This window comes from Arthrobacter sp. 131MFCol6.1 (assembly GCF_000374925.1).
Lineage (GTDB): Bacteria > Actinomycetota > Actinomycetes > Actinomycetales > Micrococcaceae > Arthrobacter.
In genome coordinates this window covers 1-57,671 of record NZ_KB895543.1, presented here as the reverse complement: position 1 = coordinate 57,671, position 57,671 = coordinate 1, and the positions used below count along the sequence as shown (strand labels likewise).

At 66.7% G+C, this 57,671-nt stretch carries 44 protein-coding genes, 1 tRNA gene and 1 rRNA gene (1 of these 46 running past the window's edge); 25 read left to right on the top strand and 21 right to left on the bottom strand.

Features of this window, described 5'->3' with window-relative positions:
• Nucleotides 1–1,106, bottom strand: partial view of a CBM96 family carbohydrate-binding protein gene (locus C566_RS0109145; RefSeq protein WP_018774031.1) — the beginning only. The gene continues 1,723 nt to the left of window position 1, outside the view; 1,106 of the gene's 2,829 nt are visible here — the first part of the coding sequence; the start codon lies at nucleotides 1,104–1,106; its stop codon lies off the left edge, out of view.
• Between the two features lie 536 nt (nucleotides 1,107–1,642).
• On the opposite strand from C566_RS0109145, the gene C566_RS0109140 reads away from it, so the two are divergent.
• A complete protein-coding gene (locus tag C566_RS0109140) occupies nucleotides 1,643–2,095 on the top strand; it encodes an adenylyltransferase/cytidyltransferase family protein (RefSeq protein ID WP_018774030.1) in 453 nt (150 codons plus the stop codon).
• Nucleotide 2,096: 1 nt separating this feature from the next.
• Nucleotides 2,097–3,575, top strand: coding sequence for a glycerophosphodiester phosphodiesterase (locus C566_RS0109135; RefSeq protein WP_081627298.1), 1,479 nt, complete (start codon nucleotides 2,097–2,099; stop codon nucleotides 3,573–3,575).
• Between the two features lie 43 nt (nucleotides 3,576–3,618).
• Here the strand turns inward: C566_RS0109135 and C566_RS0109130 are convergent, their stop codons facing one another.
• The 5 genes from C566_RS0109130 to C566_RS0109110 are packed head-to-tail and all read right to left on the bottom strand — an operon-like array spanning nucleotide 3,619 to nucleotide 9,070.
• Nucleotides 3,619–4,893, bottom strand: a complete 1,275-nt coding sequence (locus tag C566_RS0109130; RefSeq protein WP_018774028.1) for a hypothetical protein — start codon at nucleotides 4,891–4,893, stop codon at nucleotides 3,619–3,621.
• A complete protein-coding gene (locus C566_RS21215) occupies nucleotides 4,894–5,652 on the bottom strand; it encodes a CDP-alcohol phosphatidyltransferase family protein (RefSeq protein WP_018774027.1) in 759 nt (252 codons plus the stop codon).
• Nucleotides 5,649–7,091, bottom strand: coding sequence for a hypothetical protein (locus C566_RS0109120; protein WP_018774026.1), 1,443 nt, complete (start codon nucleotides 7,089–7,091; stop codon nucleotides 5,649–5,651). Before C566_RS0109120 ends, C566_RS21215 begins: the two co-directional genes overlap by 4 nt.
• On the bottom strand, nucleotides 7,075–8,229 hold the full coding sequence (locus tag C566_RS22095) for a glycosyltransferase (RefSeq protein WP_081627297.1): 1,155 nt from the start codon (nucleotides 8,227–8,229) through the stop codon (nucleotides 7,075–7,077). Before C566_RS22095 ends, C566_RS0109120 begins: the two co-directional genes overlap by 17 nt.
• Complete coding sequence (locus C566_RS0109110) at nucleotides 8,222–9,070, bottom strand: glycosyltransferase family 2 protein (protein WP_026266533.1); 849 nt, start codon at nucleotides 9,068–9,070, stop codon at nucleotides 8,222–8,224. The genes C566_RS22095 and C566_RS0109110 overlap by 8 nt, the downstream gene beginning before the upstream one ends.
• A 41-nt stretch (nucleotides 9,071–9,111) precedes the next feature.
• Here C566_RS0109110 and C566_RS21205 point away from each other — a divergent pair, with 41 nt between their 5' ends.
• Complete coding sequence (locus tag C566_RS21205; RefSeq protein WP_018774023.1) at nucleotides 9,112–9,894, top strand: SGNH/GDSL hydrolase family protein; 783 nt, start codon at nucleotides 9,112–9,114, stop codon at nucleotides 9,892–9,894.
• A 14-nt stretch (nucleotides 9,895–9,908) separates the two neighbouring features.
• Here the strand turns inward: C566_RS21205 and C566_RS0109100 are convergent, their stop codons facing one another.
• From C566_RS0109100 to C566_RS0109085, 4 genes are read right to left on the bottom strand one after another with little or no spacing between them, the layout of a single operon-like run.
• Nucleotides 9,909–10,514 carry an acetyltransferase gene (locus C566_RS0109100; RefSeq protein WP_051082285.1) on the bottom strand — a complete coding sequence of 202 codons (606 nt, stop codon included), beginning with the start codon at nucleotides 10,512–10,514 and terminating at the stop codon, nucleotides 9,909–9,911.
• Nucleotides 10,514–11,773 carry a glycosyltransferase family 4 protein gene (locus C566_RS21200; protein ID WP_018774021.1) on the bottom strand — a complete coding sequence of 420 codons (1,260 nt, stop codon included), beginning with the start codon at nucleotides 11,771–11,773 and terminating at the stop codon, nucleotides 10,514–10,516. Before C566_RS21200 ends, C566_RS0109100 begins: the two co-directional genes overlap by 1 nt.
• A gap of 6 nt (nucleotides 11,774–11,779) precedes the next feature.
• Entirely contained in the window at nucleotides 11,780–12,745 is a 966-nt protein-coding gene (locus C566_RS0109090) for an NAD-dependent epimerase/dehydratase family protein (RefSeq protein ID WP_026266531.1), read from the bottom strand.
• A 44-nt stretch (nucleotides 12,746–12,789) separates the two neighbouring features.
• Nucleotides 12,790–14,406: a sugar transferase gene (locus C566_RS0109085; RefSeq protein ID WP_081627296.1), complete on the bottom strand. Its 1,617-nt coding sequence runs from the start codon at nucleotides 14,404–14,406 to the stop codon at nucleotides 12,790–12,792.
• Nucleotides 14,407–15,003: 597 nt separating this feature from the next.
• Between C566_RS0109085 and C566_RS0109080 the strand changes: the two genes are divergently transcribed.
• The 3 genes from C566_RS0109080 to C566_RS0109070 all read left to right on the top strand — a co-directional run bounded on the left by C566_RS0109080 (nucleotide 15,004) and on the right by C566_RS0109070 (nucleotide 16,521).
• Nucleotides 15,004–15,077: transfer RNA gene (locus C566_RS0109080), tRNA-Gly, on the top strand.
• A 137-nt stretch (nucleotides 15,078–15,214) separates the two neighbouring features.
• Nucleotides 15,215–15,364, top strand: a complete 150-nt coding sequence (locus C566_RS22955) for a hypothetical protein (RefSeq protein ID WP_018774018.1) — start codon at nucleotides 15,215–15,217, stop codon at nucleotides 15,362–15,364.
• Nucleotides 15,361–16,521 (top strand): N(5)-(carboxyethyl)ornithine synthase, encoded by a 1,161-nt coding sequence (locus tag C566_RS0109070; RefSeq protein WP_018774017.1) that lies wholly within the window; start codon nucleotides 15,361–15,363, stop codon nucleotides 16,519–16,521. The genes C566_RS22955 and C566_RS0109070 overlap by 4 nt, the downstream gene beginning before the upstream one ends.
• An 82-nt stretch (nucleotides 16,522–16,603) precedes the next feature.
• On the opposite strand, the gene C566_RS0109065 is transcribed toward C566_RS0109070, so the two are convergent.
• Entirely contained in the window at nucleotides 16,604–17,977 is a 1,374-nt protein-coding gene (locus C566_RS0109065) for an MFS transporter (RefSeq protein ID WP_018774016.1), read from the bottom strand.
• A 141-nt stretch (nucleotides 17,978–18,118) separates the two neighbouring features.
• Here C566_RS0109065 and C566_RS0109060 point away from each other — a divergent pair, with 141 nt between their 5' ends.
• On the top strand, nucleotides 18,119–18,973 hold the full coding sequence (locus C566_RS0109060; RefSeq protein ID WP_018774015.1) for a LysR substrate-binding domain-containing protein: 855 nt from the start codon (nucleotides 18,119–18,121) through the stop codon (nucleotides 18,971–18,973).
• A gap of 373 nt (nucleotides 18,974–19,346) precedes the next feature.
• The gene (locus C566_RS0109055) at nucleotides 19,347–19,625 is read left to right on the top strand and encodes a hypothetical protein (protein ID WP_231386303.1); all 279 of its coding nucleotides are present in this window, start codon (nucleotides 19,347–19,349) and stop codon (nucleotides 19,623–19,625) included.
• Nucleotides 19,626–19,754: 129 nt separating this feature from the next.
• Here the strand turns inward: C566_RS0109055 and C566_RS0109050 are convergent, their stop codons facing one another.
• Together C566_RS0109050 and C566_RS0109045 are read right to left on the bottom strand one after the other, a co-directional pair.
• Nucleotides 19,755–23,309, bottom strand: a complete 3,555-nt coding sequence (locus C566_RS0109050) for a proline dehydrogenase family protein (protein ID WP_018774013.1) — start codon at nucleotides 23,307–23,309, stop codon at nucleotides 19,755–19,757.
• 248 nt (nucleotides 23,310–23,557) lie between these two features.
• Entirely contained in the window at nucleotides 23,558–25,021 is a 1,464-nt protein-coding gene (locus C566_RS0109045; RefSeq protein ID WP_026266530.1) for an amino acid permease, read from the bottom strand.
• Nucleotides 25,022–25,163: 142 nt separating this feature from the next.
• Here C566_RS0109045 and C566_RS0109040 point away from each other — a divergent pair, with 142 nt between their 5' ends.
• The 5 genes from C566_RS0109040 (at nucleotide 25,164) to C566_RS0109020 (ending at nucleotide 30,069) form a co-directional block, all read left to right on the top strand.
• Nucleotides 25,164–26,114, top strand: coding sequence for a LysR family transcriptional regulator (locus tag C566_RS0109040; protein ID WP_018774011.1), 951 nt, complete (start codon nucleotides 25,164–25,166; stop codon nucleotides 26,112–26,114).
• A gap of 95 nt (nucleotides 26,115–26,209) precedes the next feature.
• Nucleotides 26,210–26,638: an aspartate 1-decarboxylase gene (gene panD, locus C566_RS0109035; RefSeq protein WP_018774010.1), complete on the top strand. Its 429-nt coding sequence runs from the start codon at nucleotides 26,210–26,212 to the stop codon at nucleotides 26,636–26,638.
• A gap of 106 nt (nucleotides 26,639–26,744) precedes the next feature.
• Entirely contained in the window at nucleotides 26,745–27,671 is a 927-nt protein-coding gene (locus C566_RS0109030) for an AEC family transporter (protein WP_018774009.1), read from the top strand.
• A gap of 53 nt (nucleotides 27,672–27,724) precedes the next feature.
• Entirely contained in the window at nucleotides 27,725–28,855 is a 1,131-nt protein-coding gene (locus tag C566_RS0109025; RefSeq protein ID WP_018774008.1) for an FAD-dependent oxidoreductase, read from the top strand.
• Between the two features lie 83 nt (nucleotides 28,856–28,938).
• Complete coding sequence (locus tag C566_RS0109020; RefSeq protein WP_018774007.1) at nucleotides 28,939–30,069, top strand: GmrSD restriction endonuclease domain-containing protein; 1,131 nt, start codon at nucleotides 28,939–28,941, stop codon at nucleotides 30,067–30,069.
• 29 nt (nucleotides 30,070–30,098) lie between these two features.
• On the opposite strand, the gene C566_RS0109015 is transcribed toward C566_RS0109020, so the two are convergent.
• Entirely contained in the window at nucleotides 30,099–32,726 is a 2,628-nt protein-coding gene (locus C566_RS0109015) for a trehalase-like domain-containing protein (protein WP_018774006.1), read from the bottom strand.
• Between the two features lie 237 nt (nucleotides 32,727–32,963).
• Nucleotides 32,964–34,295, bottom strand: coding sequence for a hypothetical protein (locus tag C566_RS0109010; protein ID WP_018774005.1), 1,332 nt, complete (start codon nucleotides 34,293–34,295; stop codon nucleotides 32,964–32,966).
• A 238-nt stretch (nucleotides 34,296–34,533) separates the two neighbouring features.
• Between C566_RS0109010 and C566_RS0109005 the strand changes: the two genes are divergently transcribed.
• From C566_RS0109005 to galK, 8 genes are all read left to right on the top strand, one after another.
• Nucleotides 34,534–35,850, top strand: coding sequence for an ABC transporter substrate-binding protein (locus C566_RS0109005; RefSeq protein WP_018774004.1), 1,317 nt, complete (start codon nucleotides 34,534–34,536; stop codon nucleotides 35,848–35,850).
• Nucleotides 35,851–35,949: 99 nt separating this feature from the next.
• Nucleotides 35,950–36,900 carry a carbohydrate ABC transporter permease gene (locus C566_RS0109000; RefSeq protein WP_018774003.1) on the top strand — a complete coding sequence of 317 codons (951 nt, stop codon included), beginning with the start codon at nucleotides 35,950–35,952 and terminating at the stop codon, nucleotides 36,898–36,900.
• Nucleotides 36,897–37,865: a carbohydrate ABC transporter permease gene (locus C566_RS0108995; protein WP_018774002.1), complete on the top strand. Its 969-nt coding sequence runs from the start codon at nucleotides 36,897–36,899 to the stop codon at nucleotides 37,863–37,865. Before C566_RS0109000 ends, C566_RS0108995 begins: the two co-directional genes overlap by 4 nt.
• Nucleotides 37,866–37,897: 32 nt before the next feature.
• Nucleotides 37,898–40,015 carry a beta-galactosidase gene (locus C566_RS0108990; protein WP_043466565.1) on the top strand — a complete coding sequence of 706 codons (2,118 nt, stop codon included), beginning with the start codon at nucleotides 37,898–37,900 and terminating at the stop codon, nucleotides 40,013–40,015.
• 9 nt (nucleotides 40,016–40,024) lie between these two features.
• Nucleotides 40,025–40,843, top strand: a complete 819-nt coding sequence (locus tag C566_RS0108985; RefSeq protein ID WP_018774000.1) for a DeoR/GlpR family DNA-binding transcription regulator — start codon at nucleotides 40,025–40,027, stop codon at nucleotides 40,841–40,843.
• Between the two features lie 119 nt (nucleotides 40,844–40,962).
• On the top strand, nucleotides 40,963–43,185 hold the full coding sequence (locus tag C566_RS21195; protein ID WP_051082289.1) for an alpha-galactosidase: 2,223 nt from the start codon (nucleotides 40,963–40,965) through the stop codon (nucleotides 43,183–43,185).
• Nucleotide 43,186: 1 nt separating this feature from the next.
• The gene (gene galT, locus C566_RS0108975; RefSeq protein ID WP_018773998.1) at nucleotides 43,187–44,368 is read left to right on the top strand and encodes a galactose-1-phosphate uridylyltransferase; all 1,182 of its coding nucleotides are present in this window, start codon (nucleotides 43,187–43,189) and stop codon (nucleotides 44,366–44,368) included.
• Nucleotides 44,365–45,555, top strand: coding sequence for a galactokinase (gene galK / locus C566_RS0108970; RefSeq protein WP_018773997.1), 1,191 nt, complete (start codon nucleotides 44,365–44,367; stop codon nucleotides 45,553–45,555). The genes galT and galK overlap by 4 nt, the downstream gene beginning before the upstream one ends.
• Nucleotides 45,556–45,575: 20 nt before the next feature.
• On the opposite strand, the gene C566_RS0108965 is transcribed toward galK, so the two are convergent.
• Nucleotides 45,576–46,565 carry an LLM class flavin-dependent oxidoreductase gene (locus tag C566_RS0108965; RefSeq protein WP_018773996.1) on the bottom strand — a complete coding sequence of 330 codons (990 nt, stop codon included), beginning with the start codon at nucleotides 46,563–46,565 and terminating at the stop codon, nucleotides 45,576–45,578.
• A 133-nt stretch (nucleotides 46,566–46,698) separates the two neighbouring features.
• Nucleotides 46,699–47,493 (bottom strand): hypothetical protein, encoded by a 795-nt coding sequence (locus C566_RS0108960; protein WP_018773995.1) that lies wholly within the window; start codon nucleotides 47,491–47,493, stop codon nucleotides 46,699–46,701.
• Nucleotides 47,494–47,652: 159 nt separating this feature from the next.
• On the opposite strand from C566_RS0108960, the gene C566_RS0108955 reads away from it, so the two are divergent.
• From C566_RS0108955 to C566_RS0108940, 4 genes are all read left to right on the top strand, one after another.
• The gene (locus C566_RS0108955; RefSeq protein WP_018773994.1) at nucleotides 47,653–48,522 is read left to right on the top strand and encodes an aldo/keto reductase; all 870 of its coding nucleotides are present in this window, start codon (nucleotides 47,653–47,655) and stop codon (nucleotides 48,520–48,522) included.
• A 47-nt stretch (nucleotides 48,523–48,569) separates the two neighbouring features.
• Entirely contained in the window at nucleotides 48,570–49,271 is a 702-nt protein-coding gene (locus tag C566_RS0108950) for a type 1 glutamine amidotransferase domain-containing protein (protein WP_018773993.1), read from the top strand.
• 49 nt (nucleotides 49,272–49,320) lie between these two features.
• On the top strand, nucleotides 49,321–51,054 hold the full coding sequence (locus tag C566_RS0108945; RefSeq protein ID WP_018773992.1) for a helicase HerA-like domain-containing protein: 1,734 nt from the start codon (nucleotides 49,321–49,323) through the stop codon (nucleotides 51,052–51,054).
• Between the two features lie 135 nt (nucleotides 51,055–51,189).
• A complete protein-coding gene (locus C566_RS0108940) occupies nucleotides 51,190–52,182 on the top strand; it encodes a hypothetical protein (RefSeq protein WP_018773991.1) in 993 nt (330 codons plus the stop codon).
• Nucleotides 52,183–52,360: 178 nt separating this feature from the next.
• Here C566_RS0108940 and C566_RS0108935 read toward each other — a convergent pair whose 3' ends face one another.
• From C566_RS0108935 to rrf, 4 genes are all read right to left on the bottom strand, one after another.
• Entirely contained in the window at nucleotides 52,361–54,319 is a 1,959-nt protein-coding gene (locus tag C566_RS0108935) for an NHL domain-containing thioredoxin family protein (RefSeq protein ID WP_018773990.1), read from the bottom strand.
• Entirely contained in the window at nucleotides 54,316–56,490 is a 2,175-nt protein-coding gene (locus C566_RS0108930) for a cytochrome c oxidase assembly protein (RefSeq protein ID WP_081627295.1), read from the bottom strand. Before C566_RS0108930 ends, C566_RS0108935 begins: the two co-directional genes overlap by 4 nt.
• 199 nt (nucleotides 56,491–56,689) lie before the next feature.
• Nucleotides 56,690–56,977 (bottom strand): HU family DNA-binding protein, encoded by a 288-nt coding sequence (locus tag C566_RS0108925; RefSeq protein ID WP_011776355.1) that lies wholly within the window; start codon nucleotides 56,975–56,977, stop codon nucleotides 56,690–56,692.
• 561 nt (nucleotides 56,978–57,538) lie between these two features.
• A 5S ribosomal RNA gene (gene rrf / locus C566_RS0108920) occupies nucleotides 57,539–57,655 on the bottom strand.
• Nucleotides 57,656–57,671: the final 16 nt, after the last annotated feature.

Here is a 57,671-nt window from a genome sequence, read left to right as displayed (position 1 = left end):
CCGTTCCGGTAGACGCTGTAGGTCAGCCCCGAGTCATCGTTGTCGAGGCTGGCCCGCCACCGGATCTGGTTTTCGCCGGCCTTGACGCTTTCCGCGCTGACGTTGCTGGGCGAGGAAGGTGCCACAGTTCCCGGGCCGGGGCCGAACCTGGTCAGGCCCTGCTGGGCGGCGCCGTTGGTGGTGGTGAATTCGCCGGCGACCCAGAGCATGTCGCCCGAACCCCGATTCGTGTGGACGATGGCCCTCGGACCAATGCCCTCACCAATACCGTCGTTGGTGTCAGGGCTCCACCCCAGTTGTGGTGCCGGGGCGTTTACGCTCTGCGCAGTCAGGTGCTGCCGGACGCCGTCTGCCATTTCATTCATGGTCGAGCAGTCGTGCTCGTGGCTGGCGGCGTAGAGGACACCGCCGTAGACGTCCACCGCCTGGGTGGCTCCGAGGCAGGTGTCCCTCCACACCTGGTCATACGTATCAAGGCTAAATCGTGCCCGCCCGTCGAAGACGCCGCCCCCGGTGCCCTCGTTGCCGATGTAGAAGTTCTGCCCATCGTTGACAATGGACTTCGTGAACGACGTGCGTGAAATGAACGAGCTGCCGTAAGTCCGCACGTTCGCGCCGGTGGTTGCGTCGACGACGGCGATCGACTGCGAGGCAACGCCGTTCACAGTTGCGAAATCGCCGCCCAGAACGACGACGTTGCGGCCGGCGGGAACAGTCAGCGCTCGAGCCGACGCGTTGACGGCCGGCGCCCACGGCAGGAGCCCGCCGTTTGAGTCCATGGCCGCGTAGCGGCTACGGGCCTCGGACCCGACCGTTTGGAAGTCGCCACCGAAATAGACGGCGGTGTTCGTGGCCTCGATTGTCCGGACCGTCGCCGAGACGATTGCCGGCCGGAAGGTCGTGTCTACCGTGCAGCCAGGAAGCTTAACGGCAGCGATGCGGGTGGTGTTGACGCCGTTGATGGCCCCAAACAGACCGCCCACATAGAGCCGGCTGCCGTCCGGCGTTACCGCCAGGGCACGAACGGTTGTACCTGTGCCGCCCGTCACGGACAAGGCGCAGGAAGTTGGGTTGCCGGTGAACGCGTCGAAGGCCGCGAAGTTCACCGCATTTCTTGACTGGGTGCTACCGGCAGCGGTGCCAGGAGGCCGGATCTGGGTGAAAGTTCCGCCGGCGTAGACAACACCGTTTGACTGGGCCATGGTCCAGGCAACGCCGTTTGTCTGCCAAGTCGGGAGGGCGTTGGCGGAAAACGCAACTCCCGGAGATAGAGCGAGCGCGGAGCTGCTGGTGGCAATTAACGGCGCCACCGCTAGCGCAATACCCGCTAGAACAGCTGGGATTTTTTGACGCATGGAGTCCCCCCCGGTTACGTAATCATGAACTTCAGGGCTGAAGCTACCAAGATCAAATCAGCAAAGGCCAAGGGCGGGAACGGTTGCTCCTACTAGCTTTTCCACCCCTCCTACTTGTCTTACTAGCCCCGCTACCTGCTTTAGCCGCCCGCCCACGCGTTTCTCCCTAAAGTGCTTTGCGTCAGGCAATAACACCCTCAGCATGGAATTGGGGGGACCAGCCCAGCGCCTCGACGGCCGGCCGGTGCCTATGACCTATTCGGCATTCGTGAAGAATCGAGTTCGTTGTGACTGTTCGTATCGGCTATGCATCGGGTGTCTACGATCTTTTCCATGTCGGGCACCTCAACCTGCTCAAACATGCGCGGTTGCACTGCGACTATCTGGTCGCCGGAGTGGTCTCCACTGAAGCGACACTGCTCATGAAGAACAAAGAGCCTGTCGTGCCCCTTCATGAACGGCTCGAGATCGTCCGTAATATCCGGCTTGTCGATGAGGTGGTCGTAGACAACTACCCGGACAAAGTCGATGCCTGGCGTGCCGTTGGATTCCATGTAATTTTCAAAGGCGATGATTGGCGCGGAACAGAAAAGGGAAACCGCCTCGAAGCCGGCATGCTGGCGCTCGGCGTCGACGTCGTGTACTTCCCCTACACCGTTCACACCTCCAGCACCATGCTGCGGCGCGCCCTGAATCTGCTTGAAAGCGGCGTTGAAGACAACGAGTCATTGCAGGCGTGAAATGCATGCAAATCAAAGTGCAGGGAAAGTACGAACCAGTACTGGGAATATTCCGGAAAATTCCGGACCCCTCTCCCGGCGCCAGGCCATCCTCCTTGGAGCCTCGGGATTATTTCTGGCCGGATGCACGCCCGCCCGTCCGCCTGTTGAAACCCCAGAAATTCACACGGTAGCCACGCTATTTGAAAAGAATCGCTTCTTTGTGGCGCACCGCGGCTCTGGAGATAACTGGCCGGAACACACTATGCAGGCATACGCGCAGTCGGTAAATTTCGGTGTTCCGGCCCTCGAGGTTTCGGTGAACGCCACCAAGGACGGCGTGCTGGTGTGCCATCACGATCAAAGTGCGCTCAGGGTGACCGGGCAGGACCGCAAGGTCGCGGACCTTACCTATGCCGAGCTCAGCGGCCTCCGGGTCGATGCCCGCGCTTGGCTTGGCCCGTCGACGGCTCTTGAGGCTATTCCGAAGTTACGGGACGTCCTGGACCGGTTCGCGGCTTCGCATGTCATTTTCATCGAAGACAAACAAGGCACGAACACAAGAACGCTCCTTGACTTGATGGACAGCTACCCAAATTCCACCGAGCATTTCATCTGGAAGCAGCCGGCCCCCGCCCTCCAGGTAGCGGCAGCCGCCAAGCGCGGCTACAAAACGTGGGGGTACTTCATGCCGGATGCCATTCCGCGTTTGGACGAGCTCGCCGCCGGATTCGACTATCTTGGCGTTTACCACACCGCCGATGACGCGACGGTCAGCAAGGTCGTGGCCTACGGCAAGCCCGTAATTTGCTGGGAAATCCATACTCGTTCCACTGCCAACCGCATAACCCGCCTGGGCGTTCAGGGCCTGATGTGCTCAAACATCCCCTACGTGACGTCGGCGTCTGCGGAACCCAAGGACTCGTTCTCGACCGGCTCCCGGGCCGCCGGCGATCTTCCTTGGACTGTCGACCAAGGCTGGGGAGCCCAACCGGTGATCGATGCGGCATCCGCATCGGTGGTGCTGGATAAGAGCGAGAACTTCAGCTACCGCCTGGGTTCGATGGGTCCTGTCACGAAAGAAATCCACAGCATTACGTTCGAAATGTGTTGGCCACAGGAACTCCCGTCGAACCTTCAGCACGCCGGAATCGCGTTCGGGCAACAGGATGACACCCCCTACCGGGTGTTGGTGCCAAGCAGCGTCGGGGGCTATCACCTGATCATTCGGCCGGCCGGAGAGCTGGTCCTGTACCGGCGCGACCCGGGGAATCCAGCCGGCACACGGCTACAGACGATCGCGACCTCACCCATAAAGCCCGGGGAATGGCTGCACTTCAAAATCGACGTCACGCCGTCCTCCATCCGGTTCTCCAGGGTGGACGGGGCCGGATGGTCCGGAGAGACGATGGACCGGGAGTATCGCGGCGGCTATATCAGTCTCTGCAAGGATTACCCTGCCCCGGTCCCCGTCCAGTTCAGGGGCGTCTCGGTCACCTAGACCGGGTGCCCGGCGCCGGCCACCCGGCGTGTTGCTCCCACGCTCACCGGGCGTCAGCAGCCCGCCGGAGCTCGACTTCCGCCGGATCCGGCCGATGCGACGACGATTCTGTCCGCGAACGGGACCGCGCTCTCGACACAACGGTGGCAGCCCCCCCGACGACCACTGCGGCCGCCACTGCCAGCGCAAATGCCCAGGCGGCGCCAACGGTGCCGCCTGCATACGCCAGGGCGAGCGGCAGCACGAGCGTCAGCAGGGCCAGAACTGCCCGCATGAGCGTCGACAGCCTGTTCGCCTGGACGGACCTGTAGTAGGCCAGCAAGACGGTGTAGGGAACCATCGCCAGGTATTGCACCAAGTAGGGAAGTCGCAGTTCGGACGCTGCCTCCCAGGATGCGCCGAGCACGAGGGCTCCTATGGAGCCCGGCAGCAGCATGACGGCAGCACCCCACAGCCCGGCCATGGCTGCTACGACCACGAACGTCTCGATCAGCCGCGTTCGAAAGACCGTAGTGCCTTTGGCGCGTACGAGCTCGGGAATGACAGCCATCTTGATAGCGGAAAAGGCGGTGTTGAGGGGTGAGAACAGCAATTGCGCTGCCCGCAGCGCACCCACGCCAGCAGCGCCAAGAGGCAGCGCCAAGAGATACAGTACGACGAAGTTGGACGCATTGAGCGCTGAAAACTCTCCGAGATAGCGAAGACCGGGGTTACGGTTGACGCCCAGCCAGCGCCTGCCATCGCGCAGCGAAGGCAGCACCCGCCCCAACAGAAGTCCCAGGACCAGTGCTGCCGCTGCGCCGCCGCCCCAGCAGAGAACGACGGCCCACACGGCTCCGGAGGTGGCCGCGACAGCCGCCATGGACGTGATCGACAATGCGGCCCACACGGCGTCGATGAGCAGCGCCCGCCATGGCCGGTGCTCGCAGATGAACAGATACCGGAGCGTGTCTTGGAGGAGCACGAAGGGCAGGCTGGCGGCGATGACAAACCAGATGAGGCGGGCCGATTGGTCAGCCAGGACGGCACCTGCCAGCAGCAAGGGAACGGTGGCGGCTGCAACCAGTACGCTGGCACCCAAAACGCCTCTCCTCACCGAGGCCTTCAGGGAGCCCGCGGCGGAGTATTTGACCAGCAGCGTCTCTCCGATGAGTGCACGCTGGGCGCCCAGGAACAGGAGCAAACCGGCATAGCCCAAGGAGAACTGACCGAACTGGCCAGCGGTCGCAACATTAGCTGTAATGGCTACCGCGACGAAGTTCGAGATGCTGGATACGGCCTGATCGCCGAAGGCAACGTACCTGCTCATACGGGCCATCTAGTCCATCCTTGCCAGGGCACGGGAAAACTTCACCACGTAGGCGGCGCAGAAGACGCAATGGAAGATCGCCAACACCGCGTAGCAGGGCAGGAATATGCTGCTCCACGGCACTGTCATCAGGGCGAGGCAGGTCATGCCGTAGTCGACAGGCAACGTGAGAATTGATCGCGTTATGGAAGGTGGGGCATCGCGGCCGGGATGTGATGGGCGCTGCCCGGACTGACGGGTCAGCTGATCGAATAGTGCGCCAGCGAAGAAAATTGTGGAGTTAGCGAAAAGGAACACGCCGCACAGAGCGGCCAGCTGCAGCGCCGGGATGGAAGTTGTGCGCAGGAGGAAGCAGAAGACGGCTCCGTGCAGGACGACGATCCGCCCGCTGTCCAGCACATGGTCGAGCCACTCACCCAATTTTGAGCTGCGTCCCTGGAGTCTTGCCAGCTGCCCGTCTGCAGAGTCGAGGACGAACCCGGCGGCGAGCACTACTCCCACCAGAGCGGAACCTGCCCCGGTTCCTGCACCGAAGGCCAGCCACAGCAACGCCCCATAGGTAAGGAACGCCCCCGCGAAAGTCACGTGGTTGGGGCCGAATCGGGTGTTCCTGAGCGCGGCTGCGACCACCCGGCCAGCCGGTCGGTTGACGTACAGGCAGTACAGAGGCACCCCCTTCTTGCCCTTCTGCGCCAAGCTGAGCTCCCTGAAAGACTGAGCAAAACCGGGCCCCGCGGCATGTGGACGCTCGAGCTTGTCCGTACTCATTTCGTGTCACCTGGCTTTCGTTTGGCGCCCACGCTCAGAACAGCAATGGCCAGGGCGAGGATCAGCAGCCTCCCCATCGACTGCAGCAGAGAGCCGCGGAGCAGGATAAACATGTACCCGGAGAAGATGGAGACGCCCAGATAGCCCACCGATCCGGCGGACAATGCACCCGCGCCGAAGCCGACATCGAGCCTTCTGCTGAGCAGCCCGAGCAGGGCGAATGTGACTGCCACCCCGACTACTCCGAAATTGATCCAGGCCTCTGCCCACAGCGGGGACGACAGGTTGACGTTGGCACTGCTCATCCACTGGCCGACTTCAACACCGCTGTCCAGCGGTTTGGTCGGCCAGACGACGCGCGGCACCCAAAACAGCAAGGCGCCAAGGAACTGGTAGCCCCAGGTCAGCCCCTCATCCCGGGTGAACCCCAGGGTATTCGCGAGCATGCTGAACTGGTCGTAGTCCTTGGTCGAGATCATCCGCCACACCGAGTCCGTTTGGAGCATGACGCCGGTCCCCGCTGCCCGGCGGGTGATGTCGCTTAACGGAAAAAGGAAGATCGCCGCCACTACCCCGCCGACGATCGCGACGTTGAAGAGGGCTTTGCGGGACCCGATAAGAGGCATAACCAGTCCGAAAAGCACAGCCAGCGTCCAGTAACGCGAGTTGGAGATCGGGTTGTTGACGACGACGTTGAGCACCACCAGGCCGACTATTAGTACAGCGTCAAGCATGTTGAGGGAGCTTCGGAGTTTCCGGAGTACGTGGATGTAGAAAATGAGCGCCACCAGGCAGGTTACGGAACCGAAGGCGGAGATGATTGCCCGGGCAGCTTGTCCGCTGTCGGGGCTCACCTGGTCCAGGGCCTGGCTCGCCTCCTGCCGGCTGGCAAAGAACACGCTGATTCCGCCGACCTGAGCCACGTAGATCAACCCGCCCAGGATCGCGGCTGTCGCAAAGATCCTCAGGGCATCCATGCTCCGCAGCTTGCGCACGGGCGCCGGGCCTCCCAAGTTCCGGAAGAGTCTAAGGTGATAGGCCAGATCGAAGCTGATGCAGCCGAGAAGAGTGATGGCGGTCGTCGCGTACAAAGTCGAATCGTCGACCTGGACGGCCAGTACGGTTGACGCGCCGGTTGACAATTGGGCCAGTGGAACAACGCCGAGGCAGATATAGACGAACATCCAGAAGACGCCGGCTACCGGTCGCACCTGGTCCTTCCACAGAATGACGCTCATGCGGAAGGCTGCATAGAGGAGCACCGAGTACCGGATGAGGAAGTCAGTATCGCTGTAGGAGGCTTCCGACGTCGACCGCAGGATGAGCGGTATGGCCACGGCAAAACACAGAAAAGTCAGGATCGCCAGCGCCGCACCGATTCCGGACTTTTTTTCGCCCGGCAGGCTGACCGGGCTTCGGAAGTCACTGCCGGCCAGCATTTATCGCCTCCGCATACAATCCCAGGAGACTCTCCGCGAGGGATTCGGCAGACCATAGACCCAAGTGCAGCTCACGGGCCCGCACACTCAGCCGGTACCGCAGATCCTTATTGGCCGCCACTGTGGCCATGGCTGCGTGGAAGGCATCGGCCGTGGGCGCAGCGACAATCGCCGCACCCGCTTTCTGCAAGGCCCCGGCCAGTCCGCATTCCGAGGTCAGAATGATGGGCGTACCCACAGCCGCGGCCTCGATGATCACCATCGGGTAAGGCTCGTGGCGGGCCGGCAAAACGACGGCGGTCGCCTGGGACAGTGCCTCCAGCACCTGAGATTCCGTCAACTCCCCCGGAAGGTCGAACCGGTCCCGGAAGCCTGAAGCGTCGATCAAGCGGCGCACGGTCTCCAGTTCGCCTTGATCAGGTCCTGCAACCACGAATCGGGCTTCCGATCCCTCCCGCAGGAGGGCAATCGCTGCCTCGACGAACACCGTGGGCTGCTTGCGCGCCGCAAGCCGTGAAACAAACAGAAAGGTTGGGGTCTGCGGGTCTTCCCACACGGTGCCGGGGTCGGCTGTCGCGTTCACCACCCGGCGCATCTTCGTCCTCGGCACGCCGAGGGACTCAAGGTTCCTTTCCTCGGCCTCCGTCAGGGTCAGCCATAGTTGTGGCGTCCGCATCGCCCGTCGGAAGATCAGCGCATCGAACACGCGCAATCCGCGCGAACGCGGCGCTGCAAGCATGCCGTGTGCCTGGGCGATGACGGGAATGGCGGCACCGCGCAGCACGAGGGCGCTGGAAGTTGTGATGAAGTCGCGGCAGAGGTGCAGCTGAACGACGTCGACCTGGCGGCTCCGGTCCCAAACATGCCTGACGAGACCGACCCCAATCAGGCCCCTGAGACGGGCGCCCCGGAACGGGCGCCGGACAGGAAAAATTCTTTCATGTGGTTCCGGTCGAGTGGCCGGCCGGCCGCCGAGCCAGCCCCCGACGAGTTCAACAGCGGCGCCGTGGCGCACCAGCGCTGCACTCTGCATGCGCGCGACCGCCCAGACACCGCCCGCGACGGCGCCCGGTCCGGCCAGGCCGCCGATCTGCAGCACGCTCAGGGGCGGCCTCGACGATGCGCGTTTTTCAGGCATGTTCAGCCAGCCGACGGCCGTATTGCTGTAGTTCGCGGGTCTTCAGGCCGATCTGCCAGTAGTACGAAGCCAGGGCGACGGCGTAGTCAAGGCCGGCCCGTCCATCCAGGAAGCCGGCCCGGACGATGTAGCTGTAGACCCAGAAGGCAAGTGGTTTGAACGGGACGACGTCAAAGCGCTGCCCCTGCAGGCTTTTCGACGAGCGCACCGAGCGCCGCATGGCCGGGTCGGCATGGATATAGGCTTCCCAGTCGGAGTACTTGTTGTGCCTGTCGAACCAGGTGCGGACCGGGTCAAGATCGTGGTGTGCCAGCAGGCCCGAAGTGCGCCCCACCTCGCCCGTCGCCTCTGGCTGGTAGTGCACTTCCAGCTCCGTCATCACCGGAAGATTCACCAAACCAGTGTCCTCATAGCGGTTGAAGCCCCGCTTCAACAGCGAACGCTTGACCACCCGGTGGCCGTGTTTGAGAACCTTGCCAGCGAAGTGATAGGAGATGGGGATGTCGAAAGCCACGCGGCGTTCCAGCGGATCCGAGACGATGACGGCGATTTCCTCGATCAGTTCCTGGCTCGGAAATTCGTCGGCGTCAAGAAACAGAATCCAGGGATGGCGGGTCGGCGCATGTTCAAGCTGCCACTGCTTCTTCTGGGGGTACGCCCCGTTCCAGGTGAAGTTGATGACGGTCGCACCTCTGGCGGCGGCAAGTTCCGCCGTCCGATCGGTGCTGTTTGAATCGACCACGATGATCTCGTCGAAGTCGCCCAGTGCCGCCAAGCACCTCTCGATGCTCGCCTCTTCATTTTTCGTCTGAATCAGGATCGAAGCTGGTATCTTACGCATTCACTTCCCCCTCAAGAGTGGATTGCCGATAGTCTTTGCGAATGGATTTTCTGAAGAGCACAAACAGGACCAGATCATCCTTCCGGTTCCGTCACCTGAAGGAACTTGGTTTTGGCCTGCTGGCCGTGGTGGCGGTCATCATTGCTGTCCTGGCGTTCACCGCGCGGGGCAACGGGGCCGGCCCCTCGCCGGTTCCAGCTGCCAGCACGCCGGAATCTAGCCGTGCTGCGGTCCCTAACGTTGACATCATCGGCGACTCCTACGTTGTTGGCTCCGACCAGGGTGGCTACGGAGCAGCCAACTGGGCAAAGATCGTCGGGTCCCGCTTTTACTCGGAGTCCCATCCGGTCGACATGAACGTCATCGGCCATCCCGGCGCCGGGTACATCGTCAGGGGAACCGAGAAAGTCACTTTCGCCGAAGCCGCCACCACCAGCTTGCGCTCGACGGCTGATCTGGTCCTTGTCTTCGGGAGCAGGAACGACGGTAAGCAGGACCCTGCAGCAATGGCCGCGGCTGCGACTGATCTCTACACAAAGATCCACGAGCGGGCGCCCCACGCGAAGCTGATCGTCGTCGGGCCGGCCTGGGTCGACGAGCGCGTGCCGGACTTCATCCTTAGTGACAGCAAAGCGATCTCCGAGGCAGCGTCTGCCGGTGGCATTCAGTTCGTCAACCCGCTGAGCGAGCGCTGGTTCTTCGGCGCCGATTCCAAGCTCATCGGTGCCGACGGCGTCCACCCGACCGACGCCGGCCATCAGTACCTCGCCGAAAAAATGTACGGGTTGATTTCCAAGACCCTGGCCACCATGGCTACCCCCTAGGCTGCATTGTGCCATCACAGGACATCATTGTCCCGGAACCGTTCCCTGATCACTGATGGGCCCGGCACCCGCCCGTAGACAGCATTCGGTGGAATGTCACCGCGGACCACGGTGAGCGGCTCCACGACGGCTGACTGGCCAATGTGGGCTCCGCCGAGCACCATGCAGCGCGAGGTGACCCATGCACCATCGTCTATATACACGGGGCTGGTTATGAGGCCCATGTCGCTGCGCGCGCGGTGGCTTCCCGTCGTGATGAAGCATTCCTGTGAAACCACAACGTTGGCGCCGATGTAGACATCGTCCTGGTTGTGGAACCAGACGCCCTCCCCAATCCAGCAGCCGGCCCCGATGTGCAGCTTCCATGGAAACTTGACGCGGGTGCGCGGCCGGAATGTGACGCCCGGACCGATCTCGGCGCCGAAGGCCCGCAGCACGGCGACCCGGAGCCGTGAACTTATCTGCCAGGGGTTGCTCACGAACAACAGCTCGCAGGCCCCCCACAGATAGACAACTGCCCGTGGCCTGTCCCAGGCTTCACCCGCGCCCGGTGCCTTGGCCAAATCAATGACGGGCGTCTGCCGCCCTGGTCCGGCGTCCGGCGATGATTGCGCTGGCATCAGGACACCGCCTCGGCAGTCTGGGCGAACCCTTGAGGTGCCAGCGGGCGGTCCGCAACGGCTTTGGCCAGCACTTCTTCGAAGCGGGTAGCGATCGGACCAATTCCAAACCGCTCGACGGAAAGCTGGCGGCTTCGCTCTCCGGCTGACACAAGCGCCGCCGGCGACTGCGCCATCCCTTGGAGCCAATCGGCGGCACCCACCACGCCCTGCGCGTCCGGAGTCCCGACGTACCCGCCGGCTGCCTTGATGTCCAGGGCCGCTGGATTGTCCCGTGGCATGAGTCCCAGGACCGGACGGCCGGCCGCCAAGGACGAAAGCACCTTGCTGGGTATCGAAAACTTTGACGCCCCGGGTTCAAGGAGGGCAAGGAGCACATCGGCGGAGCCGAGCATGTCAGAGAGTTCGGAGGCCGGCTGGAACGGCAGCAGGGTGATCGGCAATTCCGGTTGCCGCTCCGCGATCTCACGCACGGCTTCAATCCCTTCCCCCTCCGAGGCGACCACGAGACGCGCCGGGATGCCCCTGTCCAGGGCGCCGCGCAGGAGATCAATCAGCAGCAGCGGGTTATGCTTCCGGCCCAGCGTTCCGGCATAGAGAAGACGTATCTCCCGGGCCTGCGGGAGATGGGCGCGCGCCCACCCATTGTCCCTTGGCCCGGGAAGGATTTCACCGAGCGGCGCCCAGTTTGGAATGACAGAAACGTGGCGCACATCGAGGCCCCAGCGCCGGTAAGCCCGGCGGAATTCCTCGCCAATTGCGACGACCTGGCTGGCGCTGCGGACCAGGTTCTTCTCCGTGCGCGTGACCCATCGCTGCGCTGCCGGACTGACAGCCGCAGGCAGCCGCTTCCTGATCTCTTCTCCGATTGCCCTGCTGAAGAGGTCCTGATGCCACAACACCCAGGGCTGCCCCGACTTTGCCATCGTTGAACTGAATCTGTTCAGTACGAACAACGGAACGTTGCATGCCACGACGCAGTCGGGACGGGTCTGCTCGAGGTGGCTGACCCAGGCCCGGGCAAATGACTTCTCGAACCGCATCCGTCCCAGCGGCGAATACTTCTCGAATGTCCTAACGGCGGTAATTCCGCGGAAAGTCAACGCGTCCGGGTCCCCGTCCAGGCGCTCCAGCTTTCCCTTGCCACTGGGGTACTGGGTCGCGTAGGCGTGTTCGACGTGGTGTCCCCGCGCGGCGAGTTCCCGGGACAGCTCTGCCTGGAACGGGTGCCCGGCGAAGTCGTGAATATGGATGCGCACGGGGGTTCACCCTTGCGCCTTGAGCTGGTCGAAGATCCACTCGTAGGTCTTTTCCAGTCCTGTCCTGAGCGTGATGGACGGTTCCCAGCCGTAGGTGGCATGGAAGAGCGTGTTGTCGCTGTTCCGCCCGCGAACTCCCTGCGGGGCGTCGAGCTTGTAGTGCCTGGTCACCACTGTGCCGGATATCTGCTCGAGGAGATCCACCATCTGGTTGATCGAGACCAATTCAGAGGATCCCAGGTTTACCGGTTCGGTCAGGTCGCCGTGCAGGATGTCCTTCGTGCCCTGGACGCAGTCGTCAATGTACATGAAGCTGCGGGTCTGTTCCCCGTCGCCCCAGATCTCAAGATTGGTGTCGCCCGTCAGTGCCGCCCGCGCGAACTTGCGCGAGAGTGCGGCCGGCGCCTTCTCGCGCCCACCGTCCCAAGTGCCGTGTGGGCCGTAGACGTTGTGATACCGGGCGATCCTGGTCTGCAGCCCGAAGTCCTCCCGGTAATGCCGGGCCATACGCTCGGTGAACAGCTTCTCCCATCCGTAACCGTCTTCCGGCTGTGCGGGGTAGGCGTCTTCCTCACGCAGTGCGATGACGTTGGCGGACGTTTGATGTCCCGCAGCGTAAACGCAAGCTGAGCTGGAGTAGAAGAACCGCTCAACGCCAGCTTCCTGCGCTGCCATGAGCATGTGGGTGCTGGTGAGCACAGTCAGCATGCAGGCTGCCTTGTTGTTCTCGATGAAGCCCATGCCGCCCATGTCCGCGGCGAGGTTGTAGACGTACTGCACACCCCGGTTGACCTCCCGGGCCGTCTCCAGCAGCGAGCAGTCGCCCTGCACGTTCTCCGCCTCCGGGTGCACCTGGTACCACTCTGCAAAAGGCTTGCGGTCTACTGCCCGGACAGATTGTCCGTCTTTGAGGAGTTGGGCCACCAAATGGCCTCCGATGAATCCACCAGCCCCCGAAACAAGTGTGGTCATTGTTTTGCCTTTCTCAATTTTGTAGAACAGAAAACCTCGGTTTGTCAGTAGGCCCCGACCGGATTGATGAGCATCTTTGCTGTGCGCCAAAGGATGATCAGGTCTCCGGCCAGCGACCAGTTTTCGACGTAGTACAAATCCAGACGGACGCTGTCACGCCAGTTCAGCTCCGACCTGCCATTGATCTGCCACATGCCTGTCAGCCCAGGTTTGATGTAGAGACGCCGGAGCACCTTGTGGTGGTAGTTGTCGACCTCGCGCTGCAGCGGGGGCCGTGGACCGACGAGGCTCATGTCGCCCTTGAGGACGTTCCAGAACTGCGGCAGTTCGTCGAGGGAGTGCTTCCGCATCCAGCGGCCCACCCCGGTGACCCGCGGATCGTTCTGCATCTTGAAGAGCACCCCCGCGCCCTCGTTGTGTTCCAGGAGCCCGGCGAGATCGTCCTCCGCGGTTTCGACCATCGAGCGAAATTTCAGCATGTTGAATTTCTCACCGCCGCGCCCTACCCGTTCCTGCCTGAAGATCACGGGCCCGGGGCTGTCCCGCTTGATCATCACCGCGAGGACAAGAAACACAGGGATGAGCGCCACTAGCGCCGCTGCAGCCAACGTGATGTCGAACAGCCTCTTGAGAGCATGCTTGGCGCCGGCGTACTGCGGCAGTTCCACGTGCATGAGGGGCAGTCCCTCCACGGGACGGGAATGGATCCGGGGACCGGCGACGTTAGTCAGTCCGGTGGTGAGGATCAACTCGGTGGACGACTGCTCCAGCTTCCATCCGAGTCTTTGGATGTAACGGCTGCCGCCCTTCATGGGTCCCGCCACGATGACAGCATCGGCGTCGACGGAAGCCACAGCTTCCACGACGGTCCGTTCGTCTCCGACGACGTTGAGGACATGGCTGCCCTGGGTGAAGGTGCCGGCGCCGGCGGACCCGGAAAGTGCGACACCCACGACCTTGTACGCCGCACCTGACTTCTTTTCTATCTGGCTGACAACGTACCGGACGTCATTCGGCCGGCCCAGCACGACTACACGCGAAAGGTAATGGCCGTGAACCCGCTGCCTGGACAGCCACTGACGCATGCTCCAGCGGGCCGCCAGCAGGCCTGTCAGCCCGGCGGGCAGGGCGAGGGCGAAGAATCCGCGGGCTACGTCGACATTTAGAACAAAGCAAGCCAGAGCGATGAGGCCCAGCAGCATCGCGCTGGCGCTGACGACCCGCCGGTATTCGTCGATTCCGATGCCGACGATCCGCGCATCCCTGCTCTTGTACAGCCCCAACGCAACCATCCAGGCGGCCGCGATGATTACGGAAATGTACAGGTAATCAACACGGAACTCGCCCACTTGCACCGAGCTCACGGTGCTCAACCCGAACCGGGTGATGTGGGCGACCGCAGTCACCGCCGCAATTACCAGGGCGTCTGCGGCGATCAGCAGATGCCGATAGCGGTTTGCCCAACGGATGCCCTCGCGCCGGGAACTGCTCGCAAGCCGGAGTTTCGCCGACCTGAAGTCGGGAAATGGGACGGACGGCGGGGCTAAAGCTGCCGCGCCGGCAACAGACCCCGGTGAATCCTGCGCTCGTGGGGTGACCCGTACATGATCCGGAGTCCGATACCCCCTATGGACCGGAACGCGCTGCTTGAGCTCACTCATGCCTGCCGCCAATATCGCCCAGCTGACCACTTAGCCCGGCCGTCCGGCGGTCCCGATGTCGCGCCAATTGACTGGCCCGCGAGCGGTTTTGATCCGGCACGTTTGGCTGGGCAAGCCCACCCGTTGGCAACAAAGGACGGGCCACCATCAACTTCTGGTCGTACATGTGAGACCTTCTAGCGACTCGGTTGGCTGTGGTCCCCTCCAGTAAATTCGATGGCTTTCTGCTGCACACGAGTGTGGCCTACCCCTCTTGAGTTGGGGGACCACTCGTCAAATACGCCTCCATGGGCGGACTACTTGCGCTCATTACCCGGATTCGAGATAGCACTACCCATTTCGGGGTGCGGTTTCGGCCGCCATTCTCTGCAGATGAACGCGGCGTTCCCACAGCGTTTCGAGGAAATGACGGGCTCCGGGTGCTGGGATCAGCGATCTTCAGCGCAAGGGACATCGCAAGCGCGCCATCCGGTCACAGTCGCGCCGGCCGGGCTTTACCGGCCCGGCGACAGCGGGGTGTACAACCTCTAACTCAGACTGAGGTAATGTAAACCTCGTTGATCGGGACTCAGGGCTGGAATTCAGGCCGGTCCCACTGCGGCTGTAGCTCAATGGTAGAGCGCTAGCTTCCCAAGCTTGATACGCGGGTTCGATTCCCGTCAGCCGCTCCAATTGCCTCCACAGCCTCCAGCGCTCCCTGGTTTCCGCAGCGCTACCGGTTCGCCCCGATGTCCCCCGGGCTCCCATTAGGTTGCTACCTGTATCGTCGGAAGTCAGGAACCTCTTCGGTTCCGCTACAGGAGCAATCATGGCTGACAAATCCCCCCGTCAAGCAGCATCCAAAAAATCCGGCAAATCCATCAAGGAAAAGCGCGCTGACAAGAGGGCCGCTTCAGCGCCGGCCAGCTCCCTCGATAAAGTGACCGCCGCAAAGACGGCGAGCCCCAAAAAGAAGTGACCGGTACACCGCATTACCTCACTCTCGGCATCCTCGCCTCCACGCGCAAACCGGACGAGCGGCGCCTCCCGATCCACCCCCTGCACCTGGACCGCATCGCGCCGGATATCCGGGACCGGATAATCCTCGAGGAAGGCTACGGCGAGCGCTTCGGCCTTTCCGACGCCGAGCTCGCGCCGCTCGTGGGGCGCATCGCACCGCGGCAGCAGCTGCTGGCCGACGCCGACGTCGTCCTCCTGCCCAAGCCGCAGCCCGAGGACCTGGCCGAGCTCCGCGACGGGCAGGTCCTCTGGGGCTGGCCGCACTGTGTGCAGGACCGGGCCATCACCCAGCTGGCAATCGACAAGAAACTGACGCTGATCGCTTTTGAGGCGATGAACCACTGGGCCAGCGACGGCGGCTTCGGACTCCACGTCTTCCACAAGAACAACGAGCTCGCCGGCTACTGCTCCGTGCTGCACTCCCTCGCACTGACCGGGTCCACCGGCGACTACGGCCGCCGGCTAAGCGCCGTCGTGATCGGCTTCGGGGCCACCGCCCGCGGGGCCGTGACGGCGTTGAACGCCCACGGTGTCCACGATGTGCAGGTGCTGACCAACCGCGGGGTTGCCGCGGTGGGCTCGCCCATCCACTCGGTCCGGATCGCGCAGTTCGACCACGATAACGAAGCGCCGTTCCTCAGCGAGGTCATTACCGAGCGCGGGCGGGTGCCGCTGGCGCCGTTCCTCGCCGAGCGTGACATCGTGGTCAACTGCACGCTGCAGGACCCCAACGCGCCGCTGACCTATCTGCGCACCGAGGACCTGTCCGCTTTCCGGCCCGGCAGCCTGATCGTCGACGTGTCCTGCGACGAGGGCATGGGCTTCAGCTGGGCGAAAACCACCACTTTCGCCGAACCGATGTTCAAAGTCGGGGACCACATCGACTACTACGCCGTGGACCACAGCCCGTCCTACCTCTGGAATTCCTCCAGCTGGGAAATCAGCGAGGCGCTGCTTCCGTTCCTCAATACTGTGGTCTCGGGCCCCGAGGCCTGGGCGGAGAACGAGACCATCCGCCGAGCGATCGAAGTCCGCGACGGCGTGGTCCTCAACCCGGATGTGCTGCAGTTCCAGCAGCGGGAGGCAGAGTTCCCGCACCGCCCCCGGGCGGTCTAGGGAGTTGCCATACAAAAGGTTGCCATACAAAAGAGGGCGGCCGTTGCGTGAATCCACGCAACGACCGCCCTCTTTTGGACAGCTACGGTGTCGCGGCTGCCTCCGGGCCGCCCTGGGTCGGGACGATCCGCAGCAGCCGGCGCCGGTCCTTCAGGTCCACCTTGAGCATGAGCTGTCCGCGCCGGGCGAGGACGACGGCGACGGTCGCGGCGGCCAGCACCGGCACGCCGCCGGCAACGAGGACGGCGGTGTGCGGGTCCGCGTGCTCGGCCAGCCAGCCCATCATCGGGCCGCCGATCGCCTGGCCGCCGATCAGCACCATGATGTACAGGCTCATCACCCGCCCGCGGATGGCCAGGTTGGCGCTGACCTGGACCAGCTGGTTCGCGGCGGTCAGGAACATCAGGCACCAGAAGCCGGCCAGCACCATGGCCACGCCGAACCACGCCATCGACGGCGCCAGAGACGCCAGGCACAGCATGAGTCCGTACATTCCGGCGCCCAGCACCACGGAGCGCAGCCGCAGGGCGCGCCGCCGGGCCGAGGTGATGGCGCCGGCCAGGGCGCCGAGGGCCACGAGCGTGTTGAGCAGCCCGTAGCCGCCGGCACCGGCGTCGTACACGTGGTCCGCGAACGCGGCCAGCAACACCGGCAGGCTCATCGCGAACACCGCGATGAACCCGGCCATCAGCCAGGGCCAGTAGATGGTGGGCTTGCTGAGCGCATAGTCCAGCCCTTCCCGCAGCATGCCCCGGCGCTTGGCGGCCGGGGTGCTGACATGCAGCTGGTCCTTGCGCAGGCTCAGGAGCATGGCCACCGTGAAGCAGCAGGCCACCGCGTTGGCGGCAAAGGCCCAGCCTGCGCCCACGGCGGTCAGCAGGAGCCCGGCGATTGCTGGACCGATCAGGCCGCCCAGCTGGAAGATCGTGGAGTTCACACTGATCGCGTTTCGCAGGTAGCCGGGGCCTACGAGCTCGTTGACGAACACCTGGCGGGCAGGCTGGTCCAGCACGGTCACGAGGCCCAGGACCAGCGCGATCGCGTAGACGTGCCCCACTTCGATCCGCTGGCTGAGCGCCAGGACTGCAAGGACCGCAGCCAACGCGGCGGCAACCGACTGGCACAGCATGAGGATCTTCCGCTTCGCGAAGCGGTCCGCCATCATGCCGGCCCACGGGCCCAGGAACAGGGACGGCAGGAACTGCAGGGCCACTGTGATGCCGACGGCGGTGACGGAACCGGAGAGCTGGAGCACCAGCCAGTCCTGCGCGATCCGCTGCATCCAGAGCGCAATGACGGCGACGAAGTGCCCGATCGCGAAGATGCGGAAGTTGCGGACCTTCAGCGAAATAAAGGTGTGGCGCCAGGGCAGGCGCTCGTTGACGACGGCGAGTGGTTGGGTGATGGTGTCCGGCAGGGAAGCTGCGTTCGCCTCTAGCGGCGGAGGGGGTGCCACGGAAAAGTCCTCAAAAAGAGCGGGTGAGTGGGATGGACTTAACGCTAGGCTGGCCCCAAGAGATTATGGAAGCCTATCCCACGCATAACTCGCATTACAGAACGCAATGCAGGGTTGGCGGCGACCTTTCCGGAGACCCCCATGTTTGAACCCGCCCAGCTCCGCTCGTTCCTGGCCGTGGCCGAAACCTTGAGCTTCACCAAGGCCGCGGAGCGCCTCGGCCTGGCCCAACCCACCGTCAGCCAGCACGTCCGCAAGCTGGAGACCGCCGCCAAGCGGGTGCTGATTGCCCGGGATACCCGGGATGTACGCCTGACCGACAATGGCGACGCGATGGCCGGGTTCGCCCGCAGCATCCTCGCCGCGCACGACTCCGCCGCCCGCTATTTCTCCGGCTCCGCCATGCGCGGCCGCCTGCGCTTCGGCACGGCCGATGACCTCGCCATCACGGGGCTGCCGCGCATCCTCCGGGAGTTCCGGCAAATTTATCCGCAGATCAACCTCGAGCTGACGGTGGGGCAGAGCGACCAGCTCTACAAGCGCCTCAATGCAGGGCAGCTGGACCTGGTCTTTGTGAAATGGGTGGCCGGGGCCAAAGACGGGACCGTGGTCCAGCAGGACGCCTTCGCCTGGGTCGGCTTGGAGCAGACCGTGCTGGAACCGTCTGATCCAGTCCCGCTGATCGCCTACCCCTCCCCCAGCCTGAGCCGGAAACTTGCGATCGACGCCCTGGAGGCCACTGGGCGCACGTGGCGGATCACCTGCACCACGCGTCAGATCAGCGGCGTGCTGGCCGCCGTCCGGGCCGGCATCGGGGTGGCGGTGATGCCTTCCTCCCTGGTGCCGGAGGACCTGAAAATCATCACCCGCCGCTTCGATTTGCCGCCGGTAGGCGACGTCGATTTCACGCTCATCCGCAATCCGCTGGCCAATACCGAGGTGATCGATGCCCTTACGCAGGCGATCGTGGGCCGAACCCTGAAGCGACCGGCCTGACACACGGGCGGTCCCGCAGCCAGCGCTGATCGGGCCTCGGCGCATACGGGGCCGGACTACCCGGACGCGAGCAGTACTTACTTGACCATACTTACTTGACCATTGAACGGTGCACGTACTTCCTCTATCCTGACAATACTTAAGATCAACCGTTCGAGGTCAAGCAGTGGCCCACGACAACGATTCGAAACACGAACGCTGTCCGTCGCTGAAGCCCTATGGCTGGCGTCGGGGCGTTCGGGATAGGCCGCCATTGATGCCAGCCATTAATCATCCTCGACTGTCCGCCCCCGCCACCCACGCGCCAAAGCCTGCCCGTCCGGTAGCCTCGCCGTCCCACCCCCCGGCGGCCATGCACCACGCGACCGCCGGAATGCAGCACTCAGCCGCCGCCCAGCACGCGACCACCCCGGGCCAACTGGGAGTCCGCCCGGCTACCCTCGCAGAGTCCGATTATGTGGCCAGCCCGTACTGCGAACGCTGCGGCACGGACGAGTTCATTTTCCTTGAGACTTTCGTCCCGGCCACGCACCGGAGGGACGGCTCGGTCAGCAGGCTCGGCGAGGTCACCTACTTCTGCTCGGGCTGCGACGATTTCTCCGCCCACGCGGTCCCGGCTTCCTGGGTCCCGCCGGGCTGGTACTTCGGCTAACCCGGACTCCGCTTATCGCCTTCGCCGTTAAACGCCGTCGCCGCCGTGCCGCACCTTATGGTGCCTGCACAGCGGCGACGGTGTTTTAGGGTTCCAGCACGCCCGAGCCGGGGTTTTAGCAGCCCCGGGCTAGATCAGGGCGTCCGAGATGTGGTTGGGCGTACCGAAGCGGTGCGCCGTGATGCTGATGGCCTGCTCGTGCAGAAACGGCAGCAGTTCCACGCGTCCGGCTTCCGTGACGGGGTGGACATACACCGCCAGGTCCGGGCGTCCGCCCGTGGCCTCGGACAACGCCTTGGCGTCCCCGCCAATCAGCCGGATCCGTGCGCCGGAGAGCTTGCCCGCCGCGGCGAGGGTGCCGGTGGAAGCGAGCCATTCGGCGTCGTTCTCAACAGTCGCGGCGACGCCAAGCCCGGACAGGACGGCACGCAGCTGGGCGGGCAGTTCGACGGCGGTGGAGACCGTCAGGGCGGACCCGGCCAGGACGCCGGCGGCGACGGTCCGGACGAGGCCGGCAAGGGCCTCGCCTTCCGCGAGGCGGACCGTGACGGGCAGCGCACGGTAACGGAAGACGTTGCGCTCCGCGCTCAGGCCGGAGACGTCCTTCGCGGTGCCGAACTCTTCGGCCCAGGCGCGGGCGTCGGAGGCGAGCGCGCGCTGCAGCCGTGCGAGTTCGTCGGCGGTCAGGAAGCCCTTGGCCGCGTCCTCGATCCGGCGGACGCCGGCGTGGGCGGGAGCAGCGCCCGGGGTGCCGGCGGCGGTGCTGGGCTTGCTGACCCATTCGCCGAGGCCGACGAGGTAGTTCGGACCGCCGGCCTTGGTGCCGGCGCCGACGGCGGATTTCTTCCAGCCGCCGAAGGGCTGGCGCTGGACGATCGCGCCCGTGATGCCGCGGTTGACGTAGAGGTTGCCGGCCTGGATGGTGTCCAGCCAGATCCCCAGTTCCTCGGTGTTCAGCGAGTGCAGGCCCGCGGTGAGGCCGTATTCGATCTGGTTCTGGATCGCGATGGCCTCCTCGAGGGTCTCCGCGGTCATGACGCCCAGGACCGGGCCGAAGAACTCGGTGAGGTGGAAGTAGGATCCGCGGCGGACACCGGAGCGCACGCCGGGGCTCCAGAGCTTGCCCGAATCATCGAGCTTCCGCGGCTCGACGGCCCAGGTCTCGCCCTCGCCGAGGGTGGTGAGGGCGTTCAGGAGTTTGCCGTTGGCGGGCTCGATGATGGGGCCCATCTGGCTCGCCGGGTCCTGCGGGTAGCCGACCTTCAGCGAGGTGACGGCGTCGATCAGCTGGTTGTGGAAGCGCTTTGACTTCGCCACGGAGCCGACGAGGATCACTAGCGAGGCGGCGGAGCACTTCTGGCCGGCGTGGCCGAACGCTGAGTACGCGACGTCCTTGGCCGCGAGGTCCAGGTCCGCGCTCGGGGTGACGATGATGGCGTTCTTGCCGCTGGTCTCGGCCAGCAGGGGCAGGTCCTTGCGGAACGAGCGGAACAGCTCGGCGGTCTCGTAGCCGCCGGTCAGGATGACGCGGTCCACGGCCGGGTGGGAAATGAGCTGCTGGCCCAGTTCCCGCTCGCCCAGCTGAACCATGGTGAGAACGTCGCGCGGAACGCCGGCCTCCCAGAGGGCCTCGATCATGACGGCGCCGCTGCGGCGGGCCTGCTTGGCGGGCTTGACCACGACGGCGGAGCCGGCGGCGAGCGCCGCGAGGGTGGAGCCGGCCGGGATGGCGACCGGGAAGTTCCACGGCGGCGTCACGACGGTGAGCTTGGCCGGGACGAAGGTGGCGCCGTCGACGTCGTCGAGCTTGCGGGCGGACTCGGCGTAGTAGTGCGCGAAGTCGACCGCCTCGCTGATTTCGGGATCGCCCTGGTCGATCGTCTTGCCGGTCTCGGAGGCCATGACCTCAAGAAGGTCGGCACGGCGGGCCTCGAGGACGTCGCCGGCGCGGTGCAGGATTTCGGCGCGCTCGGCGCCGGAGAGTGCACCCCAGGCCTTGCCCTTCTCGACGGCGGTGTCGATCACGGCGTTCAGGGTCGCGGCATCGTTGATCGTGGCGGCCTCGACGGAGGCGTTGCCCAGTGTCGACGTCGTCACGCGGCCCAGGATGGCGCGGCCCCAGTCGCGGTTCGCGGGCAGCGACGGATCCGTGTCAGCGGTGTTCTCGAACGAGTCGTGCGGCAGCGGCGCGGCCGGAAGGGCACGGTTCTGCAGGCGGTTCGGGCCCGGGACCTCGTCGTCGAGCTTGGCGAGCGAGGCGAGGAAGCGCTGCTTCTCACGCTCAAACAACGTTTCGTTTTCACTGAGTTCGAAAACGGCGGACATGAAGTTGTCCTGGCTGGCGCCCTCTTCGAGGCGGCGGATCAGGTAGGCGATCGCGACGTCGAACTCGGCAGGGTGGACCACGGGAGTGTAAAGCAGGAGGGAGCCGACGTCCTTCTTGACGGCTTCGGCCTGGCCCTGGGCCATGCCGAGCAGCATCTCGAATTCGATGCTCTGCTGTGCGGTATCCGCGATGCCGCGCTGCTTGGCCAGGAGCCAGGCGAAGGCGATGTCGAAGAGGTTGTGGCCGGCGACGCCGATCCGGATGTTGCGGATCCGGTCCGGGTGCAGCGAGTAGTTGATGACCCGCTTGTAGTTGGTGTCCGAGTCCTGCTTGGTGCCCCAGGTGGCCAGCGGCCAGTCATGCAGGGAGGCCTCGACCTGCTCCATCGGCAGGTTGGCGCCCTTGACGACGCGGACCTTGATGGCGGCGCCGCCGTCGGCGCGGCGGGCGGCGGCCCAGTCCTGCAGGCGGATCATGGCGGACAGGGCATCCGGGAGGTAGGCCTGGAGCACGATGCCGGCCTCGAGGTTCTTGAACTCGGGCTTGTCCAGGATCCGGGTGAAGACCGCGATGGTCATGTCCAGGTCCTTGTATTCCTCCATGTCCAGGTTGATGAACTTGGCTTTTTGCCCGGCGGACGCGTAGGAGGCGGCGCGGGCGAAGAGCGGGGTGAGCTTCTCCACGACATGCTCCACGGCCTCGTCGAAGGCCCATGCCGAGTGCGGGGCCACCGTGGAGGAGACCTTGATCGAGACGTAGTCGACGTCGGGCCGGGACAGCAGGGTGTGCGTGCCCTCGAGCCGGCGGGAGGCCTCGTGTTCGCCGAGCACGGCCTCGCCGAGGAGATTGACGTTGAGCTTGATGCCGTCCTTGCGGATCTTGGCGATGGCCGGGCCGAGCTTGGCGTCGGTGGCGTCGACAATGAGGTGGCCGACCATTTCACGCAGCACCCGGCGGGCAACTGGGATGACCACCTGGGGCAGGACCGGGGCCATGGTGCCGCCGAGGCGGACCGCGCTGCGCATGTACCAGGGCAGGAACGCCGGGACCTTGGGGGCCAGGGCGGCGAGGTTGCGGGCGGCGACCTGCAGGTCTTCGGGACGGACGACGCCGTCGACGAACCCGACGGTGAAGTCCAGGCCGTTGGGGTCCTTCAGGACCCCGGCGAGCTGCTCGGCCGAGGCGTCGACGGGGACCTTAGCGGCCTCGGTGAGCCAGTGGCGCACCAGCGCGATGGTGTCCTCGGCGAGGGCTGCGGCCTCAAGGACCGTGGAGCCTTCCGAAACGGCGGCGTGCGTGGCGTCGTTGCCTGCGGCGTTTCCGGTGGTGGCGCCGGGCTCCGTGGAGATGTTGGTCATGGCTGAAACACGTTCTTTCTCAAAATGTGGACCTCTTAGGAAACAGTATGCGACCGGATTTTCATAAGATAAAGCGAAGTTTTCTGAGCAATACCGGTTAGGAAAACCGAAGCTTTGTTTTCCCGCCCGAACGTTCGGAAACCACCCCCGAACCTTAAAAACCCGTTGCGCTATCACTTCTGGGCCTTAAGACCGGGGAAGACCCGGGATTGGGAGCCAGAAGTGATAGCGCAACGGGGGTGGGGTGGCTAGGTCAGGGGGCGGTGCATCTCCACGATCTCCTCGTGCCGCGGGCTGTCCGGGTTCATCAGCGAGTTCTTGCGGCCGTACGTGAAGTAGATGATCAGCCCGATCACGAGCCAGACGCCGAACCGCAGCCAGGTCTCCCAGTGCAGCTGGAACATCAGGAAGAGCGAGGCAAACACACCGAACGCCGGAACCAGGGGCATCAGCGGCAGGCGGAAGGTCCGCGGGGCGTCGGGCTTCTTGTAGCGGAACACGATCACCGACACACAGACGACGACGAACGCTGCGAGGATGCCGATGTTGGTCAGGTCCGCCACAGCCTTGATCGGGAGGATGCCGGCCAGGATCGCGGCCCCGAGGCCGGCGATCCAGGTCACGCGCTGCGGCGTACCGTGCCGGTCCGTCTTCGAGAACCAGCCAGGCAGCAGGCCGTCGCGGCTCATCGAGAACCAGACGCGGGTGACGCCGAGGAGGAAGGTCAGCATCACGGTGAGGATGGACAGCACGGCGAACACGGAGATGATCGTCGCGATCACCGGCAACCCGACACTGTTGAAGGCGGACGCGAAGCCGGCCTTGGGGTCGATCTCAGTGAAGTTCTGCATGCCGGTCAGCACTAGGGTGGCTGCGACATAGAGCAGCATGGCGATGACCAGCGAGAGGATGATCGCCTTCGGCATGTGCTTCTTGCCGTCGGTGGCCTCCTCCGCCGCGGTACTCATGGCGTCGTAGCCGAACACCGCGAAGAACACCGTGGCGGAACCGGCCACTACCGGACCGAAGCCGCTGGGGAAGAACGGGTTGTAGTTGTTGGTGTTCACATAAAAAATGCCCAGACCGATGATGAACAGGATCAGCAGCACCTTGATGCCGACGGCGATCAGCTCGAAGCGTCCAAAGGTTTTGGTGCCGCGGGAGAGGATCCAGGTCACCAGCAGGCAGACGAGGATCGCGGGAAGGTTGATGATTCCGCCCGTGCCCTCATCCGGCGTCGAGGTCATCCAGACGGGCATGTGGATGCCGATGCCGGAGAGGAAGGCATCGAAGTAGCCCGAGATGCCGATGGCCACCACAGCCACGATGGCGATGTACTCCAGCAGCAGGTCCCAGCCGATAAACCAGCCGATAATCTCGCCGAGGGCAACGTAGCCGTAGGTGTAGGCCGAGCCTGCCCGCGGGATCATGCCGGCGAACTCGGCGTAGGACAGCGCCGCTGCGGCGGATGCCAGGCCGGCGATCAGGAACGAGACGAGCACGGCCGGGCCGACGCCGGGCTCGGTCTCGCTGCCGTGGGCCACAAGGCCCGCCAAAGAGAAGATGCCGACGCCGATAATGCCGCCGACGCCGATGGCCGTCAGCTGCCAGAGCCCCAGGCTCTTGTGCAATCCGCTGTGTTTGTTTTCTTCCTCGATGTCGTCGATGGGCTTGCGCCGCATGATCGACTGTGACAAATCCCTTGTAGCCATGAGGGCCTCCTGCTTAGGTGCGGTGCCCATCACTCCACCCTGTGATGGGGATTATCGAGTGAGAACAGTATGCAAGCCCGATTGCATTAGATAAAGTGAATTCTCTTAATGAATAACCGTCAGAATTCACAAAGGAATGGCGATGCTCGACGTCCGGCGTTTGCGGCTGTTGCGCGAACTGAAGATCCGGGGCACTTTGGCCGAAGTTGCCGAGGCGCTCCAGTACAGCCCGTCGTCAGTCTCGCAGCAGCTGGCGCTTCTTGAGAAGGAGGCCGGGGTGGAGCTCCTGCGCAAGACCGGGCGCCGGGTGCAGCTGACCCCGCAGGCCGAAGTCCTGGTGGCCCACACCTCCCAGCTCCTGGAGACCCTCGAGCAGGCGGAGGCGGATTTGGCCGCGTCGCTGACCACGGTCACCGGCACCGTGCGGATTGCGGTTTTCCAGTCCGCCGCACTGGCACTCATGCCGGACACCCTGACCAGGATGACCGCCAGCTACCCGGAAGTCCGGGTGGAAATGACCCAGCGGGAACCGGAGACGGCCCTTCACGAGACGTGGGCCCGCGACTTCGACCTCGTGATCGCCGAGCAGTACCCGGGCCATGCCGCCCCGCACTATGCCGAACTGGACCGGGTGGCCCTGACCCGTGACGCCATCCGGCTCGCCGTTCCGCCGCCCTCGCCCGAGCGCGAGCCCATCAGGACGCTGGCCGATACGGCGGGGCTGCCTTGGGTGATGGAACCGCGCGGGGCGGCCTCCCGGCACTGGGCCGAGCAGGCCTGCCGGAGCGCCGGGTTCGAGCCCGATGTCCGCTTTGAAACCGCCGACCTGCAGGCCCAGATCCGGCTGATCGAATCCGGTAATGCGGTGGCCCTGATGCCCGACCTCGTGTGGACCGGCCGCGGCACCAGCGCGCAGCTCCTGGACCTGCCCGGGGATCCGCACCGGACGGTGTTCACCTCGGTGCGGCGCTCGAGCGCCAGGCGGCCCGCACTGCTGGCGGCCCGGGAAATCCTGGCGGTGACGGCGGCATCCATCGTGCCGGCGGCGGCCGCCGGCGCTCTTGATCCGGCTCCCGTGGACCGGCCCGCGTGACTGCCTGTCTTTGAGGGACGGCGCGCGTGACGGGCCTGCACCGTGTGCAGTGGGCCACAGCGCGGACGGTGGCCCCGCGTTAGACTGATGTCGTTATGAATCGCACAATATTCAAATCCAAGATCCACCGCGCGACGGTCACGCACGCGGACCTTCACTATGTCGGATCCGTCACCGTGGACCTGGATCTGCTGGAGGCGGCCGACATCCTGCCCGGGGAGCTCGTGGCGATTGTCGACGTCACGAACGGCGCCCGGCTCGAGACGTACACGATTGCCGGCGAGCGCGGTTCCGGCGTGATCGGCATCAACGGCGCCGCCGCCCACCTGATGCACGAGAACGACATCGTCATCCTCATCACCTACGCCCAGATGACCACGGAAGAGGCCAGGGCGTACAACCCCAAGGTGGTCCACGTTGACCAGGACAACAAGATTGTCCAGATCGGCAACGACCCCGCGGAGGGCATGACACCCGGCCTCATGCGTCCGCCGCACTCGCTGAACAACGCCACGCTCAACTAGCGGCAGCGCGCCGTCGGGCGTAATAGGACAGCCCGCGGAATAAAGCTGATTACTCTGGACGGGTGACCCTAACCCGCCGTCCACCCGCCCCGCCGGGGAGAACCGCGTGCTAGGGGTACTGGCGGGATTCTTTGTCGTCTGGGCCATCATCCTGGTCGGCATGTTCGTGGGCCGGCGCAATATCCTGGGCGAGAACGCCCGCCCCGTCCTGAGCGCCCTGACGTTTTTTGTGGCCAGCCCCGCCCTGCTGTTCGAGACCCTCAGCAAGGCGAAACTGCATGACGTCTTTGCCGCGCCGCTTCTCGTGACGGCCGTCGGGGCCGTGACCACGGCGGTCCTGTTCTTTGGCATAGTGCGCTTCGCGCTCAAGCGGTCCCTGCCGGAAGCCCTCATCTCCTCCATGAGCTCGTCGCTGGCCAACTCGGCCAACCTCGGCATTCCCATCGCCGTCTTCGTGCTCGGTGACGCCAGCTATGTGGCACCCCTGCTGATCTTCCAGCTGGCCTTCTTCACCCCCTTGTTCCTCATGGCGTTGGACGCCACCACCAGCTCGCACCGCACCACCCCCCTGAGTTTCGTGCTCATGATCCTGCGCAACCCGATGATCGTGGGCACCGGACTAGGGCTTCTGGTGGCCGCAACCGGCTGGACGGTGCCGCCGCTGATCCTGGAGCCCATCCACTTGATCGGCGGGGCCGCCATCCCGGCCATGCTGATCGCCTTCGGCATGAGCCTGAACGGTTCCAAACCGCTGCAGGCGGCCGCCGGACGCCGGCTGGACGCCCTGCTGGCGAGCTTCTTCAAACTCGTGGTCCACCCGCTGGTGGCGTACCTGTTTGCCCATTTTGTCCTCGGCATGCAGGAGCAGGCGCTCTTTGCCGCCGTCGTCACCGCAGCCCTGCCCACCGCCCAGAACGTGTTTGTCGCGGCCAGCCGCTACCGCACCGGCGTCACGGTAGCCAGGGACACCGTGCTGATCACTACTGTGGTAGCTGTGCCCGCCATGATCGGCGTGGCCCTGCTGCTGGCCTGACCTCGCTGGGCAGCGTGGCTGGGCGGACCGGCACCCAACCCGGAGGAGGACCCTTGACAACAACCCTGGACACCGTGGTCATCGGCGGCGGCGCGATGGGCTCCGCCGCCGCGTGGGCGCTGGCCCGGCGCGGCCGGGACGTGACCCTGCTGGAGCAGTTCGGGCCCGGCCACCGCAACGGCGCCTCCCACGGCACAACCCGGAACTTCAACCCCGGCTACGCCGATCCGGACTACGTCGCCATGCTGGCCGAGGCGGCGCGGCTGTGGGGCGAGCTCGAAACGGACGCCGGCGAGCGCCTGCTGGCGCGCACCGGCGTCGTCAACCACGGCCCCGATCCGCGGCTGCCCGAGGTCCGGAACGCGCTGCTCGCCGCCGGGCTCCGGGCGGAGTTCCTCTCCGCCGAGGAAGCCGCCGAGCGCTGGCGGGGCATCCGGTTCGAGACGCGCGTGCTGCACATGGCGGACGGCGGCCAGTTGAACCCCGACGCTGCACTGCCGGCGCTGCAGCGCCTCGCCGCCGGGCTCGGCGCCGAGATCCGCCATTACGTAAAGGTCCTCGAGCTGAAAGTCCTCGACGACGGTGTGCGGCTCACGCTTGAGGCCGGCGGCCGCACCGAGGTCCTCGCCGCCAGGCGGGCGGTAGTCACCGCCGGCGGCTGGACCACGAAACTGCTGGCCGGAGTGGCGCCCCTGCCCCGGCTGACGGTCACGCAGGAACAACCCGCACACTTCGCCATCACGGACGGCGGAGCCCAGTGGCCGGGGTTCAACCACATGCCCGGCCACGGCGATGCGTACGGGTACTGGCGTTCGCCGGTTTACGGCATGCAAACTCCGGGCGAGGGGATCAAGGCCGGATGGCACGGGGTGGGCCCGGTGGTGGACCCGGACCGGCGGAGCTTCGCGGCGGAGCCCGAACAGCGGGCGGCCCTGCAGCGCTACGCCCGGGACTGGCTGCCCGGGGTCGACGCCGACTCGCTCACCGACATCAGCTGCACCTACACGACCACCGTGGATGAGAACTTTGTCCTGGACCGGATCGGCCCGGTTGTCATCGGCGCCGGCTTCTCCGGGCACGGCTTCAAGTTCACGCCGGCCGTGGGCAGGATCCTGGCCGACCTCGCGACCGGCGAAGGGGGAGCGCCGGCCATCTTCTCAGCCTCCCGCCCCGGGGTCCGCTGACTCCGCCGGAGCAACCGGTAGGCTGGGGCCGGTCTTAAGCGCCCCGCGGGTACCCGGGGCAACAGCATGAGGTGGGGGAAGAATTGCTCAGCACGCGATCAGGCAGCACCCGGTCCAGCGACATCCAGTCCAGCAGCGCCCAAACTACAGGTGCCCGCAGCCCGCGAATCGGCGCGGTCGACTGGGTCGTCCGCGGGGTGGCGGGCCTGCTGCTGGTGGCGACGTCGGCGTGCGCCGGCCCCGGGGCAGTCCCCCCGGCCGCCGGTACCGGCATCCGGCCCGTCGCCACGGCTGCCGCCGCCACTGCGTCAGCCGGCACGGACGGCGCTCCGCTGGATCCGGACGCCACCCCCGGCGCCGGGGTTCCCGGTTCCGATGCGGCCGGTGTCGAAGTTGCCGGCGCCGATGTGGCCGGCGCCGCGCCCCAGCAGCCGGCCCTTGCGGGCAAAGCCCTGACGGTACTGGCCACGCTGCCCGTCAAGGGCCGCGCCCCCAAGACGGGTTATTCCCGCGACCAGTTCGGCCCGGCCTGGTCCGACGTCGACCGCAACGGCTGCGATACCCGCAATGACGTGCTCCGCCGCGACCTCACTTCCGTCGCGTTCCGGCCCGGGACACGGAACTGCGTGGTGCTCTCCGGCGTCCTGGCCGATCCCTACACGGCCGCCGCCATCCACTTCCTGCGCGGCAACGCCACCAGCACCGCGGTCCAGATCGACCACGTCGTGGCCCTCAGCGACGCCTGGCAGAAGGGCGCCCAGCAGCTCAGCCCGGCACGGCGGCTGGCCTTCGCCAACGATCCGCTGAACCTGCTGGCGGTGGACGGTCCGGCCAACCAGGGCAAGAGCGACGGCGACGCCGCCACCTGGCTGCCGCCGAACAAGTCCTACCGCTGCGACTACGTCGCCCGCCAGATTTCGGTGAAATCCAGCTATGGGCTCTGGGTGACCCAGGCCGAGCACGACGCCATGGCCCGGGTCCTGGCGAGCTGCCCGGCCGCCCTGTCCCCCGCCAACCAGCCGGCAGCCGCCCCAGCACCTGCGCCGGCCGCGCGTCCCGCACCCGCACCCGCGCCGGCACCTGCCCCGGTGCCCGGGGTGGCTTACGCGAACTGCGCCGCGGTCCGTGCGGCCGGCGCGGCGCCCATCCACGTCGGCCAGCCGGGGTACAACCGCAGGCTGGACGGGGACGGGGACGGCGTCGGCTGCGAGTAGCGGCGGCCGGCCGTCCGCGGGTCGGGTGGTCAGTTCTTCTGGTGCTCGTGCAGGAGCCGGGCGCAGCGGATGAAGCCCAGGTGCGAATAGGCCTGCGGATGGTTGCCCAAGTGGGTTTCCGTGCCGGGGTCGTATTCCTCGGGCAGCAGCCCGGTGGGACCGAACAGGTTCACCAGCTGGTCAAAGAGGTCCCAGGCCTCCTCAATCCGGCCGACGGCGATGTAGGCCTCGATCAGCCAGGTGGTGCAGATGTGGAAGCCGCCCTCCAGGCCCGGCAGACCGTCGTCGTACCTGTAGCGGAAAACGGTGGGCCCCACCCGCAGTTCCCGTTCCACCGCCGTGACGGTGGCCAGGAATCGGGGGTCGTTGGCGTCCAGTAGGCCGGAGAGACCGATGTGCAGCACGGCCGCGTCCAGGTCCGGGCTGTCGTACGCCACGGTGTAGGAGGCCGCCGACTCGTCCCAGCCCTCGCGCAGGACTTCCTCCCGGATCCTCGCCGCCGTGGGTTCCCAGGCCGGCAGCGGTTCCCGGCCATGACGGGCGGCCGTGCGCAGCGCCCGGTCGAGCGCCACCCAGCACATCACCTTCGTGTAGACATGGTGCCGCGGCGCCCGCCGGGCCTCCCAAATGCCGTGGTCAGCCTCGTGCCAGCGGGCCAGCACGGCCGCGGCCATCTGGACCAGCAGGTCCCAGTGGTCATCGGAGAGCACGCCCTGGCGGGCGCTGAGGGCGTGGATCAGCTCGGCGATCGGTCCGAACACGTCCAGCTGCACCTGGTGGTCGGCGGCGTTCCCGATCCGCACCGGGCGGGACCCCGCGTAGCCGGGCAGGCTCTCGATGATGGCCTCGGTGGACAGCGGCGCCCCGGTCACTGAGTAGAGCGGATGGAGCCACTCCGGGCCCGGGGCGTGGGCCAGGATCCGGCCAAGCCAGGCCAGGAAGCCCTCGGCCTCCGCGGTGGATCCCAGGTCCACGAGCGCGTTGACGGTCATGGACCCGTCCCGCAGCCAGCAGTACCGGTAGTCCCAGTTGCGGGTGCCGCCGATTCCCTCCGGCAGTGAGGTGGTGGGCGCGGCCAGCACGGCGCCGGTGGGTTCGTGGACCAGGGCCCGGAGCACCAGCGCGGACCGGCGGACCAGCGACGGCTTCACGCCGGGCAGTTGCAGTTCGTGGACCCAGCGCCGGGAGTGATGGGCGACGGCGGCGCGGCGCCCGGTTTCATCCTCCGGCACCGCGGGCTGGGGTTCGGTGTCGCCGCAGCGCAGGTTGAGGACCACCGGCCCGTCCCGCAGGTCGACGTCGCCCGTGGCGGTGGCGTGCCGGCCGTCGGAGGTGATGGCAAAGGCAACGCCGGGCGCCTGGAGAATGATCGGATCCGCGGTTCCCACGACGTGCAGTTCGGTTCCGCGCGCCTCCATGCTGAACGGGGCATTCGCGTAGTCCGGCCGCGGGGCGAAGACAATCCGGGCCGTGCCGGTGCCGGACAGCACCCGGACCAGGCTGGTGATGCCGTCCGGGGCCGGCTCCAGATAGTCCGTCACGGTGACGTCGGCCCAGCGGGTTTCGACGATCATGGTGCTGTCCACGTAGCGCTGGCCCAGGACCTGCGAGGACTTCGCCGGTTCCACGGAGAAGTGCCCCGCCGCATCGCCGCCGAGCAGATGGGCAAACAGCGACCCGCTGTCCGGCAGCGGGTGGCTCATCCAGCAGATCTTCGCGTCCGGCGTGATCAGGGCAGTGGAGGAGCCGTTGCCGATCATGGAGTGCCGCTCCAGCCCCACGGCGTCCTCGCCGAAGAGCCACGCCCGCCGCAGTTCGAACAGGATCGCCAGGACGCGGGCGAACGACTCCGGATCCCGGAGCGTGTGGGCGGCCACGCTGGGCCCCTCCCCCACGCGCAGCGCCATGTCCGGCCCGCGCAGCGTCGCCATGGCCAGCTCATCGCTGGAGGCGTCGCCGGCGTAGAGGGCGGCACTCACGCCGAGCATGGAGCGCAGGTGCTCCAGCGCGGAGGCCTTGGACGGCTCCACCACGGAGAGATCCAGCACCGAGCCGTCCACGACGAAGTGCAGCCCGTGCGCCCGGGCGATCTCCTCCGCCTTCAAGGTGGCCAGTGCGACGACGTCAGGGGCCGCCGGGCGGGTGTGCACCGACACGGCGACCGGCTTGCGCTCGATGCTGATGCCCCGGTAGGCGCCCACGGTTTCGGCGAGCGCCTGGCTGGCCTGCTGCAGCACTGATTCGGTGGCGAGGGACAGCCCGTGGGCGTAGCCCATGTCGAACTCCGCGCCGTGCGAGCCGACCAGGTGCACCTCCGCGGGGAGCCGAGAGACGGCGGCCAGATCCCGCAGCGACCGTCCGGAGATGACGGCGGCGTGGGTGTTCGGGAGGGCTGCCAGCGCCCGCAGCGCGATCGCCGCGCTGCCCAGCGGGAGGGTCTCGGTGGAAATGCCTTCTGCTGCGCACAGCGTGCCGCCGTAATTGCAGGCCACGAGCAGCCCGGGGGTGCGGGCCAGGATCTTGAGCTCAGCGAGCAGTTGCGGCGTGAGCCCGTCGTCAGCCGCGTTGGTCTGCACGAAAGCGCGGAGCAGGCCCAGCGGGAGGGATTTGGTCAGAAGCGCAGAGTCGGCCAGGGCCTGGTTGAGCGGTGTGGGCATCGGCGCGGTCCTTCGAGTAGTCCCCAATGCCTGCATGAGAATCGTCCCCGGGAGGACGCACTTCAAGTATCCTCCCGGGACGATTTCGCACGGGTGTCCCGGCAGTTGCAACTATGTAACATCCGCCGGGCCGCCCCGAACACCCTGGGACCAGCGCTGGGTGGTGATCCGGTTCAGTTGCGGCTCCCGCGCAGTTCCCGCCCGGCGGCGGGGCAGCACCTGCCACGCCGCAGCGTTTCAGCAGTTGGCCGGCCTGTATTCGTAGGTCCCGGCATCGGCCGCGCCACCGCCCTGGCAGTCGCCCTTTTGGTTGGCCGGCCGCCCGTCCAAATCCATGGGGAAGGGGCTGATCCCGGCCCGGTCAATGGCCGGGCTCGCGCCGGAGAGGTGTAGATCGGCGGGCGCGTTCACAAAGTCGGCCGGCTCGGTGGTGGAGGTCGCGCTGGGAACGATGTTCGTGGGGCCGTTGAGGACGTTTTCCTGTTCGGTCCAGCCAGTGCCGTCCATCCACAGCGCGTTGCGGGCGGCCACCAGGATGTTCCCCTTGACGACCGTGGAGGCAGGGCACGACGCGTGGCAGACCAGAGCCTGGGAGTCCGGCCCGTCCAGCCACACGGTGTTGTATTCGAACGTGGTGCCGTTGGTCGGGCCGAAGGACGACGTCCTGCCTCGCGCAATCAGCCCCGTGGCCTGGGAGCAGTTGGGGCCGCAGGTGGCCCGGACCAGGTTGTAGCTGAACGTGTTGCCGTCGGCAGTTCCGCCCTTCCCGCGCCCCAGCTCGGAGAAGACGTTGTTATCCACGGCCACGTTGTGGTGGATCCTGTTCCGGTTGCCGTTGAAAATTTCAAACGCGCCGCCGTCGTGGCCAAAGTCGTAGGACACCGCCGTGGAGCCGGTGACGGTGTTGCCGGTGAACTCGTTGTCGTTGCCGTTGATCAGGAAGCCAAACGCGCCCGAGTCGTCGTCGCACTTCAGGGACGTCGCGGTGCCACACAGCTCCCCCGGCGTATTGACGTTCATGATGTTGTTGTCGGCCAGCGTGTTGTTGGCATAGGTGCCGAAGTCGGAGCCCTCGCTCACCTTGATGCCGGCGGCATTGTTCCTGGCGGCGGAGTTCCGCACGGAGCCGTGGTCGCCATAGACGCTGAAGCCTGCATAGCCGCACGACTCCGCCCGCAGGCCGTCCACGGTGATGTAGTCGCCGTCGAGCCTGACGCACGTACCTGTCAGCCCGCCCGTAATAGTGGGCGGATCGCCGTTTCCGTAGGCATTCAGGGTGACCTTGAGCCGGCTGGTGCCGCTCTGGCCGACCACAAGACCGCCGGAGAAGGTGTCTCCGCGGCGAAAGCTGACCGAGTCCCCGGGCCGCAGCGCGGTGGCGCTGACCTTGTCGAGCGTCGCCCAGGCCGATTGCGGCGACGTCCCGTCGTTGAGGTCGCTGCCGTCGGCGCTCACGTAATACGTGGCGCCTTCGGACGACGCCGGCGCGGACGCGGACGGGCCGCCGAGCAATCCTCCCAGGAACAGCAGGACGAGCAGCGTGGCGGCGGCTGTGGACTTGATCTTCATGGGTGCACCTGGGTTTTCGCCATGTATCCGCGGTTCCGGGCGCCACCGCCAACCGGCGGACCACATCGGCACCCTGAGGGGCTTAACGCTAAGAGCGACCCCGCCCTAAGTCAACGGACGAGTCCGGCCTGCGGATCAAGATGTTCTTTTTTGCTACTTGACGTTCTTTATTGTGCGATTATGATAGCTATTGATGTGAGCTGCTTCACTCCACCCGCGTTATTTCAAAGGAGAAATTATGACCATGCATGAAGACGCACTGCTCCGGGCCTCCAGCCGAGGCGGGTGGGACCGGAGGACGCTGCTGAAGACCTTCGGCGCGGGGGCAGTTGCGATGGCCGGCATTCCCCTGCTCTCAGCCTGCACGGGCGGCAGCGCTCCTGCCAGCGGCGGCGCCAAGACGGCCACGTTCGGTTCCGGGTCCTCCGATGAGGTTCCCAAGGCCGCTTACAAGGCGGTGACCGACGCTTTCCAGAAGAAGTCCGGCATCGCGGTCACCACCAACGTGGTGGCGCACAACGACTTCCAGAACAAAATCAACACCTACCTTCAGGGCAGCCCGGACGATTCGTTCACCTGGTTCGCCGGCTACCGCATGCAGTACTACGCCGGCAAGGGACTGCTCGCCCCGATCGACGACGTCTGGGAAAAGGTCGGCGGAAACTACTCCGACGCCCTGAAAAAGGCCTCGACGGGCGCCGACGGCAAGATGTACCTGATCCCGAACTACAACTACCCCTGGGGCTTCTTCTACCGGAAGAGCCTCTGGACGGAAAAGGGGTACACCGTCCCCACGACGTTCGATGAGTTGAAGGCCCTCGCCACCAAGATGAAGGCCGACGGCCTGATCCCGATTGAATTTGCGGACAAGGACGGCTGGCCCGCCATGGGCACCTTCGACTACCTGAACATGCGCCTGAACGGCTACCAGTTCCACATGGACCTCACCGCGCACCGGGAAAGCTGGGACCAGAAGAAGGTCAGCGATGTCTTCGACACCTGGAAGGCCCTTCTCCCGTTCCAGAACCCGAATGCCCTGGGCATGACCTGGCAGGACTCGGCGAAGTCCCTCGCGGACAAGAAATCCGGCATGTACCTGCTCGGCTCCTTCCTCACCCAGCAGTACACGGACAAGGCAATTGCCGACGACATCGACTTCTTCCCGTTCCCCGAGGTCGCGGTGGAGGGCCGGGACGCCATCGAGGCACCCATCGACGGCCTGCTGCTCTCCAAGAAGGGCGGCCAGAACCAGGCCGCGCGGGACTTCCTTGCCTACGTCGGAACCCCGGAAGGACAGGATGTGTACGCCTCGGTCGACTCGTCGAATATCGCCACCGCCAAGGGCGCCGATACGTCCAAGTTCACGCCGCTGAACAAGAAGCTGGCCGAGGCCATCAGCGGCGCCAAGAACATCAGCCAGTTCTTCGACCGCGACGCCCTGCCCGCCATGGCCAACAACGTGATGATCCCGGCGCTGCAGTCCTTCATCAAGGACGGCAACGTCGATGTGAAGAACCTGGAAGCCCAGGCCAAGTCGCTGTACGCCGCCCAGTAGAGCGACTGACCGCGCGGTTGACCGCGCGGTCAGCACGGCTCTTCTCCACTGCATTTCACTCTGCATTTCACTCTGAATTTCACAAGGCAAGGAATCTCCATGAGTGTCTCTACCAATCCGTCGGCGCGGGGGCGCAAAGCAGCCGCCGCCCCCGCGCGGCGGGTTCGGCGGCTGTCCGGCCGCGACAAGGTGGTGCTCGGCTTGATGGTGGGCGTCCCCACGCTGATCCAGCTCGTATTGGTCTGGATCCCCACCCTCATGTCCGTAGGACTGTCCTTCACCCGCTGGAACGGGCTGGAGCTGACCGACATCAAGCCCGCCGGCGTCGAGAACTACCAGTTCATCGCCCAGGACTACCCGCCGTTCTGGCCGGCCATGCAACACAACGTGCTGTGGCTGGCCTTCCTGGCACTCGTCGCCACTCCGCTGGGGCTGCTGCTGGCCGTGCTCCTGGACCAGAACATCCGCGGCACGCGGATCTACCAGAGCATCTTCTTCGCCCCGGTGATGCTGTCCCTGGCCCTGATCGGGATCATCTGGCAGCTGTTCTACAACCGGGACAGCGGCCTCCTGAACTTCCTGCTCGGCACCGCCGGCACGCCCCAGGCCGTCGACTGGTTCGGGGATTCCAGCGTCAACATCTGGGCTGCCCTCTTCGCCGCCACCTGGCGGCACGCCGGCTACGTCATGATCCTGTACCTGGCCGGGCTCAAGGGCGTGGATCCGACCCTGCGCGAGGCGGCCCAGATCGACGGCGCCAACGCGGTCCAGACCTTCTTCCGGGTGATCTTTCCGGCCATGCGCCCGGTCAACGTCATCATCATCGTCATCACCGTCATCGAATCCCTCCGGGCGTTCGACATCGTCTACGTGATCAACCGCGGCACCAACGGGCTGGAACTGATCAGCGCCCTGGTCATCCAGAACCTGGTGGGCGAGGGGCAGGTGATCGGCATCGGCTCGGCGCTGGCCGTCATCCTGCTGGTCATCTCGCTGATCCCCATCACGTTCTACCTCTCCCGCGCGTTCGGAAAGGACAAAGAGGCATGAGCATCGCCCATCCAACCGATGCCGCCGCGGCCGGCAGCCCGGCCGACGCCCGGCAGCGCAGCTCCGGCCCCGGCAGGCCCGGCCCCCGCCCGGACCGCCCGGCCAACAACAAGCAGGGCAAGAGGCACTACGGCACCCACGTCTTCCTCATCGTCATGGCGGCAATCTGGCTCGTCCCCCTGGCCTGGGCCATTTTCACTGCCCTGCGGCCCAAAGCTGACACCGACAAATACGGCTACTTCAGCACCGGCGGCGCCTTCAATTTCGACAACTTCGCCCAGGCATGGACGCAGGGCGGCTTTTCCCAGCTGTTCTGGAACTCCGTGCTCATCACGGTCCCCTCGGTGTTCCTGATCCTCTTCTTCGCCTCCATGATGGCGTTCGCCGTGAGCCGGGTGAGCTGGAAGTTCAACATCACGCTGCTGATCATGTTCACCGCCGGAAACCTGCTGCCGCCGCAGGTGCTGGCGGCGCCGCTCTTTGAAATGTTCAAGCACTTCGAGCTGCCCTACGCCGTGAGCGATTCCGGGAACCTGCTCAACACCTACATCAGCGTGATCGCCGTGGACACCGCCTTCCAGATCGGGTTCGTGACATTCGTCCTCTCGAACTACATGAAGGCCCTGTCCCCCGAGCTGACGGAGGCAGCCCTGGTTGACGGTGCCGGCGTCTGGCGCCAGTACTGGGACATCATCCTGCCGCTGTGCCGCCCGGCCCTGGCCGCCATGGGCACGCTCGAGGTGATCTTCATTTACAACGACTTCTTCTGGCCCCTGCTCTTCATCCAAAGCGGCGACAGGCTTCCCGTCACCACCGCGATCAACAACCTCCAGGGCCAGTTCCTCTCCAACTACAATCTGATCGCCGCCGGCGCCATGATCACGGCGATTCCGGCCCTGATCATCTACCTGCTCCTGCAGCGCCACTTCGTGGCGGGCCTGACCCTCGGCTCCAGCAAAGGATAAACGTGGACTTCAACACCACCCACCACAACGGCATGGACTACATCACCGCCCGCCTCGGTTCCGAAGGCTCCCCGATGCTGGCATTCGGCGGGGACTACAACCCGGAGCAGTGGCCCGAGGAGACTTGGGACGAGGACGTCCGGCTGATGCGCGAGGCCGGCGTCAACCTGGTCAGCGTGGGCATCTTCAGCTGGTCCCTGCTTGAGCCGTCCGAGGGCGTCTACGAGTTCGGCTGGCTGGACCGGGTCCTGGACCTGCTGCACGCCAACGGCATCCGGGTGGACCTGGCGAATGCCACGGCGTCGCCTCCGCCCTGGTTCAGCCACAAATACCCCGAGTCCCTGCCGGTAACGGCCGACGGCGTGCGGCACAGTTACGGTTCCCGGCAGGCCTTCGCCGCCTCGAGCGCCGAATACCGCCGGGCCGCCGCGGCACTGACCGAGCAGATCGCAGTCCGGTACAAGGACCACCCCGCCGTCGTGATGTGGCACGTCCACAACGAGTACGGCTGCCACAACCAACCGGATTTCTCCGACGGCGCCGCCACCGGCTTCCGGCGCTGGCTCCAACTCCGGTACGGCAGCCTTGAGGCCCTCAACGCCGCGTGGGGCACCGCCTTCTGGTCCCAGCGCTACTCGGCCTGGGAGCAGATCCTGCCGCCCCGCACCTCCGGGACCTGGGTCAACCCGACCCAGCAGTTGGATTTCGCCCGCTACTCCTCCGATGAACTGCTCGAATGCTACAAGGCCGAGGCCGCGATCATCCGCTCGCACTCGGGGCATCCCGTGACCACCAACTTCATGGGCTTCAACATGGGCCTGCACCAGCCCGTGGACTACTGGCGCTGGTCCGAGGAAATGGACGTGGTCTCCAACGACCACTACCTGATCGCCGAGGACCCGCGGAATTTTCAGGAACTGGCGGCAACCGCGGACCTCACCCGCGGCTGGGCCAAGGGCCAGCCGTGGCTGCTCATGGAGCATTCCACCTCCGCCGTGAACTGGCAGCCCCGCAACATCGCCAAGGCGCCTGGTGAGATGCTGCGCAATTCCCTGCAGCATGTTGCCCGCGGCGCCGACGGTGCGCTCTTCTTCCAGTGGCGGGCCTCGCGGGCCGGCGCCGAGAAGTTCCATTCCGGGCTGCTGCCGCATGCCGGCACGGACACCAAGGTTTGGCGCGAAGTGGTCCAGCTGGGCCAGGCGCTGCGCAGCCTGGCCGAGGTCAGCGGCTCGGTGGTTACGGGCGCGTCCGGCCGGGTGGACGTCGCGATCCTCCACGACACTGACGCGCGCTGGGCCTCGGAACTGGACTCGCACCCGAGCGTGGATGCCTCCAACATCGCCGAAACCCGGCGCTGGCATGATGCCTTCTACCGGGCCGGCATCCCCACCGACTTCCGCCAGGGCACCGATGATCTTTCCGGCTACCGGCTCGTCGTCGCGCCGATGCAGTACCTCGTGAGCGATGCCGGGGCCGCGAATCTGGACGCGTATGTGCGTTCCGGCGGCCACCTCGTGGTGACCTATTTCTCCGGTATCGTGGACGAAAATGACCACATCAGGCTTGGCAGCTACCCCGGCGCGTTCAGCGGACTGCTGGGTGTGAAGATGGAAGAGTTTTTCCCGCTGCGCGGCGGCGAAAGCATCCGGCTCAGCAGCTTCGGGGCCGGTACCTGCTGGAACGAATTGGGGCATGCCACCACCGCCGAGGTCCTCGCGGCCGTGGCGGAGGGACCGGCCGCCGGTTCTCCGGCCGTGACCCGTAACCGCGCCGGAAGCGGCCGCTCCTACTATGTCGCCACGTCACTCGCGCCGGAGGGGCTGGCCGAACTGCTCGCCGTCGTCTGCGCCGATGCCAGGGTGCAGCCGCTCGTTCCCCAGCTGCCGGACGGTGTGGAAGTGGTCCGGCGCAGCAAGGACGGGACGGACTGGACGTTCTGCATTAACCACGGGGCGCACGACGTCCGGCTGCCGCTGGAAGGTGTGGACCTGCTCACCGGCGCCGAGCTCGACGGCGGGCTCGGCCTCGCGGCCGGCGGTGTCGCCGTCGTCCGTTCGGCTGCCGCCCAATTGGTCGGCACCTCCGCCGGCCACTCAACCCAGTCAAGCCAGTCAGACCCGTCAAGCCTGCCAAACCGCTCAAACCTGTAAGGACTCCACATGCTAGCCGCAGCCCGCCATTCCGCCATCCTCGCGGAGGTCCAGCGTGAGCGGATCGTCCGTGTCGCGGACCTCGCCAAGATGCTCGGCGTCTCGCTGATGACCGTGCGGCGGGACATCGAGGCCCTCGACTCGGCGGGCGCCGTGGAGAAGATCCACGGCGGGGCCAAGTTGCCCGGCGGGGCCGGCACCCACGAGCCAGGCTTCGAGCTGAAGGTGACCCAGCTCAAGGACGAGAAGATGGCGATTGCGCAGGAGGCGGCCGCACAGGTGCGCGAGGGCATGGCGGTGGGGCTCAGCGCCGGCACCACCACGTGGGCCCTGGCCCAGCTGCTGTCCGCCGGCCCGCGGATCACGGTGGTCACCAACTCGGTGCGGATCGCGGACGTCTTCCACCAGAGCGCGTCCCCGTCCACCGTGATCCTGACCGGCGGCGAGCGCACACCCTCCGATGCCCTCGTCGGGCCGCTGGCCACTTCCTCGCTCAAGCAGCTGCACCTGGACGTATTGTTCCTCGGCGTCCACGGTGTCGACGCCGACGCCGGGTTCACCACCCCCAACGTGCTCGAGGCCGAAACCGACCGGGCCTTCGTCACCGCTGCCCGGCGGGTGGTGGTGCTGGCCGACCACACCAAGTGGGGCACCCTCGGCATCAGCACGATCGCCAGCCTGGAGGACGCTGACGAACTCATCAGCGACGACCTCCTTGGCAGCGAGGCCCGGCGCATCCTTGGCGAGCGCGTCGGCCGGCTCCGCCTGGCCAGTACCGGCGACGCCCGGAGCACCAGCGCAGCCAGCCCCGCAGCAGCCACAGCCTGACCGCACGGCCCCCGCCCACCCAAACCACTACGCCTGGAGCTGCCGTGAACAACCCGGACCTCATCGTTGCCGCCGAGACCCGATCCCCCGTGGGCGTCCCGGCGCTGTTGTCCTCGGATCTGGAGCCGTTGTACCTGCGCCGCTCCGGAACATCCCTGCTCATCGACTTCAGCACGGGCGAGGCCGCCATGCTGCACTTCGGCGCCGATCTCGGCCTGGCCCTGCCGGATCTTTCGCTGCTGGGCGAGGCCGTGCCGCACTCGGCCCTCGATGTCCCGGTCACGCTGGGACTGATCCCGCAGGCGTCCTCCGGCTGGCGCGGGCGGCCCGGCCTCCGCGGCCACCGGAACGGCCAGGCGTTCTCGGCCCGTCTGCGCGTGGTCAGTGTCGAGCGGTCCAGTGTCGAGGGTTCCCACGGGGAGGACTGTTCAGCGGTCATCACCCAGGCCGACCCCGAGGCCGGTGTCAGCGTCCGCACGGAGATCAGGTTCAACGACGGCGGCCTGCTCCAGCTCCGGCACCGGCTCGATAACCACGGCGCCGACCCGTACAGCCTCGACGAACTCGCCGCCGTGTTGCCCGTGGGCCGCGCCGCCATAGAAATCCTGGACCTGACCGGCCGCTGGTGCCGGGAGTCCCACCCCCAGCGCCTGCCGCTGCGCCAAGGCACGTGGGTCCGCTCGGGCCGGCACGGCCGGACCGGCCATGACGCCTCGCTCCTGCTGGCCGCCGGCACCCCCGGATTCGGCAACCGCCACGGGCAGGTCTGGGCCGTGCATCTGGGCTGGAGCGGCAACCACGAGAGCTTCGTTGACGCCGCCGCGGACGGCCGGACCGTCATGGGCGCCTCGGAACTGCTCGGCGCCGGCGAGATCAGCGTGGCCGCGAACGCCAGCTACGAGACCCCGTGGCTGTTCGCGGCGTACTCCGCCGCGGGCCTGGACGGCATCAGCGATGCCTTCTACACCTGGTTCCGCGCCCGGCCGCACCACCCCGGCGTGCGGTCCGGCAAGGCCCGTCCCGTGGTGCTCAACGTCTGGGAAGCGGTCTACTTCGACCACCGACTCGAACCCCTGCTGGAACTCGCCGAAGCGGCCGCCGGGCTCGGCGTGGAACGGTTCGTCCTCGACGACGGCTGGTTCCGCGGCCGCCGCGACGACCAGGCGGGCCTCGGCGACTGGTACGTCGACGAGGACCTGTGGCCCGCGGGCCTCACGCCGCTGATCGACGCGGTCACCGGCCACGGCATGGAATTCGGGCTCTGGGTCGAACCCGAAATGGTCAACGAAGACTCCGACCTGGCCCGCGCCCACCCGGACTGGATCGCCGGCCCGGCCCAGCGTTCCGCGGGCGGCCCGGCCGGCCGGCTACCGGAACGGTGGCGGCACCAGCAGGTCCTTGACCTGGTCAATCCGGCTGCCTGGCAGTACATCTTCGACAGGCTCGATGCCCTGTTGAGCGAATACCGGATCAGTTACCTCAAGTGGGACCAGAACCGGGACCTGGCCGAGATGGGCCACGCCGGCCGCCCGTCCGTGCACGCCCAGACGCTGGCCGCCTACCGGCTCCTCGACGAGCTCCGCAAGGCCCACCCCGGCGTCGAGATTGAAAGTTGTTCCTCCGGGGGCGCCCGCGTGGATCTCGGCATCCTGGAACGCACCGACCGGATCTGGGCCTCTGACTGCAACGATGCCCTGGAACGGCAGACCATCCAGCGCTGGACCGGCGTGGTGGTGCCGCCGGAACTCGTCGGATCGCACATCGGCCCCACCACGAGCCACACCACCGCGCGAACACATGACCTCTCGTTCCGGGCGATCACCGCGATGTTCGGCCACTTCGGCCTCGAATGGGATGTCCGGCGTCTCGCCGCTGCCGAACGGACCGAGCTTGCCGCGGCCATTGCGCTGTTCAAGCAGTACCGGCCGCTCCTGCACAGCGGGCGCATGGTGCGGGCCGACGAGCCCGATCCGGCCCTCCGGCTGCACGGCGTCGTGTCCCACGACGGCGGCGAGGCCCTCTACGCCCTGGTGTCCGTGGCGACGTCGTTCGCCGAAGTCCCGGGGCGGGTCTGCCTGCCGGGACTGCTCCCGGACGCCGCGTACCGGGTGGAAGCGGTCTACCCCGCGGCCGATGACCGGCGGGCGTTCCTGCAGGCGGCGCCACCGGCGTGGCTTGTGGGCGGCATCGAGGCCTCGGGACGTTTCCTGGCCGAATCCGGGCTCCCCATGCCGGTCCTGAACCCGGAACACGGGCTGCTCCTGGCCGTCCGCCGTGTCACCGCGGCCGCTCCGGCCGCCGATCCAGCCGCAAACAGCGCTCACCCCGTGAGGAACCCCTAGCATGGGCCAGATTACGAAACGCTCCTACAAGCTCTCCGACGGCCGGGACATCATCTACTTCGATGATGCCGATACGGTCCTGCCCCCGCACCGGGGCGAGGATCTCCGCGCGCCGTCGGTCCGGCCGCCCACCGCCACCATGCGCCAGGACGTCCTGACCGGGGAGTGGATCTCGATCGCGGCCGCCCGGCAGAACCGGGTGGTTCTGCCGCCCTCGCACCTGGACCCGCTGGCCCCGGCGTCGCCGGAGAATCCCTCGGAAATTCCGAGCCTCTACGACGTCGCAGTCTTCGAAAACAAGTCCCCGTCCTTCGGGCCGGACCTGGCGGGGGCCGCGGCGCCGGAAGGCCTGGATGACCTTGAACGGGTGGGGCTGGGGCGCAGCCGGCAGTCCGTGGGCCGGTGCGAAGTGGTGTGCTTCTCCCCGGAACACACCGGCTCCCTGGCGGGACTGCCCCTGTCCCGGATGCGCACGGTGGTGGAAGCCTGGGCGGACCGGACGGCCGCGCTGTCCGCACTGCCCGGCGTCGAACAGGTTTTTCCGTTCGAGAACCGCGGCGAAGCGATCGGCGTGACCCTGCACCACCCGCACGGACAGATCTACGCCTACCCGTACATCACGCCCCGCACGGCCCAGCTGGTCCGCACGATCGAGAACTACGGCGGTTCGCTGTTCGAGGACATCCTCAGTTTCGAGCAGAAATCCGAGCGGGTGCTGCTCCAGGGCGAGCACTGGACCGCGTTTGTCCCGTTTGCCGCGCGCTGGCCGCTGGAAGTGCACATCCTCCCGCACCGGCACGTCCCGGACCTCGCCGCCACGACGGACGAGGAACGCGATGAGTTCTCCCTGCTGTACCGCCAGCTCCTGCGTGGCGTCGATGCCCTCTATGACACCCCCACTCCGTACATTTCGGCCTGGCACCAGGCTCCCGTCCACGCCCACCGGGACGACATCCGGCTCATGCTGCAGCTGACCTCGCCCCGCCGGGAGGAGGACAAGCTCAAGTACCTGGCAGGGTCGGAGGCCGCGATGGGCGCTTTCATCGCGGACATCCCGCCGGAAACGGCCGCCGCACGGCTCCGTGATGCCATGGAAAAAGCATCGCCGCCACCGCGTGCGCCAGGGCTCGAGCCAATCCGCACAGAACTCCCAGCAACAGAGCAGGAAGCCACCCAGCCATGAACGAGGTCCTTGAACGGGAAAGTGGGTACTTTTCCAGTCAGTTCGGTGGGGCGCCGGACGGTTTGTGGTCGGCGCCCGGGCGGGTCAACCTGATCGGCGAGCACACGGACTACAACGAGGGCTTCGCGTTTCCGATCGCTATCGACAAGCGCACCACGGTGGCGGCCCGCGTCCGCGCAGACCGTCTGCTCCGGGTCACCAGCAGCTCCTTCCCCGGCGTCATAGAGGTAAGCCTCGACCACCTTGACCCGGATGCCCTCACCGGCTGGGCCGCGTACCCCCTCGGCGTGGCCTGGGCGATGTCCCGGGCGGCGGCCGGCGGCGCCGGTTCCGCAGCCGGTTCCGGCGTCCCGTCCCGGCTGTCCGGCCTGGACCTGGCGCTGACCTCGGATGTCCCGGCCGGTGCCGGGCTGTCCTCGTCTGCCGCCGTCGAATGCGCGGTGGCCCTGGCCCTGAACGATCTCTGGGACTTGGGGCTGGGCAGGCCGGAACTGGCCCGGATCGGCCAGCTGGCCGAGAACAGGGTGGTCGGCGCGCCCACCGGCATCATGGACCAGTCGGCCTCGCTCCTGGGCGAGCCCGATCATGGCATCCTGCTCGACTGCCAGAACCTGACGACCGAGGCGGTTGCCCTCGGCTTCGCCGGCGCCGGGGTGGGGCTGCTCGTGATCGATACCCGCACCAGCCATTCCCATGCCGACGGCGGCTATGCCAGCCGCCGTCGTTCCTGCGAGGACGGCGCCCGCCGCTTGGGCGTCGGAAGCCTGCGGGCGCTGGGCCCGGCCGATCTCCCCCGCGCCGCAGCACAGCTCGACGGACAGACCTACCGCCGGGTCCGCCACATCATCACGGAAAACCAGCGCGTGCTGGACACCGTGACGGCACTGCGGACCTCCGGCGCCGCCACGATCGGGCGGTTCCTCAACGAATCGCATCTGTCCATGCGCGACGACTTCGAGATTTCCACCCCGGAGCTCGACCTCGCCGTGGCCAGCGCGCAGGAAATGGGCGCCATCGGCGCGCGGATGACCGGCGGCGGTTTCGGTGGCGCCGCCATCGCTTTGGTCCGCAACGACGACGCCGCGGCGGTGGCCGCGGGCGTCGCCCGCGACTTCGCCCGGGCCGGGTACACGGCCCCGCATATTTTCCCCGTCACCGCGTCCGAGGGCGCCCGCCGGGAACTGTAGCCCGGGAAGACTCCGGGGCCTTATGCCCGCACGAGCCGGGCCGCGTCGGCCAGGAGTTCCACGGAACGGAGCCGGGCTTCGGTCCCCGTGCTCTGGTGCGCCACGATCAGTTCGTCGGCGCCGGCGTGCTCCGTGAACTCCTCCAGGTACGCCAGGACGGCCTCGGGGGTGCCCACAGCGGAGTACTTCATCATCTGCGCCACGTGCTGGCCCTGGGGCGAGTCCAGGATCATGTCCGCCTCGTCGTCGCTGAACACGCGGCCATTGCCGAAGAACAGGGAGACCCTGGCCCGCTTCGTGGCCTGGAACATCGCCTGCGCCTCGGCGGCCGAGTCCGCGGCAATGACGTTGACTCCGGCGATCACGTGCGGAGCGTCGAGCTGCGCGGAGGGCCGGAACTCGCGGCGGTAGACGGCCACCGCATCCTGCAGCGCGTTGGGCGCGAAGTGTGACGCGAACGCGTAGGGCAGCCCCAGCTGCGCGGCCAGCCTGGCGCCGAACAGGGAGGAACCCAGGATGTACAGCGGCACGTTGGTGCCCTTGCCCGGGGTGGCCTCTACGCCCTGGATGCGGGTGGGGCCGGTCAGGTAGCCCTGGAGCTCCAGGACGTCCTGCGGGAAGCTGTCTGCCGACATCGGATCGCGGCGCAGGGCGCGCATGGTGTTCTGGTCGCTGCCCGGCGCCCGGCCCAGGCCGAGGTCGATCCTGCCCGGGTGCAGGGTCTCGAGGGTGCCGAACTGTTCCGCGATGGTCAGCGGCGAGTGGTTGGGCAGCATCACGCCGCCGGCGCCGAGCCGGATGCTGGAGGTGTGGGCCGCGACGTGGGCGATCAGCACGCTCGTGGCGGACGAGGCGATCGCGGACATGTTGTGGTGCTCGGCGTACCAGATCCGCCGGTAGCCTCGGTCCTCGGCGAGCTGCGCCATGGCGACGCTGCCGGCGAAGCTCTCCGCCGCCGTCTGGCCCGGGCCGATGGTAGCGAGATCAAGAATGGAAAGCGGAACAGTCACGGAAAAGCCGGCCTTTCGTAGCGGAGCAGTGTGCGGGCCGGAGTGTGGACTGCGGTCCTGGGCGGCACCGGGTTTCCGGCGCGGGCACACTGGGGTCAACGACGGCGGCCCCCGGGATATTTCTGCAGGCGGCTCAGCCGCAGGAGTAGTTGTAGTCCAGGCCGCCGGAAATGTACTGCGTCATGGAGACGCGGCTGCGCGGCGTGAGTCCGGGCAAGGCGCAGTTTGACTTGGCGCGGGACGCCGATGCGGCACCGGCCAGCCAGCTTGGCAATCCTGCCAGCGGGCTGGTCGACTTCACGGTTCCGGCGATCTGCGCCCACTGGTAACCCGTGGAGTAGAGGCCCACCCGGGCGCCGATCCGCTTGAAATAGGCGGTCATGCCTTCCAGGACGGCGACGTTGGCGGCTTTGTCTGTCTGCCAGGTGTTTTCCGTTTCCACATCCAGCCACCAGAGGTAGGACTGCGGGTTGCTGACCCCGCGGCGCCTTGCGTCGTCGGAGGCCTTGGCCCACCCGTACATGTAGGAGCAGGCTTTGAACGACCCCAAGGCGCAGTTGCCGTAAGGATTGGTGACCTTCACCCCGTTGTAGGTGTTCGACGTGGGCCACCAGGACCCTTGACGGCCGGGGTTGGCGGTGTTGACGTACAGGGCCACCCTCGGCTGCGACGTTGCCGCGGGCGACTTTGCGGTCTTCGCCCAGGCCAGCTGGCTCGCCAGGCAGGGGTTCGTCGTGTTGGCAAGGCCGTTGTTGACGCCGACAATCGCGAACATGGGCTGCTTGGGCAGGACCTTGCCGCACTGCGGCCAGGAGACGTCGATCCCCGGCCCCGGGGAAGTGGCGGCCGAGGCCGGGCTTCCACCCATGGAGACAAGGCCTAGGGTCACAACAATGGCCAGTACGATGCGCGTGAGCGAGTTGGGCATGCCACAGTCTAAAGCATAAATTCCAATCGGTAGCGTAACCCTGCAGGGCAGATATCTTCGAACCGGCCAGGCGCCGCGCAGGGCCCGCATCGCCCGAGCGTGGACCGTCCGGTCGGGAACCCTTGGAATAGTCAGCAGGCTGAGGATGTTCCCGTACCTATGAGCCCCGACAATTCACAACATCCCGAATCATCCGCCACGATCGCCCTGCAGGACCTCGGAACAGTCCACCGGCTGGGCTTTGGCGCCATGCGGATCACCGGCAACGGCGTCTGGGGCGAGCCGGCGGACCGCGCCGCCGCGGTCGCCGTCGTACGCCGTGCCGTGGAGCTTGGCATCGACTTCATTGACACCGCCGACTCATACGGCCCCAACGTCAGCGAGGAAATCCTCGCCGAGGCGCTGCACCCCTACCGGGACGGCCTCAAGATCGCCACCAAGGTGGGGTTCGCCCGCACCGGACCTAACGTGTGGGTTCCGGTCGGCCGGCCCGAATACCTGCGCCAGCAGACGGAGTTGAGCCTGCGCAAGCTCAAGGTCGATGCCCTGGACCTCCTGCAGCTGCACCGGATCGATCCCAAAGTGGACCGCGAGGAGCAGTTCACCGTGCTTCGCGATCTGCAAAAGGAAGGCAAGGTCAAAGCCCTCGGCCTGTCTCAGGTCAGCGTGGAGGAGTTGGAGGAAGCCGGGAAGTACTTCACGGTCTCCACGGTGCAAAACCGGTACAACCTCACCGACCGCAGCTCCGAGGACGTCCTCGAGTACGCCGAGGAGAACGGCATCGGCTTCATTCCGTGGGCGCCCATCGCCGCCGGCGAACTCGCCCGGCCGGGCGGTCCGCTGGACGCGGCCGCCACGCGGCTCGGTGCCACCACCTCCCAGGTCGCGCTGGCCTGGCTGCTGCGCCGCTCCCCCGTCATAATGCCCATCCCCGGCACCGGCTCCATGAAGCACCTGGAAGAAAACCTCGCGGCGGCCGGCGTCGTGCTCGACGATGCCACCTTCGCGGAACTCCAAGCAGCCCGCTAACCCCTTCCACCACCCGCCGGCCCTGCCGGCAGAACAGGAACAACACCATGGCTAACATCCTGATGGTCGTCTCGGCCGCAAATTCCCTCACCATGCGCGACGGCACCGAACACCCCACCGGCTACTGGGCCGAGGAACTCGTCGTCTCCCACCAGACCCTCCTCGACGCGGGTCACACCGTGCACATCGCCACCCCCGGAGGCCGGAAGCCCACGGTGGATGAGGTCAGCCTCGCGGCCGAGTCCGCGGGCGGCCAGGACCGTGCCGACGGTTTCCGGAAATACCTTGAGTCGATCGACGCCGAGCTCTCCGCCCCGCTGGTGCTGGGTGGTGTCGACGTCGCCGACTATGACGCCGTCGTCATGCCGGGCGGCCACGGGCCCATGGCCGATCTGTACCGGGATGCCGACCTCGGCAGGATCCTCTCCGGCGCCAACGCCGCTGCCACGATCATCGCGCCGTTCTGCCACGGCCCGGCCGGGCTGCTGAGCGCCACGGACGACGACGGCGCGTTCACCTTCGCCGGACGCCGCCTCACCGTCTTCACCAACGAGGAGGAGCTGGGCGGCGGCACGGGACCCAATACACCGTGGTTCGTGGAGGACGTCCTGACGGAGAAGGGCGCGGTAGTGGAGAACGGCGCGGCCTGGACGTCTCATGTTGTGCGGGACGGAAACCTCATCACCGGACAGAACCCGCAGTCCAGCGAGGATGTGGCCAAGGAGGTCCTCAGGGCCCTCGCCGAATAGGCTCGTCCCGGCCGGGTCCGGGAACCCCGGACCCGGCTAAGCTAACCGCATGGCCATCAAGTCCACTGCAGACAAAGTCGCCACGATCGTCCAGGGCTATACCCTGGAGGGCCCGACGATCGAGCTCGGCGCGGCGATCGTCGACGGCGAGCTCCGCAAGGAGGCGCCGGTCCGGTTGCCGCTCGCGATGATGAACCGGCACGGCCTCGTGGCGGGGGCGACAGGCACCGGCAAGACCGTCACGCTGCACATGATCGCCGAACAGCTCTCCACCGCGGGTGTACCCGTGTTCCTGGCCGACATCAAGGGCGACCTCTCCGGCCTGGCCACTGCGGCCACGGGCAGCGAAAAGCTCCTCGCCCGCACGGAGAGCCTCGGCCAGGCCTGGGCCGGCAAGACTTTCCCGGTGGAATTCCTTGCGCTCGGCGGCGACGGCAACGGCATACCGGTCCGCGCCACCATCACCTCCTTCGGTCCCATCCTGCTCTCCCGCATCATGGACCTGAACGAGACCCAGGAATCGAGCCTGCAGCTCGTCTTCCACTTCGCGGACAAGAAAGACCTTGAGCTGATCGACCTCAAGGACCTGCGGGCCGTGATCCAGTTCCTGACCTCGGCCGAGGGCAAGGACGAGCTTGAGGAACTCGGCGGCCTCTCCAAGGCCACCGCCGGCGTGATCCTGCGCGAACTGATCACGCTCGAGGCGCAGGGCATGGAGAAGTTCTTCGGCGAACCCGAGTTCGACACCGCCGAACTGCTGCGGACCGCGCCGGACGGCCGCGGCGTGGTGAGCTGCCTGGAGCTTCCGACCCTGCAGACCAAGCCCATGCTCTTCTCGACGTTCCTCATGTGGCTGCTCGCCGACCTCTTCGAGGACCTGCCCGAGGCCGGGGACCTTGACAAGCCCAAGCTCGTCTTCTTTCTCGATGAGGCGCACCTGCTGTTCAACGGCGCCTCGAAAGCCTTCCTTGATGCGATCACCACCACCGTCCGGCTCATCCGGTCCAAAGGAGTCGGGATCTTCTTCGTGACGCAGACCCCCAAGGACGTCCCTGCCGACGTCCTCGGCCAGCTGGCAAACCGGGTGCAGCACGCCCTCCGCGCCTACACCCCGGAGGACGCCAAGGCCCTCAGGGCCACCGTTTCCACCTTCCCGACCAGCGACTACGACCTCGAGGAGACCCTCACCACCGCCGGCATCGGCGAGGCCGTCATCACGGTTCTGAATGAGAACGGCGCGCCGACCCCCGTGGCGCTGACCCGGCTCCGTGCCCCGGAGTCCGTGATGGGTCCCAGCACCGACGAGCTGATCTCCAGCACCGTCGCAGCCTCGGCCCTGCTGCCCAAGTACGGCACCGCCGTCGACAACATCTCGGCCTACGAGAAGATCGCCGCCGAAGGCGGTGACCACACAGGTGCTGCCCCCACCGGACCGGCCGCCGGGACCGCACACCAGGGCGGAGGCCCGGACCGAGCCCAGGGCGGCGGTTTGGACCCCAGCGCCATCGACGCCGAAGCCCGACGGATCGAGGAAGAAATCCTTGGCCGACCCAGCAGCCGCCCCGCGCCGGCGCCCAGGATGCCCGACAATGACAACGTGCCCGAGCGGCGCGCCCCCCGGCCGGCGCAGCCGAAGGCCGGCGGGGGCGGGGGCATCGGCGGCGACCTCGCGGGGGCCCTCGGCGGTGGGCTCCAGAGCATGGCCCGCTCGCTGGGGACCCAGCTTGGCAGGGAGCTGCTCCGCGGCGTCTTCGGCACTTCCTCCAAGCGCCGCCGCCGCTAGGGATCACCGCGGCGGCATCCAACCGAACGCTCCCGGCCAGCCGGCCCGGGCGGCCTTCAGCCATGCTCCGCGTCACAGATGCGGACCGTGACACCGGGATTCCTGTGGGGTACAGGTAACGTAAGAATGGTGCAGATGAGTCAGGCGTTGGTCAAAATCGCGGCAGTGTGGCTGCTCGGACTGATGCTTGCCGTCGCCGGGGCCATCGTGTCGATCAACCTGGTGAACGACTCCCTTGCCGGGCCCCAGCAACCAGTCCGCGAATATTTGAGCGCCCTGCAAAAGGGCGACGGCGAAAAGGCGCTGGGCCTGTTGCGTGCCTCCGTGCCACAAAGCAACCCGGCGATGCTCGACGGCACGGCCCTGCAGACCGCGGCGGCCCGCATCTCCGACGTCAAGCTTGGCGACGCGGAAGAGCGCGGTGCCAACCAGGTCATGGTGCCCATGGACTACACCATCGACGGCAACCCGTTGCGGACCGAGTTCCTGTTGGAACGCTCCGGCACCGAGTGGCTGTTTTTCCACAAATGGTCTTTCGTCCCCTCTGAGCTGCCCGTCCTGGACGTCACCGTGGTCAACTCCAGCGAGGCCACCCTCAACGGGGTACCGGTGAACATGCCCAACGGCCGCAACTCCTTCGCCGTCTTCTACCCCGGCGAGTATGAGGCGACCCTGAACGGCCAGTACTTCTCCGCCCCGGCCACCCGCGCCACCGTGTCGGGCGGGGACGCGCGTCCGGCCTCGCTGAACCTGCTGACCGAGGCCACGGCCGCCCTGAAGGAAGCTGTGAGCAGCAAGGTCAAGGAGTTCCTGGACTCCTGCGCCGACGAGGCCGACCAGCAGCAGAAGCTGCAGCCCAACTGCCCCTTCTACCATGCCACCAACAACCGCGTGATGGACGGGACCATCGACTGGAGCATCACGGACTACCCGAGCGTCAGCATCGAGCCGTTCGGCGGCCGCTGGGTGGTGGCGCCCCTCGACGGCAAGGCCCGGATCAAAGCCCGCCAACAGGACCTGTTCTCGGGCGCCGTGTCCGACATCGACTCCATCCACGATTTCAGCTTCACGACCCGGCTGGACATCGACGGCGACACCGTCAAACTCACGCCACAGCTGGACTACTAGCACCCAAGGGATTCCGCGGCTGCACCGTTGCCCGTCACGCAGGGCAGCTATTCCGGGCCCCGGGTGTCCGCCGGCGCCGGGATTCCGCGGCTCGGGGTCCCGAAGAAAAGCCAAAAGGATGCTGGCCGTGACACCAGGTCACGGACAGCAGCCTTTTGATCAGCCTTGGCGCAGCGGCTCAGTCCATTCCGCGCAGGTCCAGGACCAGCTCGGTGTCGCCGTCGGCCTGCAGGAGCACGGGGATTCCCCAGTCCTGCTGGTAGAGGTGGCAGGCTGCATGGTCCGGGATCTCGCCGTCGGCGTCTTCGGGCCCGTCGCACGCCGCCGCGCGGGCGGTGATGTGCAGGACGCCCTCGGGAACGTCGGAGGAGAGCTCCAGGGTGCGCAGGAGCCCCACGGACGTCCCGCCGCCGGAGACCAGCAGTTCCGGGGGTGTGGACGAGATCTTCAACTGGGTGGGATCGCCCCAGCGGTCGTCCAGCTTCTGCCCGGTGGGCGCCGTGAAGCGGACCGCCAGTTCGAGCGGCCCGGGAGCCACGGGGCTCTTGGGCCGGTGGGTCTGCGCCGCACCCTCGTCCACCTGCTGGGCTTCCTTCGGGATGGGCACGTACACGAGCTGGTGCTTGTTGGCCTCGACCACCACCAGCAACGGCTCGGATCCGGCGACCTGGGTGTGGTCCACAATCACGTCCGAGGGCTCGGACAGTCCGCGGGCCAGCGTGGAGACCGTGCGCGTTGCGGGGTCGTAGCGGCGGACTGCGCCGTTGTACGTGTCCGCGATGGCCACCGAACCGTCAGGGAGCACTGTGACGCCGAGCGGGTGCTGCAGCCGCGCCTCCGCGGCGGGGCCGTCGCGGAAGCCGAAGTCGAACAGGCCCTTGCCCACCGCCGACTCGACGGTGATGCTGCCGGCGTCATCAATCACGAGCTTGCGCAGTGCGGAGGTCTCTGAGTCAGCCACCCAGACATTGCCGTCCGCGTCTTCGGCGAGGCCGGAGGACTGAGCGAACCAGGCTTCAGCGGCCGGGCCGTCCAGGAGTCCTTCGAGGCCATTGCCGGCGATGATCTTTACGGCGCCGGAGGTCGGCTCGAAGCTGAAGATCTGGTGCACTCCCGCCATCGCCACCACCACGGCGTTGAGCTTGCTGGACCAGACGACGTCCCACGGCGAACTCAGGGACACCGCGAGCGGGTCTGCCTCGAGCCGGGTGCCGTAGGCGGCGCCTTCTTCGTCCACGCGGGCCGGGCCGGTTTCCAGCAGCCGCTGTACGCCGTTGCCTGCCAGCGTCCGGACGGTTCCGTCCGCGAGGGACAGCCCGCGGAGCCGGTGGTTCACGGAGTCGGCAATGACGACGTCGTAGCCGGTCTCGGCGGCGACGTCCTCGGGCAGCAGCACCAGGCCCTGCGGTTCATTGAACCGGGCGGTGGCGGCGTTGCCGTCGGCGTGGCCCTTTTCACCGGAACCGTACGTGGCCAGCACGGTCTGGAAGTCGGTGGAGAGTTCCACGAGCCGGTGATGGCCGGTGTCGGTCACCAGCCACGAGCCGTCGCCAGCGCTACCGACGCCACGGCCGGCGGGCAGGAAGAGGGCCTTGCCCGGGAAGCGCAGCGTACCCGACGTCGGTTCCGGCGCCACATAGGGTCCGTCGCCCCGGTGCAGGGTGCCCCTGGCCTCGTGTTCGGCGATCAATTCGGGGATCAGCACGGCGAGCCCGTCCGCGTGGCCTTCACCGGAGAGGTGCGCCACGATGTAGCCCTCGGGATCGATGACCACCAGGGTCGGCCAGGCCCGGGCCGTGTAGGCCTTCCAGGTGTCCAGCTCGGGGTCGTCGAGGACAGGGTGGCGGATCTCGTAGCGTTCGACGGCGGCCGCCAGCGCCACGGGATCGGCCTCGTGCTCGAACTTGGGCGAATGCACGCCGACCGTCACGAGGACATCCGAGTACTGCTGCTCGAGCGGGCGGAGTTCGTCCAGGACGTGCAGGCAGTTGATGCAGCAGAACGTCCAGAAGTCCAGCAGCACGATCTTGCCGCGCAGGGATTCAAGGTCCAGGGACTTGCCACCGGTGTTCAGCCAGTTGCGGCCCACCAGTTCGGAGGCCCGGACCCGGAGGTGGGTGCGTACGGTTTCGGTCATGAGCGTCCTTCCAGCTTTGAATTGCGTTCGGCAAGCCTGGCGTCGCGCTCGGCCAGCTTGGCAAACATATCGTTGTAAGCGGTGAGATCGGCGTCGTTATTCCTGTCCGCCGCCCGGTCGGTGCGTTTGGACTCGCGCGCGTCGGAGCGGGACCACTGAACGGCGACACCGATCGCCACCAGCAGCGTGGGCACTTCCCCGATGCCCCAGGCCACCGCGCCGCCCATCTGCTGGTCCAGCAGGGCCGAGGGACCCCAGGTCCGGCCGAGGTTGCCGAAGTAGTCGGCGGCCAGCAGCCCCGTGCCGCCCATGATGGCGACGCCGAAGAACGCGTGGAAGCCCATGGTGGCCAACAGGAGCAGCAGCCGCATGGGGTACGGTGCGCGGCGCGGCAACGGATCGGTGCCGATCATCGTGAGCACAAAGATGTAGCCGGTGAGGGCGAAGTGCAGGTTCATGAGTTCGTGGCCCACGTGGTCCCGCATCGCGTAGCCGAACGCGTCCGAGTAGTAGAAGAGCACAATGGAGCCGGCGAAGTTGGCGGCCGCGAACAGCGGGTGGGTGACCAGTTGCGAGAACTTGGAGTGGATGAAGATCATGAGCCACTCGCGCGGGCCGCGGGAGCTGTCGCGCCGCGGCGTGAGCGCCCGCAGTGCCAGCGTCACGGGGGCGCCGAGGACCAGGAAGATGGGGGCCACCATCGTCAGGGCCATGTGGTCCACCATGTGCGCCGAGAACAGTACCCTGCCATAGACCGACGGCGGCCCCGACGTCACGTAGGTGAGGACCACGAGTCCGATCACCCAGTTGACCGTCCGGAACCAGGGCCACGAGTCGCCCCGCTTCAGCACCCTTCGTACGCCGAGGAGGTAGGACACCAGGGCGAATACGACGACGGCGATCCAGAGCCAGTCGAGCCGCCACTCCGTGAGCCACCGGTCCGGGGTCAGTTCCGGCGGCAGCTCATAGCCGGAGAGGATGAAGGCCGGCGAAGCGTCGGGGGCGAAGGTGGTGGGCTGCGGCGGGGCGGAGCGCCCCAGCGCGACGGCGATCCCGGACGTCGCTCCCATGATGATCAGCTCCACGATCACCAGCTGCCACAGCACCCGGCGCGCGGACCTGCCCATGGCGCGGTTGCCCAGCTGCGGGATGACCCAGCGGCGGTGCATGAGCCCGATGCCGCCCAGCACCAGGACCGCTGCCGTCTTGGCGAGGATGAGTTGCCCGTAGGCCGAGCTGAAGAGGTCTGCCCAATTGGTGAGGCGGATGCTGGCGTTGATCACGCCTGAGGCGAAGACCAGGGCGAAGGCAAAGCCGGCCAGCGATGAGAACCTGCGCAGCGTTGGCTCGGTGATGTCTGCGGTCCCCGGGGCCGCGCCTGAGGTGCGGCCGCCGGCGCGTGTGCCTTCCAGGACGCCGGAGAGGACTGCGAGCATGATGATGCCGCCCACCCAGGCCGATACGCCGACCAGGTGCAGGCCAAGCGAGTTGATGGCGCCCTCGTGGTCGCTGGAGCTTGAGGAGTGTCCGATCAGGGCGGCGGGGACCAGTCCGATCAGCGAAAGGACCAGCGTCAGTGCCAGGCCTCCGCGGGAGCGCACGCCGAAGAGGGCGGTGGTAACGACGGCCGCGATGATCACGACAGCCAGCCAGGCGCGTCCGGTTTCGATGTCCGTCATGAAGTACACGAGCGAGCGGGTGAATTCCGGATCCCCGGAGATGCCCTGCCCTGCAATGTCCGCGTAGCCCAGGACGAGCACGGTGATCGCGGAGAGCGTCCAGACGGCGCCGGCGGCCGCTGCCACGGCAAGCGCCCGGGTGAGGGCCGGATGTTCGGGGGCGTCCTGTTCCTTGGACCGGGAGCCGCTCCTGTTCCGCGGGAGGATGCCGACGGCGAAGATGAGGCCGCCGATCACGGTGGCTACGGCGACGTTGTGGATCGCTTTGCTCACCGGAAGCCCCCAGCGCACGAGTGCGCCGGGATCTGAGACCTCGCGGGCGGCTGCTGCGCCGGAGAAGATGAGTGCCGCTACCAAGCCAATAAACAACGCGCCAAGGCCTGCGATCAGCCACGGCCGGGCAATCCCGGCGGGACCGGAGCCAGGGCCGCGGGCGTCCCCGGGGGGAACGGGCGCTGCGGTTGTGGGCGTGGGATTTACTGCGGAAGGCACACCTCCATTGTCCGCTACGCCGCCTTGCGCGGCGAATCGGTCCCGGCGGTTGGGCCTCCGGGGATCCGCCCAGCCGGCCCGGCCTTCACATGGGCTGTGGATTGGCCGGGAAGGGCAGCGGGACGGCCGGGGACCGGTTAGGGACGCAAAAGGAGCGGCAACCCGAGGGTTGCCGCTCCTTTCAAGCCTGCGAAGAAGACTACTTCTTCTTGGCGACTGCAGCCTTCAGCTTGGAGCCGGCGGTCAGCTTGACGCTGTGGCCAGCGGCAATCTGGATGGTCTCGCCGGTCTGCGGGTTGCGGCCGGTGCGAGCTGCACGGTCGGTGCGCTCGACGGCGAGCCAGCCCGGGATGGTGATCTTCTCGCCCGCGGCGACGGAGGTCTCGAAGACCTCGAACAGTGCGTCGAGCACGGAGTTGACTGCTGCCTGGCTGGTGCCGGCCTTGCCTGCTACCTCTGCAACAAGTTCACTACGGTTCTTAGCCATTTATGTCCTCCTGGACGGTCACGATTTTGGAGCCTGCACACGGCATGCGTACAAACCACTGTTCGAAAACTTACCAGCTTGGCGCCTCAGAGGTGGCAAATTCCGCGTGTTTTCGGCGTTTTTTGGGGAAAATCACTGGAATCGGCGCCGATCGCGGTCAAATTGCGCCGAGAGCGGAAGCCCCCTTGTCGCCGCCGTTTCCGCGGGATCCGCCGCGGTCCCCGCCGGCGGACTTTCCGCCGGCGGACAGCCAGCCGGGGGCTGCCAGTTGGGGACCGGCCCCAAGGTCCTGGTCGGCCGCGACTGTGGGTCCTTGGCAGACACGACGCCGGCGCGCGCTATGGATGCCCTGCCTGCTGCGCGGGACCCGAGAGGCGCTCGTGGCGGGCCCTGTGACCGGTGTTCTTGCCGGCCGTAAACCGGGCCTGGCTGGGCACGTGGCCCGAGTCTGGCGGGCGGCCGATCCCACGAGGCCGGGCCGCCGGAAGCCACGCGTCAAGTCCGGGGGTTAAATGCGGGAGGACCCCAACCTGGTGGTTGGGGTCCTCGACCTGAATGGTGTTCCGGCGGTGACCTACTCTCCCACACCCTCCCGGGTGCAGTACCATCGGCGCTGTGGGTCTTAGCTTCCGGGTTCGGGATGGGACCGGGCGTTTCCCCCACGCTATGACCGCCGTAACCCTTGCTCCGCCAC

What these genes read in the sequence shown, in the direction of transcription:
- C566_RS0108985 (WP_018774000.1), top strand. Translation starts at nt 40,025, where the DNA reads ATGCTAGCCGCAGCCCGCCATTCCGCCATCCTCGCGGAGGTCCAGCGT.
- C566_RS0109130 (WP_018774028.1), bottom strand. Translation starts at nt 4,893, where the DNA reads ATGGCCCGTATGAGCAGGTACGTTGCCTTCGGCGATCAGGCCGTATCC.
- C566_RS22095 (WP_081627297.1), bottom strand. Translation starts at nt 8,229, where the DNA reads ATGCCTGAAAAACGCGCATCGTCGAGGCCGCCCCTGAGCGTGCTGCAG.
- C566_RS0109120 (WP_018774026.1), bottom strand. Translation starts at nt 7,091, where the DNA reads ATGCTGGCCGGCAGTGACTTCCGAAGCCCGGTCAGCCTGCCGGGCGAA.
- C566_RS0109050 (WP_018774013.1), bottom strand. Translation starts at nt 23,309, where the DNA reads ATGACCAACATCTCCACGGAGCCCGGCGCCACCACCGGAAACGCCGCA.
- C566_RS0108950 (WP_018773993.1), top strand. Translation starts at nt 48,570, where the DNA reads ATGGCTAACATCCTGATGGTCGTCTCGGCCGCAAATTCCCTCACCATG.
- C566_RS0109085 (WP_081627296.1), bottom strand. Translation starts at nt 14,406, where the DNA reads ATGAGTGAGCTCAAGCAGCGCGTTCCGGTCCATAGGGGGTATCGGACT.
- C566_RS0109040 (WP_018774011.1), top strand. Translation starts at nt 25,164, where the DNA reads ATGCTCGACGTCCGGCGTTTGCGGCTGTTGCGCGAACTGAAGATCCGG.
- C566_RS0109045 (WP_026266530.1), bottom strand. Translation starts at nt 25,021, where the DNA reads ATGGCTACAAGGGATTTGTCACAGTCGATCATGCGGCGCAAGCCCATC.
- C566_RS0108935 (WP_018773990.1), bottom strand. Translation starts at nt 54,319, where the DNA reads ATGACCGAAACCGTACGCACCCACCTCCGGGTCCGGGCCTCCGAACTG.
- C566_RS0108960 (WP_018773995.1), bottom strand. Translation starts at nt 47,493, where the DNA reads ATGCCCAACTCGCTCACGCGCATCGTACTGGCCATTGTTGTGACCCTA.
- C566_RS0109010 (WP_018774005.1), bottom strand. Translation starts at nt 34,295, where the DNA reads ATGAAGATCAAGTCCACAGCCGCCGCCACGCTGCTCGTCCTGCTGTTC.
- C566_RS22955 (WP_018774018.1), top strand. Translation starts at nt 15,215, where the DNA reads ATGGCTGACAAATCCCCCCGTCAAGCAGCATCCAAAAAATCCGGCAAA.
- C566_RS0109055 (WP_231386303.1), top strand. Translation starts at nt 19,347, where the DNA reads ATGCAGCACTCAGCCGCCGCCCAGCACGCGACCACCCCGGGCCAACTG.
- C566_RS0109090 (WP_026266531.1), bottom strand. Translation starts at nt 12,745, where the DNA reads ATGACCACACTTGTTTCGGGGGCTGGTGGATTCATCGGAGGCCATTTG.
- C566_RS0108990 (WP_043466565.1), top strand. Translation starts at nt 37,898, where the DNA reads ATGGACTACATCACCGCCCGCCTCGGTTCCGAAGGCTCCCCGATGCTG.
- C566_RS0109100 (WP_051082285.1), bottom strand. Translation starts at nt 10,514, where the DNA reads ATGCCAGCGCAATCATCGCCGGACGCCGGACCAGGGCGGCAGACGCCC.
- galT (WP_018773998.1), top strand. Translation starts at nt 43,187, where the DNA reads ATGGGCCAGATTACGAAACGCTCCTACAAGCTCTCCGACGGCCGGGAC.
- C566_RS0109000 (WP_018774003.1), top strand. Translation starts at nt 35,950, where the DNA reads ATGAGTGTCTCTACCAATCCGTCGGCGCGGGGGCGCAAAGCAGCCGCC.
- C566_RS0108995 (WP_018774002.1), top strand. Translation starts at nt 36,897, where the DNA reads ATGAGCATCGCCCATCCAACCGATGCCGCCGCGGCCGGCAGCCCGGCC.
- C566_RS0109015 (WP_018774006.1), bottom strand. Translation starts at nt 32,726, where the DNA reads ATGCCCACACCGCTCAACCAGGCCCTGGCCGACTCTGCGCTTCTGACC.
- C566_RS0109060 (WP_018774015.1), top strand. Translation starts at nt 18,119, where the DNA reads ATGTTTGAACCCGCCCAGCTCCGCTCGTTCCTGGCCGTGGCCGAAACC.
- C566_RS0109135 (WP_081627298.1), top strand. Translation starts at nt 2,097, where the DNA reads ATGCATGCAAATCAAAGTGCAGGGAAAGTACGAACCAGTACTGGGAAT.
- C566_RS0108955 (WP_018773994.1), top strand. Translation starts at nt 47,653, where the DNA reads ATGAGCCCCGACAATTCACAACATCCCGAATCATCCGCCACGATCGCC.
- C566_RS0108940 (WP_018773991.1), top strand. Translation starts at nt 51,190, where the DNA reads ATGAGTCAGGCGTTGGTCAAAATCGCGGCAGTGTGGCTGCTCGGACTG.
- C566_RS0109110 (WP_026266533.1), bottom strand. Translation starts at nt 9,070, where the DNA reads ATGCGTAAGATACCAGCTTCGATCCTGATTCAGACGAAAAATGAAGAG.
- C566_RS0108925 (WP_011776355.1), bottom strand. Translation starts at nt 56,977, where the DNA reads ATGGCTAAGAACCGTAGTGAACTTGTTGCAGAGGTAGCAGGCAAGGCC.
- C566_RS21205 (WP_018774023.1), top strand. Translation starts at nt 9,112, where the DNA reads ATGGATTTTCTGAAGAGCACAAACAGGACCAGATCATCCTTCCGGTTC.
- C566_RS0109005 (WP_018774004.1), top strand. Translation starts at nt 34,534, where the DNA reads ATGACCATGCATGAAGACGCACTGCTCCGGGCCTCCAGCCGAGGCGGG.
- galK (WP_018773997.1), top strand. Translation starts at nt 44,365, where the DNA reads ATGAACGAGGTCCTTGAACGGGAAAGTGGGTACTTTTCCAGTCAGTTC.
- C566_RS21215 (WP_018774027.1), bottom strand. Translation starts at nt 5,652, where the DNA reads ATGAGTACGGACAAGCTCGAGCGTCCACATGCCGCGGGGCCCGGTTTT.
- panD (WP_018774010.1), top strand. Translation starts at nt 26,210, where the DNA reads ATGAATCGCACAATATTCAAATCCAAGATCCACCGCGCGACGGTCACG.
- C566_RS0108945 (WP_018773992.1), top strand. Translation starts at nt 49,321, where the DNA reads ATGGCCATCAAGTCCACTGCAGACAAAGTCGCCACGATCGTCCAGGGC.